Raw genomic sequence first — 55,252 nt, 5'->3', positions numbered from 1 at the left:
GCGTCCAGAGGCGACTCCAGGCCCTCGAACTCCAGGCTCACCGGTACGTCGGGCTTCGTGCCGACCAGCGCCAGCAGGCCGGCGAGGTCCAGATCGCCGTGCCCCGAGATCGTGCCGAGGAGGTAGTCCCCGGCCAGCGTCCTGAGCCAGCCGTCCCCCGCAGACCGGCGGATGTGGAAGTCCTTCACGCCGACCGAGGCCGCGATGTCGATCAGGCTCGCGGCGGTCCTGCCCGGCACCTCGCCGACACAGAGTCCGTTGCCGAGGTCGAGCGTGACCCGGAAGTTCGGGCGGTCGACGGCGTGCACGAGCCGGGCCAGCCGGTCGCTGCCGTTCATGAAGAAGCCGTGGTTCTCGATCGTCGACACGATGCCCAGCTCGGCAGCGTGATCCGCGACCGCCCGGCAACCTACGACGACCTGCTCGAACGTCGACTCGAACTCGCCCGGGTCCTGTTCACGCCACGCCCAGGGCGCGACGTCGTGCCGGAAGATGCGAGCTCCGAACCGGTGCGCGACGTCCAGCTGCCGGCGCAGCCGGTCGATCTCCTTGTCCTCCGCCGTCCGCAGGTCGCCGCTGACCAGATAGTTCACGATCGGTACGCCGATGTCACGGGCGTGCGCGGCCGTAGCGCTCACCACGTCAGCGCGCTCGAGGTAGTACTCCCCGTCCATGGCGGCGATCTCGAGATGCCCGGCCGGTGACGCCGCGACCCAGTCCAGGACGGCGATCAGGTCCATCTCGCCGCGCGCCATCAGCGAGCGGAAGCAGTACGAGCTGACTCCTAGCTTCACAGAGTGGTCCTCTCCAGGTCGTTGGTGAGCTGGATCCACGGACTCGGGTAGTCGTGGACCCCGTAGATGCCGGAACTGAACTGGTCGAATGCGTTGCCGACCGCTCCGAGGACGACGGCCTCACGGCCGAGCGCCGACGCGACGAAGGGCGGGCGCTCCGGAAAGACCAACTCCCTCTCGACCGCCGCCGCGAGCGGACGAAGGAGTGCGCTGCTGTCCTGCGGACGTCCGCCCCGGACGACCACGACCTCGGGATCGACGACCAGCAGCACAGTGGCGATGCGGCCGGCGATCTGCGCGCAGAAGTCCTCGATCTCCGCCTGGGCATCCAGATCCCCGGCGGCTGCCGCTGTCAGCACGGCTTCACCGGTGGGGTGCGACGTCCAGATCAACTGCCCCCGCTCGGCGTTCCGGGTCCAGCGCATACCTCGCTGTGCGCCGAGCTCCCCGGCGAGCCGATGGCGTCCCTGCCGGATGACTCCGTTCAGGACGATCGACACGGACAACCGACGGCCGATCTGGAGGTAGACGACATCGGAGTACCCGCGTCCTGCGCCGCCGCGTTGCTCGGCGAGGGCGGCCAGCTTGATGTCGTTGTCGACGGTCACCGGGCAGCCGACGTCCTGTGACACGATCTCGGCGACCGGCAGGCCCACCAGTCCTGGCAGCGCGAGACTTGCGCGCAGGTGACCGTTCGTCTCGATCACACCGGGCAGAGCCAGGCCGACCGCGCGGAGCCGCCCGAGATCGACGGCGCTCTCCTCCGCGACCGTGTGGATCGCTCGCTGGATCAGAGCGATGCCCGCGTTCCGGCGCCCCTTCAGTTCCGTGTACCCCAGCCGGCGTCCGGACAGATCGCAGATCACGGCCCGCGCCCCGCGCGGACCGAGGTCCACGCCGGCGACCAGCCCGGCCTCCCGGGCGAAGCGGAAGGCACGCGCAGGCCGGCCCGGCCCGGCGGTCGACGGACCGGTGGGCACGACCAGGCCGGCCTCGAGGAGATCGTCGAGGACGGCGTGCACGGTGGGACGCGACAGCCCGGTCTCCGCGCTGATGACGCCGACCGTGCGCGCCTCCTCGGCGCCGGCCAGGAACCGCAGACACGCCACCTGGTTCTCCGACCGTTCAGCGTGCATGGCTCCCCAGTCGTTATGCAATGGGCTTTAATAAAGACCGTAGCAGAACCCTCCGAGCCGCAGCAACTGTGGCCTGGGGCAACAAACCCTCAGCGTTGCAGGACAGCCCGTTCGACCACCGTCCACGTGGTCGTGGTCAGCAGGTACAGCCCGGCCGCGAGCGGGACGAACGCCGCCGTGAGCACCGTGCCGAACGGCAACCACCGAGCCAGCCGGCGCGACCACGGCGTCGCCGACTCATCGAGCTGCCGCAGCGCCAGGCGCGCCGAGAACCAAGCCACCACAGCCAGCAGTACGGCGAGTGCAGCAAACGCCGGTGTGGCCGCGAACACCGGCCAGTGCAGCCCCAGCGGCGCACCAAGCAGGCTGCCGCTGATCAGTTGGTTCGACTCCCCCGCGACCATCGCGCGGGAGAACAGCGTGTACATCAACCAGAAGAACGGCAGTTGGGCCAGCATCGGAAGGAAGCCCGCAAACAAGGTCGTCCCGGACTCGGCCTGCAACTTGGTGACCTCTCGCTGCAGACGCTCCGGGTTGTCCCGGTGGCGATCGGTGATCGCTTTCAGTTGCGGCATGAGCGCAGCGCGTGCACGCATCCCGCGATGCGCCCGGACGCTGAGCGGCAGCAGAAGCAGGCGTACGACGAGCGTGCACAAGACGATCGCGGCCACGGCAGCGTACGCGCCGGCCAGCGGTTCGATGGCGGTGACGAGGGACGAGATCAGGTGATAGGCACCGGCGACCGGCGCCTCCAGGAAAGAAGGCACAGCAAGACTCCACGAGATGAGTAGGAACGGGTAGCGGAAGTGCTCGCTACCGTCCTGGTGCTCGTGGGCGTGGACGTCCGGCCGCGTCCGGGTCGCGGAGCCGCAGGAACGCAGTCTCCTCCGCACGGTGCCGGACCGACACCGCGATCGCCCGCAGCGGCGCCGTCGCCGGCGCGGACGCGCGTGCGACCAGCAGCAGGGTGAACAGCAAGGCCGCCGCCGTGAGCACGGCGGCGGCCAGGGAAGCCGAGTCGAAGACAGGGATCGCCAGCGCAAGCACGCCGGCGATCACCTGGGTCATCGATCAGTCCAGGTAGTCCCGCAGGACCTGGGAGCGGGACGGGTGGCGCAGCTTCGACATCGTCTTGGACTCGATCTGGCGGATCCGCTCGCGGGTCACGCCGTACACCTTGCCGATCTCGTCCAGGGTCTTCGGCTGGCCGTCGGTCAGGCCGAAGCGCATCGAGACCACACCGGCCTCGCGCTCGGACAGCGTGTCCAGGACGGCGTGCAGCTGCTCCTGCAGCAGCGTGAACGAGACCGCCTCGGCCGGCACGATCGCCTCGGAGTCCTCGATCAGGTCGCCGAACTCGGAGTCGCCGTCCTCACCGAGCGGGGTGTGCAGCGAGATCGGCTCGCGGCCGTACTTCTGCACCTCGATGACCTTCTCCGGGGTCATGTCGAGCTCCTTGGCGAGCTCTTCCGGAGTGGGTTCGCGACCGAGGTCCTGCAGCATCTGCCGCTGCACGCGGGCCAGCTTGTTGATGACCTCGACCATGTGCACCGGGATCCGGATGGTCCGGGCCTGGTCGGCCATCGCGCGGGTGATCGCCTGCCGGATCCACCAGGTGGCGTACGTCGAGAACTTGTAGCCCTTGGTGTAGTCGAACTTCTCCACCGCGCGGATCAGGCCCAGGTTGCCCTCCTGGATCAGGTCCAGGAACAGCATGCCGCGGCCGGTGTAGCGCTTGGCCAACGACACCACCAGGCGCAGGTTGGCCTCGAGCAGGTGGTTCTTGGCCCGCCGGCCGTCCTCGGAGATCCAGTCGTACTCGTCGCGGACCTTGTCCTTCAGCTTCGCGGCCTCGTCACCCAGCTGCTCCTCGGCGAACAGGCCGGCCTCGATCCGCTTGGCGAGCTCGACCTCCTGCTCGGCGTTCAGCAGCGGGACCTTGCCGATCTGCTTCAGGTAGTCCTTGACCGGGTCCGCGGTGGCACCGGCGACCATCACCTGCTGCTCGGGCTCGTCGGTCTCGTCGGCCTCGGAGACGACGAAACCCTCGTCCTCGGTCAGCTCCTTCTCCAGCCCCTGCACAGCGTCGGGCTTGAAGTCGGACTCGTCCACGTCGTCGAGTGAGCGCGGCTTGCCGGTCTTGGGATCGATCGACAAACCAGCCTCGGTGACTTTGCCGGGGACGGCCTTCTTCGCCGGCGACTTCTTGGCGGCGGCGGCCTTCTTCGCGGGGATACCGTCCTCCTTGGTGCCGGCGGGCTTGGCCGCGGCCTTCTTCACTGCCGCCTTCTTGGCAGCAGGGTCGGTCACTCGGGCGCTGGTCCTCGGAGCCGTGCTGCGGGCGGTGGCGGCCACTGCCCGGGCTGACTCGGCGGGAAGATTCTCGGACGAGCTGGACGACACGAATTACCTCTCGTCTGACGCAGGGTTTGTAGTACGGCGGTACGGCGGTGGTGCGAGTGCTTTGGGGTACGACTGTGTGCGGCTGCTCGCTGGTCAGGCGGCGGCAACACTACATTGTAATCCGCGAGCCAAGCCCAAGCGCGCCGCGACCCCCCGAACGACATGCCTCGGCCCCTTCCGGGCGGTGCGTTCCCGCTCGGTCGGGGCCTGAGCACTTCACCGTTCAAACGTCGCCTTCTCAGCCGCCTAGCCGTTGCGGGTCCGCCGCAGCGGACGCGCCACCACCCGCTGCTGAACCAGCTGCTGCTCCTGCTTGAACTGCCGCACCTTCACGAGCGACGCCACGTCGATCACATCCGCGACGGATTTGTACGCGCCGTCCTCGCCGTACGGCTCGGATGCCTCGCGCCAGCCCCGCGGCCGGACCTTGAGCTGCTTGCCGAGCAGCGCGACGAAGATCTTCGCCTTCTGCGCGCCGAAGCCCGGCAGGGCCGACAGCCTGGCCAGCAGGTCGTCCCCGGACTTCACATCGGACCACAGGCCCGAAGCGTTACCGGCGTACTCCTCGTCGAGGTGCTTGGCGAGGGTCTGGATCCGGGCCGCCATCGCGGTCGGGAACCGGTGCACGGCCGGCGGGCCGGCCACCACTTCGACGAACGCATCCGGGTCGTAGTGCGCGACCGTGGACGGATCGAACGGTCCGGCCATCCGCTTCGCGATCGCGACCGGGCCCGCGAATGCCCGCTCCATCGGAATCTGCTGGTCGAGCAGCATGCCCACCAGGAGTGCGAACGGATCTCTGCTCAGCATCTCGTCGGCGTCGGGCTGCTGTGCGAGGCACAGCTTCTTGCTGCGTGTCGAAGTCACCTCAGTCCTCCCCTTCGTCGGCCTTCACGGCCAGCACCGGACACGGAGCGTCGAGCAGCACCCGCTGGGCATTGCTGCCGAGGATGAGCTTGCCGACCGGGGACCGGCGGCGCAGGCCGATCACGATGAACTCCGCGTGCACCTGCTCGGCGACGGCCACCAGGTCCTCCGCCGGATCGAGTCCACGCACCAGCTGCCGCACCTCGTAGGGCACGCCGGTCGAGTCGAGCTGCTCCCGCACCTCCGTCAAAGCGGCGTCACTCGCCGCGGCCTCGTCGCTGTCGAAGCTGCGACCGCCCCGGTGTGAGTTCACCACCACGAGCTTGGCGTCACGAAGCGTTGCCTCTTCCGCCGCTCGCCGAAGGGCTGCACGGCCCTCGGCCTTCGGCACGTAACCCACGACGATGGTCGTCATCGCCCTGCCTCACCTCCGGGTGTCGTGTCGACCCGTTCCGAACGATACTGCTCCCGACCGTGGTCGGCATCCGCTGCATTTGCACCTGTTGTGTCGCGACGGTGACGGACGGCTGATCGTCGTGCGGGTAGTACTCCACCACCGCCCCGGCCACCGTTGTGGCAGCCACGCCGGTGCCCGAGTACTACCCGCGACGGAACTCTCTAACCTTCCGGTGGCCACACCTTTGCAGGGCTGTCACCCAACGCGCCACCCCTGTAGTCCGGGTCGTTATCGAACTCCCCACCCAGTTGCCTAGGGCACCCGACGCAGCGTGACCATTCCTGTCCTACGTTGTCTGCCCGACTAACCGGTTCAGTGCAGACTCCTTCCCCACCCCACGACCCCGGTCAGTCGATCGGCCACGTGTGCACTGGAGCGTTCTCATGCATGTGCTCGGAGTACCTGCGCAGCATGCCGCGCAACGCGTCCCGGCGGCCGTGAGGTCCTCTTGTATACAGTCGATGAAACTCATCGGCCTGCCAGGCGGCGCCGTTGCGGTTGGTCAGGCAGCGCTGCTCGATGATGCCGAGCAGGCGATCGCGGACGGCGGCGTCGACACCCCACGCGTCCAAACCGCGAGAGGCCAACGGGAGCAGGCGTCGCAGCACCAGCTCGGTCGCGCGCGCGGTGCCGACACCCGGCCAGAACACCTCCGCGTCGATGCCGTGCCGAGCGGCCGAGTGGAAGTTCTCCTCGGCCGCGCTGAACGACATCTGCGACCAGATCGGCCGTTCGTCGTCGGCCAGCGCGCGAACCAGGCCGAAGTAGAAGGCGCCGTTGGCCATCGTGTCGACGACCGTCGGACCGGCCGGCAGCACCCGGTTCTCCACCCGGAGATGGGGCTTCTCCCGGACAACGTCGTACACCGGGCGGTTCCAGCGGTAGATCGTCCCGTTGTGCAGCCGCAACTCCGAAAGAGCTGGGGTGTCGCCACGGTCGAGGACGGCGATCGGATCCTCGTCCGACGTCACTGGCAGCAACGCCGGGTAGTAGCGCGAGTTCTCCTCGAACAGGTCGAAGATCGAGGTGATCCAGCGTTCACCGAACCACACCCGCGGCCGCACGCCCTGGGTCTTCAGCTCGTGCGTGCGGGTGTCGGCGGCCTGCTCGAACAACGGGATCCGGGTCTCGCGCATCAGCTCCTTGCCGAACAGGAACGGCGAGTTCGCGCCGACCGCGAGCTGGACGCCGGAGATCGCCTGGGCCGCGTTCCAGTACCGCGGGAAGGCTTCCGGCGTGACCTGCAGGTGGAACTGCGTCGACGTGCAGGCCGCCTCCGGCACGATCGTGTCGGCGGTGATCGCGAGCCGCTCGATGCCGTCGATCGCGATCTGCACGTCCTCGCCGCGGGCGGCGAAGATCTGGTCGTTCAGCAAGGCGTAGCGCGGGTTGGTGCTGAGCGCCTCGCGGTGGATGTGCTCGGTGAGCAGGGTCGGCAGGATGCCCACGACGACCATCGACGAGCCGGTCCGGGCCGCCTTCTCCTCGGCCGCGTTCAGGCTGTCGCGGATGTTCGCCTCCATCGTGTCCAGCCCGATGCCGTCGATCTGCCCGGGCGGCACGTTGATCTCGATGTTGAACTGGCCGAGCTCGGTCTGGAACGCGTCGTCCTCGATCGCGCTCAGCACCTCGGAGTTCTTGAAGGCCGGGTCGAACTTCTCGTCGACCAGGTTCAGCTCGATCTCGATCCCGGTCATCGGGCGTTCCGGGGCGAACCGGGCCTCGCGCAACATCCGTGCGAACGCATCCAGATTGCGATGGACCTGGCTGCGGAACGCGGTCCGGTCTGCCCGGGTGAACTCGACCCGGTCGACTTCCTCACCCATCTGCGCCTCCCAGTCGGAGTGTGCGGGGTACGACGTAACTTCAGTCTGCCTGACCGGTACCCGGTTTTGTCGGTGCAACCGGCGAGACTGGTGCCGTGCGTGGTGAACCCTCGGTGCTGCATGTCGACCTGGACGCGTTCTTCGCGGCTGTCGAGCAGCGCGACAAGCCGTCGTTGCGCGGCAAGCCGGTCGTGGTCGGCGGCATCGGCGTACGCGGCGTGGTGTCCACCGCGTCGTACGAAGCCCGCAAGTACGGCGTCCGGTCCGCGATGTCGACCGCGGAGGCGCGGTCCCGCTGCCCGCACGCGGCGTACCTGGGGCCGCGCTTCGAGGTGTACCGGCGGACCAGCCAGGCGGTGATGGCCGAGATGCGGGCGCTGTCGCCGCTGGTCGAGCCGCTGTCGCTGGACGAGGCGTTCGTCGACCTGTCCGCGGCCGGGCTGACCGGGCTCACGGTGGACGACGTACAGGCGATCGCCCAGGACCTGAAGGACGCGATCCGCAAGGCCAGTGGCGGCCTGACCGCATCGGTCGGCGCCGGGACGTCGAAGCTGATCGCGAAGATCGCCAGCGACCTCGACAAGCCGGACGGCGTGGTCGTCGTACCGCCGGGGACAGAGGCGGAGTTCCTCGCGCCGATGCAGGTGACGGTGATCCCGGGCGTGGGTCCGGCGACCGCGCAGCGGCTGTCCATGGCCGGCGTGCGGACCGTGGCGGATCTGCAGCAACTGGACGAGGACGAGCTGATCCGCCAGGTCGGGTCGGCGCACGGCTCGAGCCTGCATCGGTTGGCGATCGCCGCCGACGACCGCCCGGTGGTGAGCGACCGCGAGACCAAGTCCGTCAGTGTCGAGGACACCTTCGAGACCGACATCGTCGACCGCTCGCTGCTGACCGCGATCGCGGACCGGATGGCCCACCGCGTCGCCGAACGGCTGCAGAAGGCGCAACTCTCCGGCCGGACCGTGACGGTGAAGACGCGGATGCACGACTTCACGACGCACACCCGGTCGTCAACGCTCGCCGGGCCGACCGACGACGCGCGGGTCGTGGCGCGGGTCGCGCGCCGGCTGCTCGACGAGAGCGACATCTCCGGCGGGATCCGGCTGCTCGGCGTCGGTGTCTCCTCGCTCGCCGACTGGATCCAGGACGACCTCTTCACCGAGAGCGAGGACGACGGCCGGCAGCCCGAAGTGGTCGAGCTGCCCGAGCGGGCGCGCGACCTCACCGGCTACTACCCCGGCCAGGACGTCTTCCACCCGGACTACGGCCGCGGGTGGGTCTGGGGCTCGGGCCGCGGCCGGGTGACGGTACGGTTCGAGACCGCGGACACGCCGCCCGGCCCGGTGCGAACCTTCGCCGTCGACGATTCCGCGCTCACGAAAGTGGTAACCGGTGGAGCGGAAGAGGACGACGAACCCGAACATGACCACAATGGGCGGAATGAATGAGGAACGGCGGGGGGTCTACCCGTTCTGTGCGTCCTGTACTGCGTCGTCGACCGCTTGGCGCGTGCCTGACGGGGCCGGCCCGGCTGGAGTCGGGACGCGGTTCGTCGGTCACCGGGATGTCTGTGAGAACTGCGGGTCGTCGGTCCGGACGCTGTACTCGACGGTCCTCTGGATTCCGGTGTCGAAGAAGGGCCGGTTCCGGATCATCCCGACCGGCGGCCGCAACTACATCGGCCGCAAGGTCGTCGACCAGCCGGTGCAAACCGTCGTACGGCGTTCTCCGAGCACGGCGCACCCGGAGCTCGACGGCGATCCGGCGTACCGGCAGGCCGAGGCGTACTGGGCGGACAGCGAGCCCGGTCGGGCGTTGCCGTTCTACCGGTCTGCGCTGATCGAGCGGGAGAAGGCGTTGCCGGCTGACGACCCGGCCACGCTGCGCGTGCGACTGCGGGTCGCCCAGGGGCTGCTTGCGACTGCGAACTACGGCCGGGCAATCGCGTGGTTCGAGTTGGTCACACCTCAACTGGTGGAGGTGTTCGGGCCGAACCACGAGCTGACCCGGGCCGCGACCGAGGCGGTCACCGGAGCGCGGTTGATGGTCGGCGGCCCACGCTCGGAGGCGACGCTCCTCGCGAACATCGTCACCGTCGACGAACAGGACCTCGACCCGCACGACCCGCAACTGCTGCGTGATCGCGCGGCTCTGGGCAGGGCATTGCTGGCCGGTGGCGAGATCGCGGCGGCAGTCGAGGCGCTGGCGCAGACGGTCAGCGATGCCGACACTGCGCTCGGCTCCTCGCACCCGGACACTGCGGTCTATCGCGCGGCGCTGGTAGAGGCGTGCGATGTGGCCGAGGCCCGGGGCAGGAAGCGGGACGTGCAGGCGGCCGAGGCGGCCCGGCCGTTGCTCAACCGCGCAGGCGCACCGACAAGCAGGTGACGCAGCCCTCGAGCTTCTCGAACTCGCTGATGTCGACGACGACGGGCGTGTAACCGAGCGACTCGAACATCTCAGCCGACTTGGGCGCGGAGGCTGCCATCAGCAACCGGTCCTCCCCCAGCAGTACGACGTGCGACCCGGCCTCCTCGGGGACGGGCTTGAAGATGTCGAACGCCTGCGGATCGTCGACCAGCGGCTCGTACCCGATGACCGTGCCGTCTGGAAGCGCGGTCACTGCTGACTTGAGATGCAGCACCTTGCGCACGGGCACGGAACGCACGGTCGCACCGAGCGGCGCGAAGGAGTCAGCCAGTTGGCGGATGCCGGCCTCGTTCGTCCGCCCGCCGAGTCCGACGTAGATGGTGGAGCCGATCTTGAGGACGTCGCCGCCGTCGAGGGTGCCCGGGTCGGTGATGTGCGCGATCCGGTAGCCCTGCGCTGCCACAGTCTGCTCGGCGGCCGCGGCTTCCGGACGGCGCTCGTCGGCGCCTGACCGGGCGATCACGGCGAGGTCGCCGTACACGACCATCGTGTCCTCGATGAAGACGCCGTCCGGGCACTCGTCGATCGCCGGCACCTCGACCGGCGTCCACCCGGTAGCCCGGAGCGCGTCGACGTACTGCTGCCACTGGCGTACGGCGAGGTCCGCGTCGACCGGGGTGCGTTCGATGTGTGTGATGAGGCCGTCGGCGAGGCGAGGGCTGGGGCGTCGGACCAGGACTGTCGGCATACCTGCAGGTTAACCGGGGTACCGGCGCGGCAGACGTTCGAGAACGGAGGGCGACGAATGCCGAAGATCCTGCCGGCGATGGGTGGCGACGTGGTGGAGATCATCCTTGCGGACCACCGGTGGTTCGAAGAGGCGTTGCGTGAGCTGCGCGACGTGCAGAGCGACCGGTCCGCCGTACTGGCCGATCTGGCCACGGTGCTGATCGCGCACGCGGAGGCCGAGGAGTCGAAGGTGTACCCCAGCCTGCGGCGGAAGGACGCGATCGACGCCGAGGAGGTCGAGCACTCCGAGCACGAGCACGACGAGGGCAACGAGGCGCTGCTCGAACTGATGCAGGTCGAGGAAACCGGCAGCGAGGAGTTCAGCGAGAAGCTGCACGAGCTCTCCGAGGCCCTCTCGCACCACCTCGACGAGGAGGAGCGCGACGTCCTCAACCCGGCCCGGACCGACGTCTCCGAAGAGGTCCGCCGGCAACTGGGCGACGCATTCGCCGAGGAGCGCGCCCGCCTGATCGACTCCGGCTGCGGCGACATCACCAACGTCCGCAAGCTCGTCGAGGCCGCACAGAAGGCCTGAGCCGAGCCCGCTTAGGATCCCGGGTGTGGCCGGGCTGCTGGAGCATCGCGGATACGTCCGATTCTGGATCGCCGATGCGGTGTCGATGGTCGGCTCGTCCGTCAGCGCGCTCGCCCTGCAGGTCGTTGCCGTCGTCACCTTGCAGGCGTCCGGCACCGAGGTCGGGATCCTCAACGCGGCCCGCTGGCTGCCGTACCTGCTGTTCGGCCTGCTCGCGGGGGTGATCGTCGATCGCTACCGCCGCAAGCCGCTGCTCGTCGGCACCGACCTCGCCCGGGCGATCGTGCTGGGTGTCATCCCGCTCGCAGCGATGCTGGACGTTCTCAGCCTTCCGCTGCTGATCGCCGTCGTACTCGTCTTCGGCACGTTGTCCCTCGCGTACGACGCCGCACACCAGTCGTTCCCGCCGTCGCTCGTACCCACCGACCTGCTCACGTCGGCGTGGGCGCGACTCGAACAGACAAGTGCGGTGGCACAGACGGGCGGACCGGTGTTCGCCGGTGCGCTGATCAGGCTGATCGGCGCGCCGGCCGCGATCCTGGTCGACGCGGTGTCGTACCTGCTGTCCGGCCTCGTGCTCGCCACCGTCCGCCCGCGAACGCCGGAAGTTGCCGAAAGCACCGGTCAGCCGCGGCACCTGGGCCGGGAGATCCGCGAGGGGCTCAACTGGGTCTATCGCAACAGCACCCTCGGGCCGATCACGACGACCTCACACGTGTGGTTCGTGTTCCAGGGCCTGCTCACCACGGTCTTCGTCCTGTTCGTGCTCAACACGCTCGGGCTGAGCGCGTTCTGGCTCGGCGTGACGTACGCGTGCGCCGGCGTCGGCTCGGTGATCGGCGCGACCGCGTCCGGCCGGGTCGGCCGGCGGTTCGGGGTCGGACCCGCGATCATCGCCTGCCGCTGGCTCAGTCCAGTCGCCTACCTGACCGTGCCGCTCGCCGGCGACAACGCGGCCGGCATCGTGCTGCTCTGTGCCGGCCAGTTCGTCCTGGGCGTCTCCCTCGGCATCGACAGCCCGATCGAGATGGGCTACCGCCAGTCGATCACGCCGTCCGGGCTGCTCGGGCGGATGAACGCCACGACGCGTTCGTTCAACCGGGCCGCCATTGTCATCGGCGCACCCGCCGGCGGCCTGCTGGCCGACCGGTTCGGCACCCGTACGGCGCTCTGGATCGGTGTCGGCGGCATGGTAGTCCAGGCCGTCCTCCTGCACCGCTCCGCCTTCCGGCACGCCCGCCTCACAACGGAATCGTGAGGCCTTCCTCGGCGGTGAGGACTTCGCCGTCGAACTCTCGCTGGGCTTCGGCGAGCGAGATTGCGCGGTCGGAGCCGGGCCAGAAGTGGGTCAGGAGGAGGCGGTTCGCCGGGTTGGCGCCGCGGGCTGCTTCGGTTGCGGTCATCACGTAGCGCGGGCTGGTCTGTGGTGACGGGCTCTGCAGGGTCGCGTCGGAGATGAACAGGTCGGTGCCCTGGGCAAGCTTTGCCAGGTCGTCCGAGGGTCCGCTGTCGCCGGTGTAGGCGACGGACACGCCTGGTGCGGTCAACCGGACGCCGAGGTTGGTGACGTAGTGCGGCAGCAGCACGGTCTCCACGGTGAAGGGACCGAGCTGAGTGGTGGTCGCGAGGTCATGTACGTCGAAGACCGTGGCCGGATCCGGGTTCGGCTCGAGGGCGCGCAGTACGTCGAGAACGCCTGGCGGACAGTGCAGCGGGATCGGGGCCGCGTCGCGTGCCTCGTAGTACCGGACTCGGGCGAGGGCGCTCACGTCGACGCAGTGGTCGGGGTGTTGATGCGTGACGACGATCGCGTCGACGTCACCGGTCGGGCGGTGGCGAAGCAGCTGCGGCAGGGCGGCGTACCCGAGGTCGAGGACGACCGTGAAGCCGTCGTACTCCAGCAGGAAGCCCGCACACGCACGCCCGGGTTCCGGCCAGGCGCCACAGGATCCCAGGACGGTGAGCGACCTCACCGGACGGCGAACGGCTGGTCGCTCGGGACGATGTCCTTGCCCAGGGGCAGCAGGGAGATCGGGATCAGCTTGAAGTTCGCCAGGCCGAGCGGGATGCCGATGATCGTGACGCACAGCGCGATCCCGGTGGCCAGGTGGCCCAGCGCCAGCCACCAGCCGGCGAAGATCACCCAGATGATGTTCCCGAGGACCGCGCCGGCGCCGGCCGACGGCTTGTCGACGATGGTCCGGCCGAACGGCCAGAGCGTGAACCCGGCGATCCGGAACGCCGCGATGCCGAACGGGATCGTCACGATCAGCACGCAGCAGATGATGCCGGCGACCGCATACCCGATCGCCAGCCAGAACCCGGCCAGCACCAGCCAGATCAGGTTGAGAAGCGTCCTCATGCTTCCAGCCTGCCATCCGATGGGCGCAGACCGTGCGAACTCGGGGATGAATCCGGGCTAATACTGATCGGTGCTGAGGGTCGCGAACGTCAGGCCGGCCTTCATCAGCCGCTCGCGCAGGTGTGGACCCATGGCGGCGGCTGTGGTGGTCTGGCCTGCTGTCTTCGGTACGTCGTCGAGGGCCAGGCAGAGGGCGCTCTCGCCGAGCATCTTGGCGGTCTCGCCGTACCCTGGATCGCCGCCGGCGACCTCGGTGATCACCTGCTTGCCGCCGCCGCGGCCGACGAAGCGGACGTTGAACCACGACTTCGCGCGGCGTTCGGGACTCGGGCCGTCGCCGGGTTTGAGGCGGTTCAGGAGCGCGTTGCGGGCCGGCGGGATCTGCGCGGCAGCGACCAGGAGCGCCATGCCACCGATGCCTCCGGCAACCACCGGAAGGCGTCTGACCGCGGCGAAGTGCGAGTACCGGAAGTCGGGGCCGTAGCGGTCGAGCAGGCGCGCGGAGTAGCCGACGATCTGCGGATCGATGGTCGGCAGCGGCACTGCCCAGAAGCCTTGCTCGCGGTGGATCCTGCCCGGGACCGCTTTCGCCGAACGGCCTTCCGGACGCGGCTCGGCGCGGCGCCGGGCGCGATGGGCCTCGAGGTTCTGCTTCGGCCGGGAGAACGCGGTGATCGCGGTGTGGAAGGTGCCGCCGGAGGGCCGCCCGCCGCCGCGGAGCAGACCGTTCACCTGGATCGGCACGCGCTCGGGCAACTGCTCGACGGTGAACTGCACACCGAGGTCGTACGGGATCGAGTCGAAGCCGCAGGCATGAATGATCCGGGCACCGGTCTGTACGGCGCGCTCGTGGTATCGGACGTACATCCGGTCGACGAACTCGGGCTCGCCGGTCAGGTCGAGGTAGTCGGTCCCGGCGTCGGCGCAGGCGGCGACCAGCGCCTCGCCGTACTGGATGTAGGGGCCGACGGTGGTGACCACGATCCGGGTCGACTCGGCGAGGGCGCGGATCGACTGCGGGTCGGTGACGTCGGCGTGCAGGACGTCCTTGCCGAACCGCTCCAGCTTCGCTTTGTTGCGACCGGCAACTGCCCAGCGCAGGTTCGCTGGTGCGTGCTCGGCGAGGTACTCCGCGGTCAGCGCCCCGGTGAACCCGCTGGCTCCGAGCAGCACGACGTCGTACTGGCGGTTCATCGTCCGGCAGCCTTCTCGGTGTCGGCGCGCCCGCCGGCGCCGGACGCCCGGGTCGACTCGGCGGCGCCGCGCGCCTGGATGTCGGCCAGGGCGGCCCGGTCGGCCTTCGGCACGCTGAACCGGGACCCGGCCTCGATCACGTGCGGGATCAGCCAGCGGAACACCTTCAGCGCACCGATCCACCCCGGCACGTGCACCGTCCGCGAGCGCTTCTGGATGCCCTGGGTGAACTTCTCCACCGCGAACTCCAGCGGATACACCTTGCCCGCCAGCGGCACCCCGGTCCGCACCTTGCCGAACACCGGGTGCTCGTCCACGCCACGCACCATGTCGGTGTCCACGAACGTCATGTGCGCCACCCCGACCCGGACGCCGAGGTGCTTGAGCTCGACGCGCAGCGTGTCGCCCATCGCCTCCACGCCGGCCTTGGCCACGTTGTACGACGCGAGTCCGGGAATGTGCACGATCGCCGCAAGAGAGGACACAAGCAGCAAGTACCCCTTGCTCGCCAGCAGATGCGGCAGCGTCAGGTTGACCGTGCGCCAGACGCCGTACAGGTTGACGTCGAGCACTCGCTCCCAGACCTTCGGGTCCATGCTGCGGGTGAACCCGGGCGCCGCGATCCCGGCGTTCGCCATCACCACGTCGATCCGGCCGTACCGCTCGACCACGCCCTCGATCGCGGTCCGCAGCGACTCGGTGTCGGTGACGTCGGCCTCCCACCAGCCGGCGTCCGGGCCGCAGTCCTCGGCGACCTTCTTCAGCTCGTCCGGCTCCAGGCCGATCAGCGCGAGCTTGGCGCCGTGCTGCGCGAGCCGGCGGGCCACGGCGGCCCCGATTCCACGGGACGCTCCGGTGATGAGGACGACCTGGCCAGGCAGCGGACGCATCGGGGACCTCCAGCTTGTTGAGTGGGCACTCAACAGTAATCGCGTATTGACCATTTACTCAATAGACTGGCCGTATGACCCAGACCTCGTCCGCCCGGCTGCGCCCCGACCAGCGGCGTGCGCAGATCCTCGAGGCCGCCCGCCGGGTGCTGGTCGCCGACCCGCACCGGGAGCTCACCGTCGAGCTGGTCGCGACCGAGGCCGGCGTCTCCCCCGCCCTGCTGTTCCACTACTTCGGCTCGAAGAAGAAGTTCCAGTACGCCGTCATCGAGGAAGCCGCCGCCGAAGTCATGCTGCGGACCGCCCCCGACCCGTCGCTGCCGCCCGAGGAGCAACTGCGCTCCGGCATCCGCGCGTTCGTCCGCGCCGTCCTCGAAGCGCCGCAGCTCTACCGCGCGACCTTGCTGATGTCGGCGGCCGGCGATCCCGCCGTACGCGCGCTGCACTCGGAGATCCGGCAGGTGTTCAGCACCTGGGTCATCGGCGCCGTCGGTCAGCGCGGCATCGAGATCACACCGGCCGTCGAGCTCGCCTGCCACGGCTGGCAGGGGTACGTCGAGCAGACCTTGATGACCTGGATCGACAACCCCACGATCCCCGCCGAAACCCTCGAAGACCTCTGCGAGCGCTCACTCGACGCGATTCTCGCTACGACTCACTGAAAGCAGTCAGGGCGTCGAGCGTCGCCTTGGCCATCCGATCCGTCATGTCCGCGCCGACAGCCTCGCGCAGGCTCTTGTCGACGTCGTTCAGCACGGCCCGGCAGCGGTCGAGGAGCTCGTGACCTGAAGCCGTCACCTGCAGGTCGGCAGTGCGACCGCGACCAGGAGCAGTACGGCGTTCCACGGCGCCCATCTCCTGCAGTTGAAGGAGCGTGGACTGCATGCTCTGGGCGGTGATGCCGTCGCGGCGGGCCAGTTCGCTGTAGGAGAGACCGGGCTGGTGGGCCAGATGACCGAGAGCCGAGAAGTGCCGCATCGTCAGACCCTGCCGACGGAGCTCGGCGTCGGTCCGGTCCCGGAGTTGGCGGCCGAGCATCATCAGCAGCAGCGCGGGGCTGATCGGCGGCTGACCGGTCTCTTCCATCGGCACATCATGGCAGGCGGGTCGAGTTTCAGGTTGGCTGATACTTAGGTTACAGTCTGCCTGAAACTCGGCCAACCGTGAGATCGGATCCGGATGAACAAGTTCCTGCTCAGCGTGCACGTGATCGCTGCCATCATCTTCGTCGGGCCGGTGACGGTCGCGGCCAGCACGTTCCCGCCGCTCGCCCGGCGCGTGCTCACGTCCGACCAGCCGGAGACCGGGGTGCTGACGGTGCTGCACCGGATCAGCCGCGGGTACGCCATCGGCGGCCTGACGGTCCCGGTGTTCGGCATCGCGGTGGCGGTCGGTCTTGGAGTACTGACGGACTACTGGCTGATCATCTCGATGGTCCTCACCGCGATCGCCGCGGCCGTCCTCGCGTTCGTAGTGCTTCCCGCGCAGGCCCGAGTCCTCGACGCTGCGGGCTCGTCCCTCGAGGTGCGTGAGCAGTCGCTGCCCCAGGCGAAGGCGCTGTCCATGACCACTGGTGTCTTCGCGTTGCTGTGGACCGTTGTCGTGGTGCTGATGATCGTCCGTCCCGGCTCGACGACGGGGGCCTGATGATTCGGGTGCTGAAGATCGCCGCGGCCGTTGAGGCGGTCAGTGTGTGTCTGCTCTTTCTGAACCTGTTCACGGTGCACTGGCCGGCCGTGTCGTCCGCGCTCGGCCCGACGCACGGGACGGCGTACCTGGTGACGATCGTGGCGGCGCTGTCCACGGCCGGGGCGTCGAGGCGGGCGAAGGTGCTGGCGTTCGTGCCGGCGGTCGGCGGGTACCTGGCGTTGCGCAGTTTGTCGGTGCCGGCACGTTAGGGTTTGGGCGTGCTGACGGTCGCCACGGTGAATGTGAACGGGATCAGGGCTGCGTACCGGCGCGGGATGGCGCCCTGGCTGGAGCAGACCGATCCGGATCTGCTGCTGATGCAGGAAGTTCGGGCGACTGACGACGTACTGCGGGAGCAGCTCGGCGGGGACTGGAACATCGCGCACGCCGAGCCGACGATCGACGGCCACAAGGGTCGCGCCGGGGTGGCGGTCGCCTCCCGGCGGCCGATCAAGGACGAGCGGGACGACATCGGCCCGGCGCGATTCGCCGGGTGCGGGCGGTGGATCGAGGCTGACGTCATACTGGACGACGGGTCGCTGCTGACGGCGGTGAGCACGTACGTGTTCACCGGGGAGTTCGAGACGCCGCCGCGGCAGGAGGAGAAGTACGCCTTCCTGGATGCAATCACCGCCCGGCTCGCGAGGCTGCGCGCCGACGGGCGGCACGTGCTGATGTGCGGCGACCTGAACATCGCGCACCGCGAGGTCGACTTGAAGGCGTGGAAGGCCAACCGGAAGAAGAGCGGCTTCCTGCCCGAGGAGCGGGCCTGGATGGATCGGCTGTTCGCCGACGGCTGGGTAGACCTGGGCCGCCACTTCGGCGGCGAGGGCCCCGGTCCGTACTCGTGGTGGTCGTGGCGCGGCAAAGCCTTCGACAACGACGCCGGCTGGCGCATCGACTACCAGATCGCCTCCCCCGAGCTCGCGGCCGCGGCGACCGGCTGCGTGATCCATCGCGCCCCGTCGTACGCCGAGCGCTGGAGCGACCACGCTCCGGTGGTGGCGACGTACGCGCTCTGACTTTCGCTTGTGGATAAACGGCGACGCCGGGTCGCCGGTTGCGGGTAGTCTCGCGGCATGTCCGAGATTGAATCCCTGAAGCCGCCGGTGGCGGCGCAGAAGCCGGTCGAGCGACGTCATCACGGTGACGTGTTCGTCGACGAGTACGAGTGGTTGCGGGACAAGTCCGACGACGAGGTGCTGGGGTACCTGCGCGCGGAGAACTCCTACACCGAGGCACGCACCGAGCACCTGGAGTCGTTGCGTGAGGCAATCTTCAAGGAGATCTCGGACCGGACGCTGCAGACCGACCTGAGCGTGCCGGCCCGGCACGGCGGGTACTGGTACTACTCGCGCACGATCGAGGGCAAGCAGTACGGGATCCACTGCCGGGTCAAGGCCGACGGCGACCAGCCGCCGGCGACCGACGGCGACATCCCGGGCGAAGAGGTGATGCTCGACGGCAACGAGGTGGCCGGCGACTCCGAGTTCTTCGCGCTCGGCACCGTCGACGTCTCCCCCGACGGCCGGCTGCTCGCGTACTCGGTCGACCTCAAGGGCGACGAGCGGTTCACGCTGCGGATCAAGGACCTGGCCACCGGCGAGCTGCTGCCCGACGAGCTGCCCGAGGTGCACTACGGGTCGGCCTGGTCCGCGGACGGGTCCACGATCTTCTACACCAAGGTCGACGACGCCTGGCGGCCGTTCCAGGTCTGGCGGCACGCCCTCGGCGCGACCGACAACGTCCTGGTGATGGAGGAGCCGGACGAGCGGTTCTGGGTCGGCGTCGACCTGACCCGCAACGAGCAGGCGATCATGATCGCCCTCGGCAGCAAGCTGACCAGCGAGGTCTGGCTGCTCGACGCCAACGACCCGGCCGGTCAGCCGGTCGTGGTCGCGCCCCGCCGCGAGGGCGTCGAGTACGACGTCGAGCACGCCGGCGACCAGCTGCTGATCACCCACAACGCGGACGCGCCCAACTTCTCCCTCGCGACCGCGCCGCTCGACTCCCCCGGTGCGTGGACGACGCTGATCCAGGGCGACGAGACCAGCCGGCTGCTCGGCGTCGACGCCTTCGCCGACCACGTCATCCTGTACCGCCGTCGCGACGCGCTCACCGAGCTCGCGATCATGCGCCGTACGGCGGACGGCTTCGACGCACCGGAGGTGCTGGAGTTCGACGAGCCGATCCACACCGTCTCCCCCGGCCGCAACGACGAGTGGCACGACACCCGCTACCGGTTCGGCTACACGTCGCTGGTGACACCGGGTTCGACGTACGACGTGAATCTCGCGACCGGTGAGCGGCGACTGCTGAAGCAGCAGCCGGTGCTCGGCGGCGTGGACCTCGGCGCCTACACGCAGTACCGGGAGTGGGCCACGGCCGAGGACGGCACGTCGGTGCCGATCTCGCTGGTCGCGCGCAAGGACGTGATCAAGGACGGGAACGCGCCGGTCGTGCTGTACGGGTACGGCTCCTACGAGAGCTCGATGGACCCCTGGTTCTCGATCCCGCGGCTGTCGCTGCTGGACCGCGGCGTGGTGTTCGCGATCGCACACGTGCGCGGTGGTGGCGAGCTCGGCCGGCACTGGTACGACAACGGCAAGATGCTGACCAAGCGGAACACGTTCACCGACTTCGTGGCCGCCGCCGAGCACCTGGTCAAGGACGGCTGGACCCGGCCGGAGCGGATCGTCGCCCAAGGCGGCAGCGCGGGCGGCCTGCTAATGGGCGCGGTCGCGAACCTGGCGCCGCATGCCTTCGGCGGGATCGTCGCGGAGGTGCCGTTCGTGGATGCGCTGACGACGATTCTCGACCCGTCGCTGCCGCTGACTGTGATCGAGTGGGAGGAGTGGGGCAACCCGCTCGAGGACGCCGCGGTGTACGAGTACATGAAGTCCTACTCGCCGTACGAGAACATCAGCGCGCAGCAGTATCCGCGGATCCTGGCGATCACCAGCCTGAACGACACCCGGGTGTTCTTCGTCGAGCCGGCCAAGTGGGTGGCGAAGCTGCGCGCCACCGCGACCGGAAACGTCGACGTTCTGCTCAAGACCGAAATGGAGGCCGGTCACGGCGGCCGCTCGGGCCGGTACGACGCCTGGCGCGAACTGGCCTTCACGCTGTCCTGGGAGCTCGACACCCTCGGCCTGGCCTGACCGTGGCGGGACGCCACCCACGGGAGGCGTCCCGCGTCACGGAGTGACCGTTTCGCGCGGGAACAGGGCGGGTACTTGCGGCGTTGCTGTTCGAGGTGAGGCCGATGGTGTGTTGTGCAACACATTCAGGGGCCCGAAACGCCGGGATTCTGCAGAGATTCTCAGCTTCCCGCCGCCGTGTTCCGCTGGGCCAGGCCGACGGAATACCCGGGAAATCTCACGGAAGGTGCGCAAACACGCCGAAATACAGGCCTGCCCGGACGGCGGCGTCCGGCAGGCGGCCGCGAGCGGGCCGGCAGGCCCTGGTTTCCGCACCTGATCGGTGCCGGGAACTCTCAGGGAACGTTCAGGCTGTTTACACACTCGTCGTGGAATCTTGAACCTCACTCGAGCGTTGCTCTCCATGTAACGACGAAGGGAGTTTCGGTGGCTCGCACGACTCGTGTCCGCACCGCGGACGACGGTATCGACGGCAAGGACAGCGTCGGTCTCTACCTCGAAGAGATCGCGCGCACGCCCCTGCTGACGGCTGAGGAAGAGGTCGAGCTCGCTGAGACGGTCGAGGCAGGTCTCCTAGCGGAGCAACTGCTGGCCGAGGGGCGGGTTGGACGGAAGAAGGGCGGAGCGCCCAAATATGCGACGGAGGAAGAGCTGCAGTGGCTGGCCGACGAGGGCCAGCGCGCGCAGCAGCGGTTCGTGACCGCGAACCTCCGGCTGGTGGTCTCGATCGCCCGCCGTTACGGACGGTCCCAGATGCCGCTGCTGGACCTGGTCCAGGAGGGCAACACCGGCCTGATCCGTGCGGTGGAGAAGTTCGACTACCGCAAGGGATTCAAGTTCTCGACGTACGCGACCTGGTGGGTGCGGCAGGCCATCACCCGCGGTATCGCGCAGCAGGCCCGCGTGGTCCGGCTGCCGGTGCACGTGGTGGAGCAGCTGAACCAGATCGGGTCCGCGCGGCGCACGCTGGAGCGAAAGCTCGGGCGGGAGCCGGAGATCGACGAGATCGCGGCGGAGCTGGACCTGGACGAGGAGCGGGTCACGGAGCTGATCCGGATCGGCCGGGACCACATCAGCCTGGACAACCCGATCGACGACGAGGGCGAGACCTCGCTGGGTGACCTGATCGCGGCCGAGACCGCGCCGGGACCCGACCAGCTGGTCGCGGACGCGTCGGACCGCTCGGGCCTGTTCAGCCTGGTCGACCAGCTCGACCCGCGGTCCGCGGACGTGATCCGGCGCCGGTACGGCCTGCACGACGGCCGGCAGGCGAAGCTCGCCGACATCGGCGCCGTGCACGGCATCTCCGCCGAGCGCGTCCGCCAGATCGAGCGCGAGGCCCTGGGCCGGCTGCGCCTGCTCGCCGACCCGACGCTGGCCGCGTAAAGCACCACCCCGAAACCCCCAGCAAGGACCCCCGCGCCGCCCTCCCGGCCGGGGGTCCTTTCGTGTGGCCGGCCGGATACCTAGGACCAGTGGATCCAGGACTCCACCGGCAGGTGGTCGCTGGGGAACTGCCCGTCCTGGCTGAAGATGTTGATCGAGGCCTTCGAGACGCGCAGGCCCGGCGTGGTGAGGATCCAGTCGATCCGGGCGCCGTTCGGGGTCAGCGGCCGGTAGCCGTGGAAGGTGGCGTACAGGTCGCTGCGGCGCTCGGCCGTCACCCAGCTGTCCGCGAGCTTGCCACTGGTCACGAGCTTGTCGTAGACGGTCACCCCGGCGGCCGCGGCCTCGTTGAAGTCACCGGTCATGATCACCGGGAGCGCCGGGTTGAGCGCGGTCATCCGCTGCAGGATCAGGTCGGCCGACTTCGACCGCGCAGTCGCGTCGAACGCCTCCAGGTGGGTGTTGATCGCGTAGAACTCCTTCGCGGTCGCCTTGTCCTTGAACCGGACCCACGTCACCATCCGCGCGCAGCAGCCGCCCCAGGTCTTCGAGCCGATCACCTCAGGCGTGTCCGACAACCAGTAGTGGTCGTACTCGAGCGGCTGCAGCCGGCGCGTGTCGAAGAAGATCATCATGAACTCGCCCTTGCTGCCGCCCTCGCGGCCCAGCCCGATCGAGTCGTACGACGGACCCAGGTCGGCCGAGATGTCCTGCAGTTGGCCGTACAACCCCTCCTGCGTGCCGATCAGCTGCGGCCGAGCGAGCCGCAACTGCTCCCGCATCACCGGGCGGCGGGCGCTCCACTCGTTGGGCGGGGTGTCACTGGCGTAGCGCAGGTTGTACGACATCACGTGCAGCGGCTGCGTCGCACCACCACCGGCCGGCGCGACGGCGTCGTACTGGTTGGTGGTGGCCTGCGAGACACCACTGGTCAGAGTCAGGCCGGCGACAGCCGCAGCGACGAGCGCGGCGAATCTACGACGGGTGCTGAACATGGTTGGAAACCTCCATGGGCGGGGAGTTCGGAGGTTGGACGTTAACCAGAGTCGGTGTCCGGCGGCTAGCCGTAGCGCGTCGAGCACGTGACGGAACGGTTCAGGCGGCGGCCGCGTTCCAGCTGTCGATCAGGGCCGGCAGCTCGGCGAGCCGGTGCACGGTCGCGTCCGGCGCGCCCTCGGTGTGGCCGATCTGCTCGAGCGGGATGGCGCTGTGCGGGATGTGCGCGGCGCGCATGCCGACGTTCTGCGCGCCCCAGACGTCGTCGAAGAGCCGGTCGCCGACGAACAGGCAGCTGGCCGGGTCGGTCTCCCCGACCGCCTTCATCGCGGCCAGGAACGCCTCCGGGTGCGGCTTCGTGTGCGCGATCTCGCTGGTGTAGACGGCTCCGTCCAGCAGGTCCAGCACGCCGTCGCGCGCGAAGATCTCCTCGTGCCGCCGACGCGACCAGATCGTGTTCGACAGCACGCCGACTTTCAGACCGCGCTCCCGAAGGTCCTGCAGTGTCTGTACGGCGTCGGGCTCGAGCTCGGTGTGGGGGTGCCACTGCCGCTCGTACTCCGCCAGCGCCGCAGGCGTCATGACGACCTCGGCCAGCAGGCAGACCTCTTCGAGCGTGCTGCTCAGGTGCTCGTCGCGGGACCGGAGCCAGATCGACCGCTCCGCCTCGACCAGTCGCGCCGCGAGCTCGTCCGCCCGGGCGTCGTCGATCAGCTCCGTCACCGAACGCCAGACGGCGTACAGGTCGATGTCGTGCCAGGTCGCCAGCGTGCCGCCCCAGTCGAACAGGACGGCCTCGATCTTCGTGTTCGTCACAGCCGACACCATGCCAGAAGGCGCCGACAGTCTCCTCCGGTTTTCAGCTCAACCGGGCGACCTCGTTCCGCTTGGCCAGCCAGACGACGGCAGCGGCGTACAGCGCGAGGCAGGGCACGTCCACGACCAGCAACGTCCACGGCGCCCCGCCCTGCTCGTCCCAGCCGTCGAGCTGACCCATTGCCGCAGGCAACAAGAAGGCGAACAGGTTGTTCAGCGCGTGCACGGAGATGGCCGCCTCGAGGCCGCCGGTCCGGACGGTCAGCCAGCCGATCGTCATCGCGAACACGAAGATGTCGGCCATCGCCCAGCCGGTGTACCCGTGCGCCGACACGAACGCCAGGCTGCTGATCACGATCCCCGGCCAGGGCGTCCGCATCAGCGCCTTGAACCACTGCGCGCGACCTGTCACCTGGTTCGGTCCGTAGGCGCCGATCGCCTGGACCAGCCAGCCCCGGAACACGAACTCCTCTGCGGCGGACTGGAACGGCACCAGGAAGATGATCACCAGCGCCGGCACGAGGAACGCGGCGGGACCGACCCACGAACCTTCGTCCACCGCGACCGGGTCCTGGCTCGGGAAGATCTGGTCGACCAGGATGCCGAGCGCGTACGAGACCACGAGGTACCCGAGGCCGGGCAGGCAGCAGAGCAGCAGCCAGCGCCAGCGGATCCGGTTGAGCACGGAGGCGACGCTGAACCACGGGCGGCACTGCACGAGCCACGCGGTCAGCAGGACGAGTGGCGTGAGGACACCGAGCATCACCAAGGTGACCGCGAGGTTCTCGGTGTCGCTCGGGAAGATGTCGCTACCCTGCGGCTCGCTGAACTCGCCGGTGATCAGGCTGTGCACGATCTCCCAGGCGACCAGCACGGCCGCGGTCAGGAAGAACGCGCCGGCGGCCAGGAACAGCGTGCCGACGATCGGGCGCCACCACGCGTGCTTCGGGGTGCGCGCCAGCCGGTGGTACGGCGTACCGGACGGGGCCGGGATGACGCGGGGCTCGCGGTAGCCGAACTGGCCTGGGTACGGCTGCGGTGCACCCCACTGCTGGGGGTATGGCGGCGGATACTGGCCCGGCTGCGGATATGGCGGAGGGTACGGCGGTGGATACGTCCCCGGTGGTGGTTGCTGGTAAGGACCCGCAGGCGGGTAGGGCCCCTGCTGCGGGTGGGGCGGCGGTGGTGGGTACTGCCCCGGCTGCGAGGATTGCCCGGGCTGTTGCGGGTCCATGACTGGACTCTAGAAGATCGGGACAAGTAGCACGTGGAGGAGAGCCCAGTGGTGACTGATCCGACGCCAGGACCGACCGCGTCCACGCGAGTACTGCCGCAGTCGGTGCTGATGCCGCTCACCGGCTCGGCCATCTTCCTGGTGGTCCGGATCGAGCCCGGCGGCGAGGAGAAGGCCCGTGATCTGCTCGAGCGGGTCAGCGGCCTGACCCGCTCGGTCGGCTTCCGGGTCCCGGCCGGGAACCTGTCCTGCGTCACCAGCATCGGCTCCGACGCCTGGGACCGGCTGTTCAGCGGCCCGCGACCAGCCGAACTGCACCCGTTCGTCGAGCTGCGGGGTGCCACGCACGATGCGGTCGCCACCCCCGGCGACCTGCTGTTCCACATCCGCGCCGCGCATACCGACCAGTGCTTCGAGCTCGCGAACCAGATCATGACCGTGCTCGACGGCGCCGCGACGGTCGTCGACGAGGTGCACGGCTTCAAGTACTTCGAGATGCGCGACCTGCTCGGGTTCGTCGACGGCACCGAGAACCCGACCGGCTCCGAGGCCGAGGACGCCGTACTGGTCGGGGCAGAGGACCCGGAGTTCGCGGGCGGCAGCTATGTGATCGTGCAGAAGTACCTGCACGACATGAAGGCCTGGAACGCGCTCACTGTCGAGCAGCAGGAGCATGTGGTCGGCCGGACCAAGCTGGACGACATCGAGCTCGACGACGACGTGAAGCCGTCCAACGCACACATCGCGCTGAACGTGATCGAGGACGACGACGGCAACGAGCTGCAGATCCTGCGCGACAACATGCCCTTCGGGAGCATCGGCTCGCAGGAGTTCGGCACCTACTTCATCGGCTACGCGAAGTCCCCGGCGGTCACCGAGCTGATGCTGCGGCGGATGTTCATCGGCGAGCCCGAGGGCAACCACGACCGCATCCTCGACTTCTCCACCGCGGTGACCGGCACGTTGTTCTTCACCCCGTCGGCCGCCTTCCTCGACGACCTCCCGCCGGCTCCCTGACCCACCCTGAAGGGTCAGGGAGCCGGGGGAAGACTCACTCCCCGAACAGCGGCTCGTCGACGGCGTTGTTGGCCAGCCGGAAGTCGAAGGGGTACTCGAACGTCCCCGGCACCTTGCCGAGGCTCTGGATGACGGTGGCGGTGCCATTGGCGTGGCCGACGGCGTACAGGTAGCCGGAGCGGGTCTCCTTGTCGATGCCGAGCAGCAGCGTTCCGCTGCGTCCGCATCGGCTTGCCACGAGCGTCTCGAAGCCCTGCCAGGTCGCGGCGCGGACCTTCTTGACGATCGGTGTCGTCGGCTGGCTGTGCGGGACGCGGACGGTGTACAGCGCTCCCCCGCGCGTGGTCACGAGCAGCGTGTCGTAGGTCGCCGTACGGCTGAACAGAGCCATCGTCTTGACCGCGCCGAACCCACTGAAGATGCCGTTGCGCGACCAGACCGGCTTGTCGTTCACGTACCGCACCACCCAGCGGTACAGCGTGCCGTCGGAGTGCAGCCCGTAGTGCCGTTCGCCCGGCACCGCATCCGACCCCAGTGGCCGCGACGACACCAGCGCGCGGAACCCGGTCCAGCCGCCACCGATCCGGATCAGCCTGCTGTCCTTGGGCACCTCGGCCGGACTCTGTACCCAGTAGGTGAAGTCGTAGAGCACGTCGCCCACGACCAGGTAGCCGCCGAAGCCCTGGGTGTTCCAGCCGGCGTCCGGGTTCACGAACCAGTCGGAGTAGAACCGGATCGGCAGGTTCAGCACGCCGCGACCACTGAGGTTGTCAGTGCGCTTGATCGGCTTCGTCGCCTCCAGGTGGCTGCTGAAGTGGTCCGCAGCCGTCGCGGACGCGGCCGTGACAGTGCACGGGACCGTCGCACTGGGTGCGGCTGAGGCCGGTGTGGTCATCAGCGCCCCGGTGACTGCAAGGCCGGTGGCCGCGGCGAGCGTACGTCGCATTCGTGCTCCCTATTCTCCGAACAGCGGGTCGTCGTAGTAGCTGGACCAGCGGTAGCTCACCGCGTCGCCGACAGACCGTTGTTACCTGCGATGCACGGGCGGCCGGGAAAGTTGTGCTGCCCGAAAGTGTCGGCGCGATGGGTGAGACTGGGGTCATGTTGCTCACCGAGGTGGTCGAGACGTCGGCCGCGCTGGCCGGGACCCGGTCGCGGCTGAAGAAGGCGGAGTTCATCGCCGGATTGCTGGCGTCCGCGACCGACCCGCTGGAGACCGAGATCGCGGTGACCTATCTGTCCGGCGAGCTGCGCCAGCGCCGGACCGGGGTGGGCTGGCGGACGCTGATGGACGCGCCGGATCCGGCCGAGGCGCCGTCGCTGACCGTCGAGGAGGTCGATCGCGCGTTCGGTGAACTCTCCGAGATGGCGGGTGCCGGGTCGCAGGCGCGGCGGCGGGAGGCGGTGGACGCGCTGTTCGGGCGGGCGACCGAGGCGGAGCAGCGGTTCCTGCGGTTGCTGGTTGGCGGTGAGCTGCGGCAGGGCGCGCTGGATGGTGTGATGGCCGACGCGGTGGCGCGTGCGACCGGGATCCCGCTGGAGAAGATCCGGGCGGCGACCATGCTGCGTGGTGCGGCCGCTCCGGTGGCAGTCGCCGTACTGACTGAAGGAGAGGCGGGGCTCGCGCAGTTCGGGCTGGAGGTCGGGCGTGGGGTGCAGCCGATGCTGGCGCAGTCCGCGACCACCGTCGCCGAGGCGCTTGGCAAGACCGGTACGCCGGCTGCGCTCGAGTGGAAGCTGGACGGGATCCGGATCCAGGCGCACCGGGACGGGTCGAAGGTCGTTGTCTACACGCGGACGCTGGACGACATCACGTCACGGGTGCCCGAGGTGGTGGACGCCGTGCTGGCGCTGGATGCCGAGCAGGTGGTGCTCGACGGTGAGCTGATTGCGCTGCGATCGGACGGGCGGCCGGAGGCGTTCCAGGTGACCGGCTCGCGGACGGCGACGCGGTCGGCGACCGGGCCCGAGTCGGTGCCGCTGACGCCGTACTTCTTCGACATCCTGCATCAGGACGGGCAGGACCTGCTCGGGCTCGACGGCGCCGCGCGGCACGAGTGGCTGAGCAAGCTGATCCCGGAGGAGCAGCGGATTCCGAGGCTGGTGACCGACGACGCGGACGCCGGTCACGACTTCTTCGTCGACGCGGTGAAGCGTGGGCACGAGGGCGTGATGGTGAAGTCCCTGACGGTGCCCTACGAGGCGGGTCGGCGCGGGTCGGGCTGGGTGAAGGTGAAGCAGACCCACACGCTCGATCTGCTCGTGCTGGCGGCGGAGTGGGGTCATGGCCGCCGTACCGGCTGGCTGTCGAACCTGCATCTGGGCGCCAGGGACTCGGAGACCGGTGAGTTCGTGATGCTCGGCAAGACGTTCAAGGGGCTGACCGACGAGCTGCTGCGCTGGCAGACCGAGCGCTTCCAGGAGCTGGAGGTGCGGCGAGACGACTACACCGTCTACCTGCGTCCGCAGATCGTCGTGGAGATCGCCTTCGACGGGGTTCAGACCTCGCCGCGGTATCCGGCCGGGATGGCGTTGCGGTTCGCGCGCGTGCTGCGCTACCGCGACGACAAGACGCCGGACCAGGTCGATACAGTGCAGACCGTGCGAGCAATCCACGAGGGCGGTGCCGATGAGTGAGCCGGCGGAGGACCCGGATGTCGTCGCGCGGCGAATCGCGCGTGACGCGCTGGAGCAAGACGATCCGACCGGCTGGTTCGAGCGGCTGTACTCGGCCGCGTCGGAGGGTGCCGCGGTGGTGCCTTGGGATCGCGGTACGGCGCATCCGCAGCTGACGGAGTGGGTCGAGGAGTCGCAACCGTCGGGTGCCGGGAAGTCGGCGCTGGTGGTCGGAGCCGGGACCGGGTGGGACGCCGAACTGATCTCCGACCTCGGGTACGACACGACCGCCTTCGACATCTCGCCGTCAGCGGTCGAGGCCGCGGAGCGCAACCACCCGGACTCGGCGGTGCACTATGTGACCGCCGATCTGCTCGCGCCGCCGCCGGAGTGGAATCGCGCCTTCGACCTGGTGGTCGAGATCTACACCGTGCAAGCGCTGCCGATCGAGCTCCAGGCGGCGGCGATCAAGCAGGTCGGCGAGCAGGTCGCCCCCGGCGGCACCCTGCTCGTCATCGCGGCTGCCCGGGCCGACGACCAGGCCGACGAGGACATCGAAGGCCCGCCCTGGCCGCTCACCCGGGCGACGATCGAGTCCTTCGCGACCGAGGATCTGCACCTCATCCAGCTCGGCCAGTCCCCCAGCCCGACGGATCCCACGATCCTGCGCTGGCGAGCTGAGTACCTCCGCGACCAGACAATCCGTTCGACACCCTGACCTCGTCCCAGCAGACTGGCGGTTCTGGGACGAGGAGCTGAATGAGTTCGCCTTGGGGTCGGGTCGAGCGACTGGAACGCGATCGGGTCGCCGATCAGGTGGCTGCGGAGACGGGCATCCGGCTGGTGGTGGAGGGCCTGTGCGGCGGCGGTGAGGTCGGTGCCGCGTTCGTGCGCTGGCCGGACGGGCGGCGGGCCGTGCTGAAGTGGCGGCCGGGCACGCGGCTCGAGGATCTGCAGGCTGGTCCGATCGCAGTGTCCGAAGCCGTTCGGGCTGCGGGTGCTCCGGTCCCGGAGACTCAGTTGGCGGTGCAGCTGGGGACAGCGATCGCCACTGTCCAGGAACTGTTGCCCGGAGCACCGATCGCGAAGCTCGACGAAGCTGGGTTGGAGCAGGCGCTGGCGTTCAACGAGCTCCAGGCCGGTCTGCTCGTGGGCCGTCCAGACGTTCCGCCGTTGGAGTTGTACCTGCGCAGCGACGGGCCGGGGTTCTGTCTGCACGGTCCGCTTCGCGCGCACAACCGTCGTACGGCGCTGCTCGACGACTGGATCACAGCCGTTGGTGCTGAGCACCCGGGCCCGTTGCGCGGTGATGACGCGGTGCACGTGGACTACCACCCCGGCAATCTGCTGGCCGTCGACGGGCGGATCACCGGGATCATCGACTGGGATGGCGCCGGTCGGGGTGACCGCCGGCTGGACCTGGTGACGCTTCGGTTCGGCATTCACTCGGATGTTCCGGATCCGGCGGTCATTGCGCGGCTGGACGCCGTACTCGACACCTTCGGGGCGGACGTGTTGCGGCCGCTCTGGGCGCACATGAGTCTGCGCATGGTCGATTGGGCGATCCGGCACTTCACGCCGTCCGCTGTCGAGCACTGGCTGGAGCTTGCAGAGTCCCGAAGCGACTAGTCAGATGACCGGAGGCCGAGCCACTGCTCGGCGTCCCAGGCATGGAACCGCTCTACCTCGGTGAATCCCAGCTTTGCCGCGAGGCGCATCGAGCCGGCGTTGGCGGTCTGGGTGGTGAGGACCACCGGCTCGCCGGGAAAGACTCCGTCGAACCAGTCGAGTGCCGCCGCGCACGCTTCGGCGGCGTACCCGAATCCCCACGCCCGCGGTAGGAACAAGTAGCCGAGATCGGCTTTCCCCGCTGCGGCCGGGCGACTGTGCTCCGTTCCTCTCCTGAGCAGGATCTGGCCGATCATCTCCCCGTCGAGCTCGACGACGAAGTTCCCCGGCCACCGCTGGGGCGCGAAGGGCATCGCACGCTCGAGCTCGGCACGTGGGCGAGCGCCGCCCAGGTAGGTGTGGACCTCTGGCGACGCCAGCAACTCGATGAACGCCGCCCGGTCCCGGGCCTCGGGCGCACGAAGCACCAGTCGCTCGGTCTTGATCGGATCGGGCGGCCACGCGATCGGCCCCAGGTCTGACATGCGCGCAGGCTAACAGCCCCGAGAGGCCCTCGACTGCGGTGCGGAGCTTCCGCCTGCCGTGTGCGCCACATGTCTGTGCGGCAGGCGGAAGCCCGACTCGCCGGATTCCCTCCATCGGCGGACGAGGAGAGGAGCCCCGTCCGACACTCCGGCGCCTGCACACCGCCGGGCCGGGCATGGTGCCGCGTGGCTTGTCTTCCCACCCAGGCGGTGATGACCGCGAGTACGGTCGGCCGCCGGGGTCTGGGGCTGCCTCGATCGTCACCCCACGCTACCCCGCGAACGCGCAGCAGCACCACACGTCACAAAGCATGGCAGCGGACAGATTCGCGAGTAGAACATATGTTCGAGAATCATGTAGAGTGTGGTCATGGCGGGGCACGGTGAGGTTGGGCCGACGGCGCTGCGGATGATGCTCGGGACACATCTGCGGCGCCTGCGGGAGCGAGCGGGGGTGAGCCGGTCGGATGCCGGGTGGACGATCCGGTCGTCGGAGTCGAAGATCAGCCGGCTGGAGCTCGGCCGGGTCGGGTTCAAGCAGCGCGACGTGGAGGACCTGCTCACCCTGTACGGCGTGACCGAGCCGCGGGAGCGGGATCGGCTGCTGCAGCTGGCCCGCGAGGCGAACAACCGCGGCTGGTGGCATCGGTACGGCGACGTCACGCCGGACTGGTTCGACGCGTACCTCGGGCTCGAGGCGGCAGCCGAGCTGATCCGGACATACGAGATCCAGTTCGTCCCGGGGCTGCTGCAGACGGCCGACTACGCGCGGGCGGTCGCGCGGCTGACGCCGGAGGGCGCCCGCTCCGAGGAAGAGGTGGAACGGGTCGTCGACCTCCGCACGCGGCGCCAACGGGTGCTCGATCGTGAGCCACCGTTGAAGCTTTGGGCCGTGATCGAGGAGGCGGTCCTGCTCCGCCCGATCGGCGGCCGGCAGGTCTTGCGCGACCAGCTCGACTCGCTCCGGGCGGCCGTCGAGCGCCCGAACATCACCGTCCAGATCATCCCGATCGACTCCCCCGGTCACCCGGCCGGCGGCGGCGCTTTCACGCTCCTCCGCTTCCCTCAGCGCGACCTTCCCGACGTCGTCTACCTGGAGCACCTCACCAGCGCCCTCTACCTCGACAAACGCGAGGACGTCGACACCTACACCCAGACCCTCAACCTCCTGGCCTCCACCAGTCCCCCACCCCAGCAAACCGCCGACCACCTCACCACGATCCTCAGCCGCCTCCCGGCCTGACTCACGGCCGGTGGGCGTGCCAGTCGCTGGCTGTCAGTCGTCGGGTTCCTGGGACTTAAGGTGGTCTACTCGGCCTTGGTCCTCGCCGGCGTCCAGCAGGTTGTCGGCGGGTGCTCGGTTGGCGGAGTACTCGGCGAGGGCAATGTCCGGGTGGTGGTGGTCGAAGGCGGGGCTCTCAGAGCGGATTCTGGGGAGTTGGTCGAAGTTGTGGCGTGGCGGTGGGCAACTGGTGGCCCACTCCAGCGAGCGGCCCCAACCCCAGGGGTCGTCGACAGTCACGAGAGGTGAGCGGCGGGACTTCCACACGTTGTAGAGGAACGGCAGAGTCGAGGCGCCCAGAATGAAGGCGCCGACGCTGGAGACCTGGTGCAAGACCGTGAAGCCTTCGTTGGCGCCGTACGTCGCGTAGCGCCGCGGCATGCCCTCGACACCGAGCCAGTGCTGCACCAGGAACGTGGTGTGGAAGCCGATGAACAGCAGCCAGAAGTGCAGCTTGCCGAGCCGCTCGTCGAGCATCCGGCCGGTCATCTTCGGCCACCAGAAGTAGAACCCGGCGAACATCGCGAACACCACGGTGCCGAACACCACGTAGTGGAAGTGCGCGACCACGAAGTACGAGTCGTTCAACTGGTAGTCCAGCGCCGGCGAGGCCAGGATGATGCCGGTCAGGCCGCCGAACAGGAACGTGACCAGGAAGCCCACCGACCAGAGCATCGGCGTGTCCAGCGAGACCGACCCGCCCCACATGGTGCCGATCCAGTTGAAGAACTTCACCCCGGTCGGGACCGCGATCAGGAACGTCATGAACGAGAAGAACGGCAGGCTCACTCCCCCGGTGGTGAACATGTGGTGGGCCCACACCGCGATCGACAGCACGCCGATCCCGAGCGTCGCCGCGACGAGACCGTAGTACCCGAAGATCGGTTTGCGGCTGAAGACCGGCAGGACCTCGGTGATGATGCCGAAGAACGGCAGCGCGATGATGTACACCTCGGGATGCCCGAAGAACCAGAACAGGTGTTGCCACAGCAGCGCGCCGCCGTTCGCCGCGGTGTAGACCTGGGCGCCGAGTGCTCGATCCGCCTCCAGCATCAGCAGCGCGGCGGCCAGGATCGGGAACGCGATCAGCACCAGGATCGACGTGATCAGGATGTTCCAGCAGAAGATCGGCATCCGGAACATCGTCATCCCCGGCGCGCGCATGGTGATGATCGTGGTGACGAAGTTGACCGCGCCGAGGATCGTACCGGTGCCGGCCATCCACAGGCCCATCACCCACAGGTCGCCGCCGATACCCGGTGAGCGTTCGGCCGTCGAGAGCGGCGCGTACGCCGTCCAGCCGAAGTCGGCCGCGCCTTCCGGGGTGAAGAACGCGCCCGACGCGATCAGACCGCCGAACAGGAACATCCAGTAGCTCAACATGTTCAGCCGCGGGAACGCGACGTCCGGGGCGCCGATCTGGACCGGCATGATCACGTTGGCGAAGCCGACGAACAGCGGGGTCGCGAACAGCAGCAGCATGATCGTGCCGTGCATGGTGAACAGCTGGTTGTAGACCTCCTCGTTCACCATCTGCAGGCCCGGTTCGGCCAGCTCGGCGCGAATGACCAGCGCCATCACGCCGCCGACCAGGAAGAACGCGAACGACGTGATCAGGTACAGCTGGCCGATGACCTTGTGGTCGGTCGTCGACAGCAGCTTGCCGATCACCTGCCCGAGCGGCCGCCGCCCCGTGGTTTCGGCGAGCGGCGGGCCGGTGCGTTCGGTGATCCCGGTTCGTTCGCTGACGCTGGCCATGCGACCTCCCGTGCCCCCACTCCGCGCCTGGAGTACCCACACTTCCTTCGATTAGACACCCGTCCGCGGCAGGACAACAGACGTCACTCCCCGTGACGCCCGGATCCCCCTACTCAGCCAACCGCTTCAAGCAGCCACACCTGCGCTCAGCGGGGTGGGCCGGCCTTCACCACGGCCTGTACGTCGGCCAGTCGCAGGTCGGGGTCGAAATCGGTCAGGCACCACGTCGCGCCGGCCGCGGCATACGGGCGGCCGTCGGTCGACGGCGACAGCGCGATGACGATGTCGAACCCGTCGAGGGAGCCACGCTCGGCGGAGACCGCTTCGACAGCCGAGGCGACCTGGTCGGGCGACGTCAGGTTGACCGGGAAGTACCCGTCGTACCGGGCGGCCCGGCGGATCGGCTTGGGCTTGCCGGGGAAGCCGGCGCACCAGATCGGGACCCGTCCCGCCACCGGGCGCGGCTCGAAGCGAACCGAGTCGACGAGGTAGTGCTTGCCGCGGTGGACGACGGTCTCGTCCGACCAGCCGGCGGTCAGGATCTGCAGACACTCGTCCAGCTGCTCGGCGCGGATCCGGTCGTCGAGTTCCTCACCGGACCGCGAGAACTCGCCCGCGAACCGGTCGCTGCCCAGCCCGACCCCGAGCGTCAGCCGCCCGTTGCTCAGCACGTCCAAAGTCGTTGTCTCGCGCAACAGCTTCACCGGCCGCCGGCGCGGGACCGGAGTGACCATCGGCCCGAACCGCAGCCGCTCGGTCGCGACGGCGACCGCCGTCAGCGTGATCCACGGGTCGGCCACCGCGGACACCGGCGGCCGCCACCAGAGCTGGTCCCAGACGAAGAACCCGTCCCATCCCGCTTCCTCCGCCGACGCCGCCAATCGCGCGACCGCCCGCGGATCGGCCAGCTCGTCGAACAACGGAACCCACACCGCGTGCCGCATCATCGCTCCCCTGTGTGCTGTACGACCTCGTCCACGAACGCCTCCCACAAGGGCTCGGGTACCCCATGCCCAGCGCCCTTCAACATCACCAGCGAAGCACCGGGTACGGCGTCCCGCACCGCCTCCCCATGCGCCAACGGCAGCAGTGGATCCAGCTCACCGTGGATCACCAGCACCGGCATCGAGAGGTCACCGAACCCGCCGTGCACCGGCCCGTCGAAGTCCATCGCGAAAGGGTTCGTCAACGACGCCTCATAATCACGCGCCCGGGCCACGTCCCGCCGTACCAGGTCGCGCATCGACTCCAGGTCGGCGAGCGGACCCATCTCCGCGACGGCCAGCTGCGCGACGTACTCCTCCACCTCGGCGAAGTCCGCCCGGTCGAATCGAGGCATGTCCGCCGAGGGCGCCGGTAGGTCGTCGGCGCCCGTCGTCGTCGACACGAAGGTCACCGACGCCACCCTCGTAGGATTGTCGACACCGAGCACGAGCCCGACCCCGCCCGACATCGAGACAGCGACGACGTGCGCCCGCTCGATGCCCAGGGCATCCATCAGTCCGACCGCATCGGCGGCCAGGTCCCGCATCGAGTACTCCGGCTTCCCGACCGGGTACGACGTCGATCGCCCGGTGTCCCGCTGGTCGTACCGGACCACGTACCGCCCCCGCTCGGCCAACGCGAGGCACAGCTCCTCCGGCCACCACAGCATCGACGCCGAGGCACCGTGAATCAGCAGCACCGCCGGATCAGCGGGATCGCCGAACGTCTCCGCGCACAGCTCCACACCGTTCACCGCATACAGCTTCTCCATACCGAAGACGCTAGGGCTCCAGAAGTATCAGGAAAAGCGATTGTTGCCGATCATGTCGATCGCCAAAGGGGATGGCCGGGCCGCTGCACGCCCGGCCATCCCGAACCTCAGCTGACGGTCAGGACCTTGGACGCCGTCTGCGTCCCCTGGTGGTCGGCGTCAGCTAGCCACACCACGCGGTACGTGTAGGTGCCACGCGCCGTCGGCTTGATGCTGAACGCGTACTTCCCGTTCGTCGCGAGCTTGCCTGTCGTCACCGCGACCCAGCTCGTCCCGGAGCGCCGCTGCAGGTACACGGTCATCCCCGCGTGCGGCGGGTTCAGGTACCCGTACAGCGCCGCTGCCTGGCCCAGCGTCACCGCACTCGGCAGCAGGTACGCCGACATCGCCGGCTGCACCTGGACGAGCAGCGCAGCGCTCCGCGTCCCTAGCAGCCCGGTCGAGCCGTTGTAGCCCCACATGTAGTACGTCGACACCGACGGCTTCTGCGCCGTACTCACGACGCCGTTCGCGTCCGACGTGAAGGTCCCGGCCACCGACCACTTGGACGCGGTCTTCGCCTTCGCGTACAGGACCACCGGTACGCCGGCCAGCTTGGCGCCGTCGTTGATCCGCGTCACCGTCGTGCTCAGCGTGGACGTGCGGGTGTACATGATCGAGGCCGCGCTGGCGGTGATCGTGGCCTTGGTCCCGATCAGCCGCGTGTCGACGCCCGGGCCGATCTTGCCGGTGCTGTCCTTCACGAACGCCCGGTACGCGTAGCTCGCCGAGTTCGGCAGGCCGGTCACGGTGAAGTAGCTCGCCGCGCCGTTGTAGGCCGCCGCACCCGACGTCGGCAGCGCCGGCGGCGTGTTGCCCGAGGCGGCCCGGACGATGATCTGGCCGAGCGTGGTGTCGGCCGGCTTGGTCCACCGCAGCGTCGCCGCGCCGACGCCACCGGTCACGCTGAAGCTGCTCACCGGCGGTGGCGGAGCGGTCAGGTCGACCCAGTTCTTGTCGATGTTGACCTCCACACCACCGTTCGTCTCCTTGACGTTGCCCTGGTACTGGTGCACCTTCTGGTGGTTGGCCCAGTACGTCGACGGGATGAAGCGGCTGGTTCCCGGCGTCGAGCCCCAGTGCGCGAACCACAGGTTGTCCGGCTTGGTGTACGCCGTATTCGTGTAGGCGCTGACCAGGTCCGCGCCGCCGGAGCCGGCTGCGACGTACGCACCGCCGACGTACCCACGGGCGTTGAGCTCCTGGGTCCAGCCGCTCAGGTAGGACAGCACCGCGGCCTTGCACTCTGCCGTGGAGGGGTAGCCCTCGATGTCGCTGTAGATCGCACTGCGCTGCGCGAAGCCGAGCGCCTGCGCGGACGCGACGGCGTTGGCGGCGGCCGCCTTGCCCTGGGCCAGCGCGGTCGCCGGGACGGTCGACATCTTGCTGCTGTACTCCGTGCACGGCGCCTGCATGCCGACGTCGATCAGCAGGAACTGCCAGCCCTTGGCGGCGTTCGTGGAGACCCAGCCGGCGGTCAGGTTCGGCTGCTGGCAGGCGCGCAGGCCGCCGCTGATGTAGATGCCGACCATCTTGTACGTCGGCAGCCAGGCGTCCATAGTCGACTGGCTCGGCGCCGCGCAGGTGTCGAAGGCGTTGCCCTTGTAGGTGCCCGAGGCAACGATGGACGCGGCGACCGCGGCCGGCTCCTGGACCGTCTGGGCGGACTTGCTCTTCGTCACGACCCGGCCGGTGGCCAGTACGTCGTTCGCCGCCTGCTCGTCACCCGGTGCGTAGTAGGCGGTCGCGAGCACACCGGCGTCCTTGACGACACGGCGCTCCAGCCCCGGCGTGGACGGCTCGGCGGTGGTCAGCGGCTCGAGCACGATGCCCTCGCTGCGGCCGACCTGATGCGCGGGGCAGTCGGCCTGCGCGTTGCTGCGGCCGAGGTATACGGCGGGGCGGTCGAAACGGACGCAGGTCGCCGGATTGGCGGCCACGTCGACGACCGGCCAGCTCGCCGGCACCTTCACCTCATAACCCCGGTAGGACACGGTTTTCGTTTCATCGGCGGCTGCTGGGCGAGTGATGGTCACCACCGCAACTCCACCGGCAATCAAGGCGAAGGCTAACGCCACCACCCAAGGCTTCTTCAGCCTCACTGAAGCTCCTCACTTTTCGGCGACGGCCGGTCCCGAAAGCGCACAGAGCCCCCCAGTCCCAACCCCGGATCCCAGGCAGTGTCCGGCAATCCACCGCCGTCGCGAGCAGGTGCTCGGTGCGGTGCATCGGCGTGCTGGAGCGAAGGTCTCGATGCGGATCCATCGTGGCCTTTGCTCCAGCACGGCGAGGTGCCGTGCCGAGTGCCGCGCAGTAGGCGGGGGATTGCCGGACACTGCCTAGTCAAGGCGAGTGCGACTGGCTCTGTCGAAGAGCCTGTGGCACTCGCCTCGATGCACAGATGCTATCGATGCAGCTCAGCGCCGGGATTCCGGGTTTTGGACTGCTCGATCCATAACGTGTTACGGTGGGCGCATGCCGAGGCCGAGGACGTTCGACGAGGACCGTGCCGTCGATGCCGCGATGAAGGCGTTCTGGACGTTCGGCTACGAAGGCACGTCGACGCAGGACCTGTGCGAGGCCACCGGGCTGGGCCGGAGCAGCATCTACAACACGTTCAGCAGCAAGCGCGACTTGTTCGACCGGGCCCTGCGCCACTACATGGACACCCGGAACGCAGCCCAGCTCGAGCTGATCCAGCGCGCCGACCTGCCGATCCGGGAACGCATCCGGGAGATCCTGTGGGACGCGGTCGAGCCGGCGGCGACCGATCCGCTCGGCTGCTTCGTGGTCAACACCCTCGTCGAGCTCGCGCCCCACGAGCCCGAGATCGCCGAGCTTCTCGAACGCGACAACCTCCTGAGGGTCGAGGCGCTCACCACCGCCATCAGCACCGCGCAGGCTGCCGGCGAGATCGATGCCGGCCATGATCCGGACGCGCTGGCCAGGTACGTCTTCGTCGTACTGAGCGGTCTGCGCGTCTCGGCCCGCGCCGGAGCGACAACCGCCGCCCAAGAGGCTGTCGTGGCGGCGGCCCTGCGAACCCTCTGACCTGATTCCGCTGACCTCGGTGCCGCACGTCCGCGTTTTGCACCGATCGATCCACTATGAGAGGAACCCGATGCCGCTCGCTGTCTACGTCCTCGGCCTGGCGATCTTCGCCCAGGGGACGTCCGAGCTCATGCTGGCCGGCCTGCTGCCCGAGATCGCGGCCGATCTGGACGTGTCGATCCCGGCCGCGGGCCTGCTGATCTCGGCGTTCGCGGTCGGCATGCTGGTCGGCGCACCGATTCTCGCCGTCGTGACCCTGCGCTGGTCCCGCCGCGCGACCATGCTGGCCTTCCTCGCGATCTTCGCCGTGGCCCACGTCGCGGGGGCACTCACACCCGGGTACGGCGTACTCCTCGCGACCCGGATCGTGGCGGCGTTCGTGTACGCCGGGTTCTGGGCGGTCGCCGCGGTCACCGCGATCGGGCTGGCCGGTCCGGCCGCGCGAGCCCGCGCGATCAGCATCCTGGCCGGTGGCCTCACCATTGCCGGCATCGTCGGCCTCCCCGCCGGCACTGTCGTCGGTCAGCACCTCGGCTGGCGGGCCGCGTTCTGGGCGGTTGCAGGATTGTCGACAATCGCCATGGCCGGTGTCATCGCGACGATCCCGGGCGGACGATCGGCCAGTACGCCGGAACTCCGCCAGGAGCTGCGTGCGATGACGAACCCGGCCTTGTGGCTCGCCTACGCCACCACCGCGCTGTCGACCGGCGCGATCCTCGTCGTCTTCGCTTATCTCGCTCCCCTGGTGACCGACGCGACCGGCCTGTCCGCAGGCTGGGTCCCGATCGTCCTGGCGCTGTACGGCGTGGGGGCGCTGGCCGGCATCACGATCGGTGGCCGGACTGCTGACGCCCGTCCCTTCGCGACGCTGCGAGTCGGCCTGACCGGGGTGATCGCGGCGTGCGTCGTACTCGCGGTGTGGACCGGGACCGCGTGGGTCGCCGTCGCCGCCGTGGCCGCGCTCGGCGGGTTCGGGTTCGTCAACAATCCGGCGGTGAACGCGCGGGTGTTCGCGGAGGCCGAGTCGGCGCCGACGCTCGCGGCCGCCTTCAACGTGTCCGCGTTCAACGTCGGCATCACGGTCGGGCCGTGGTTCGGCGGGCTGGCGATCGACGCCGGCGCCGGCTATGGAGTGCTGGGCTGGATCGGCGCAGCGCTCGGAGTGCTTGCCTTGGGCACCGTCCTGCTGGCGAGCCGAAGCAACGCGCCGGACCGAGAGCTTCAGCGGGTGTAGCTGAGCGCGGTCTCGACCGCGGGCCGGTACGACGTCCAGTCGGCAGAGCCTCGGGCCGCGAGGTCGGTGGCGATGCGGTAGATCAGGGCGCGGACGAGCATCTGGCCCCACTCCGGCAGGTGCGCCCATCGAGCAGCCAGCGCGGGCTGAGCGCCGTACCAGCAGAGGGCGTCGACTATTGCGACGGCCGCGGCCCAGGCCGGTGGACGCCAGTACACGGGCCAGTCGATGATCGCGGGCGGCAATCCGTCCGCGAACATCACGTTCCCGAGGAGATCGCCGTGCACGACCTGTGCCGCCGACTCCACCGGCTGCCGGGCGTCGATCAGCATGCCCAAGAGCTCGTGGCTGCCGTCGAGCGGCAACTCCTCCCAGGCGACCCGATCGCCGTACGTCCACGGATCGTCCCGGACTTCCAAGAAGTCGGGTCGCGGCAGGTCCGCCACCGCGGCGTGGAAGGCAGCGCCAGCCTCGAGTACGTCGTCGGGCCGCCGCGCATCGGTCGCCCCGGCCAGCGACGAGCTCGCCTCCCACCCATCCACGACCCACCCGCCGTCCAGCGCTCGCACAGGCTGGGCCACTCGAAACGCAGCGGCATCGACCAGCCCAGACAGCACCGAAGCCCGCCACTCGGCTTCGGGCACGAAGTGCGCCGGCTTCAGCACCACCTCACCGACCCGCCACGTCTCCCCCTGCCCACCCGGCAGCAACATGGCCGCACCCGTCATCCCAAAGGCATCCAACACAGCACCCGGCGGAGGTTTCACTCGCCCGATGGTAGTCCCGCGTCAGCCAACGTTGGGGTCGTCACGCCGGTTTGTGTGCATCTCGACAGGAGGTGTCTGGTCCTCGAGCCCGATCCCCAGTCGGTTCAGGCGCGGAGCGGCCGGCCGTGGGTATATACGTACTGTCGAGCTGCACCGAAGGCCACCACGCTCCCGGATCCCGGTCCGCCTCCGCACCATGACAACCCCGCCCGGCACCACATCTGACCGACCGGGGCAATTTCACCGGAGAACCCCGCAACTGCACCGTTCTCCCCCTCGAATACCGAGGGAGAAGGACCAAACCAAGGGAGAACCCCGCAGATACCTCCCACAGTCGGCGGCCAGATCCTCGACCGTCGGGGACTCGCGGACGCTGATCAGCTTCTTCGGCGAGCGGACCCGGGAGGCGGGGCCCTTTCCCCGGAGCCGCCTGCGGCTCCGGATCCAGGACCCCACACCCGTCTACCCGTGGTCGCTTGTCTGGCACACCTCGAATCGGCACCCCGGCCTGACCACCCTCATCGACCACCTACGCCGTACGCCACTACCCACAACCGACGGACTGTGGCTCCCGAAGATCCTTCGGGATTAACTCACGCCACCCCCACAACATCCTCTTTTCTTCCTGCTCCCGCAGGGAGCAGTCAGCTCCTCGTCTGCTTCTTCGTCGCCGGGTCCTTCGCGGTGTCGTCGGCGAGCTTCTGCATGCGGTTGCAGAACTCGTCGGCGTTGATCCGGGCGGCAGCGAGCTCGGCGAAGATGCTGCGGGACGGCTTGTCCATCGTCGAGTACCAGGCCGCGAAGTACGTCGACCAGTTGTTCGTGGCACCGGACTTCAGCAGCGCGTCGGACGACGCCGCGCCCGGGCTCAGCTTGATGCCCTCGGTCGCGCCCTTCACGATCGTCGGCGACCCGGTCAGCTCGGTGAACTTGCCGGCCGCCTCCTTCGACAGCATGATCCGCAGGTACTCCAGCCCACCGGCCTTGTTCTTCGCCTTCGACGGCACGATGAAGTTCTCACCGGCGGCGATCCGCGCGCAGTCGACCGGCAGCTTGGCGCCGTCGAGCAGCGGCGTGTACGTCGCCGTCGTCTCGAAGTCCTTCGGCGCCACGGTCTTCTGCTCGTTCTCCAGCCACGAACCCGACGGGATGAACGCCGCCTTGCCCTGGTTCCAGGCGGTCTGGGACTGGATGTGGTCCAGGCCCTCGGTGCCCTGCATGATGTAGCCCTTGCCCTTGAGCTCCAGCAGGGCCTCGGCCGCCATCTTGATCGACGCGTGCTTCCACGCGTTCGGCTCCAGGCCGTCGATCGCCTTGATGACGTCGTGGCCACCGTGCTTGACGGCCATGTCCATCACGACGCCGCCGATGTAGTTGCCGTGCTTGCCCTGGTGCGCGATCGGCGCGATGCCGGCCTTCTTGATCTCCTCGCACAGCGTGAGGAACTCGGCCCAGGTCTTGGCCGGCTCCCAGCCGTTCTTCGCGAACAACGGCTTGTTGTACCAGATCGCGTAGACGGTCAGCACGTACTCGAGCACGAGCGGCTTGCCGTCCAGCATCGCCGCCTCGAGGGCGATCGGCTCGAGGGTGTCGCGGACCTTCTTGTTCGCGTCGTCGATCGAGGGCGCGTCGAACACCTCGGTCAGGTCGGCGAGCTGGCCGCTGCTCGCGAGCGTCGACATCGGCAGCAGCGAGGCGCCGGAGTTGTCGATCACGTCCGGCGGGTTGCCGCCGTTGAAGCGCGGCTGCAGCTGCGGCGTGATGTCGGTGATACCGGCGTGCTTGATGCTGGTCTCGGAGAACTTCTTCTTGTACAGGTCCTCGTGCGCTTTCGCGTAGTCGTCGCCGTACCCGCCCTTGAAGATCACCACGTCCAGCGGGTCGGAGCCCTTCACGCCGAACGGGTTGTCGGCCGTCTTCTCCGCGCCACCGCCGCCGGAGCCACCGGAGTCACTGCCACCGCTGGCACAGGCCGAAAGCAGCGTTCCGCCCCCAGTGGCCAGCAGCGTGCCGACCGCCGCGCGCTGCAGGAAAAGCCGGCGCGACAGGTTGTCACGAGTGGTCATCGATCCGCCCTTCGAGGAAACATCCCTTGACCGATGGCGGAAATATTCCGTCATTCCCGCCCTGTTTGGGAAGAATTTTTCCTACCTCTCCCCCGGTGTCAAGGCTGTTCGACGGAAACTTGCGCCTTTGTTGCCTTGCCGCTGGTCGGGGCAGCCATCAGGCCCGCCTTGGCTGCGACGCCCAGCAACAGGGGCAGCAGACCGGTGAACGTCCAGACCAGTCCGACGCCTGCGGCGAACCAGCCGACGACGGCGGGACCGATCAGGATTCCGGCGTACGTGAAGGTGGTCAGCCGGGACACCGCGGTCGCTGCGTCGGCACCGTTGGTCTGGCCGACCGCGCTGAAGATCAACGGCAGTAGGACCGATCCGCCGAGTCCGACCAGGGCGAATCCCGCGATCGCGGCCGGCCACAGCGGTACGGCGACCACCACGGTCAGCCCGATCACGGCCACCAGTGCGGCGACGCGGAACAGGACGTCGGCGCCGTACCGCTCGGTCAGGCGGTCGCCGATCAGGCGGCCCGCGGTCTGGAAGGCGGTGAACGCGGTGAACGCGAGCCCTGCCGTGGCGAGTGTGGCACCGCGGGACTCGTGCAGGAGTACGCCGCTCCAGCTGATCACGGCCGCTTCGCCGATCATCACCACGAACCCCATCGCCCCGAAGACCAGCACCGGCCGGGTCCAGCCGCCCGACGAACGCTGCTTGCTGGGCGCTTGGTCAACCTCAGGCGGAAGTAGCCCCGGGGTCGCGACCAGTCCTGCGACGAGCAGCAGGGCGCCAACCACGACGAACTGCGCGCCGATGCCGACGCCGGCCCGGGTGACGCCAGCGCTCACCAGCGAAGCGAGTACGGCGCTGACGCTCCACGCGGCATGGCAGCCGCTCATGATCGGGCGGCCACGCAGACGCTCGACGGCGACTGCGTGCGCGTTCATGGCCACGTCGACCGCGCCATGGACGAGGCCCATCAGCGCTACGGCGATGCCGAGTTGGACTGTCGAGCGTGCGTGACCGACGGCGGCCAGCAGGACCGGGAGCAGCGCGAGGGCGACGCGGATGAGTCGCCGGGTGCCGACCCGCGCGGCGAGCCCGCCGACGAACTGCATCGAGATCAGCGCCGCCGCGCCGAACAGGGTGAGCACGACGCCCAACTCGCTCTCGCTGAGCTGGTGCTCGACCTTGATCGACGGGATCCGGGCGAGGTAGCTCGACACCAGGCACCCGTTGACGAAGAACACCGCGGTGATCGCCCACCGCGCTCGACCGACGTTCATGACAGCCTCCTGACTCGACCTGGTTCTTGTCGGCGACGTCGGAGTCGGTCGGCGGATGTTGTCATTTCGGCGCGGCGGGTCTCGGGAGTGTCGGTGGCGGGTCTTAGCATTCGGCGGGTGACTGATGTGGAGCTCTTCGGGGACCTGGACACGGCAGCGCTGCCGGAGCGGCAGCAGCGGATGCTGGTGGTGATCCGCGATTGGGTGGTCAGGTACGGCTACGCCCCCAGCAGCCGGCAGATCGGCGACGCCGTCGGGCTGCGTTCGTCCTCGTCGGTGTCCAAGCACCTCGCCAGCCTCGAGGACAAGGGCTTCCTGCGCCGCAGCCCGTCGGTCTCCCGGCCGATCGACGTCCGGATGTTCCTGCAGGAGACCGCAGCGCGGGACTCCGGCGAGAGCTCGGTGCCCGTGCCCGTGGTCGGTGACATCGCGGCCGGTACGCCGATCGCCGCCATCGAGCACGTGGACGACGTGATGCAGCTGCCGCGCGAGCTGACCGGGCGCGGCAACGTGTTCGGCCTGCGGGTCCGCGGTGAGTCCATGATCGACGCGGCCATCTGCGACGGCGACATCGTCGTGGTCCGCCAGCAGTCCGAGGCGCACTCCGGCCAGATCGTCGCCGCGATGATCGACGAGGAGGCGACGGTGAAGGTCTACCGCCGCCGCAACGGCCACGTCTACCTCGAGCCCCGCAACCCGGCCTACGAAGTCATCGACGGCGACAACGCAGCCATCCTCGGCATCGTCGTCTCGGTCCTACGCAGCGTCTGACGTCCCCGCCGTCGAGTCCGCTCGGTGCTCGACTGGCCGCTTTACACCGAAGAGGACCGAAACGCCCGGCACGGTCGACAGGAGCCAGGCGAGGGTGGCTGACAGCACGAAGGCGGTCGGCAGGAGTACGGCGTACTTGGACCAGATCCCCGCGTCCCACTCCACGACGTAGAACGCGATCAGCAAGATGATCGGCTGGTGTACCAGGAAGAACGGCATCGCGGCGCGTGCCACCGGCGTCGGGAGCGGTCGCCCGAAAGCACGGAGTCGCATGCCACCACCCAGTACGGCGACCAGCCAGCCCCAGACCGCCAGCGTGATCAGCGGTGAGTACCAGACGTACGGCCACGAGTAGCCGGGGTCCTCCCACCAGCCTTCGAGGAAGTCGATGATCCCGGTCACCACGCCGGTGACGAACGCGACGATCCCGAGCACGAGCCCTGGTACGGCGTCCCGCCGTACCGCCGCGATCAGCCGGCTGTCGGAGAAGACCAGCGCGCCGACCACGAAGAAGTCGAAGAAGAACACGAACTCGCCCCAGCCATGCTCCGGCCCGGGCGCGGCCAGCAGCAGAAGATGGACCGGGATCAGCGGAACGGCCAGCAGCAGGATCGATCCGCGCCGCGTGCAGCGCTCGGCGATCCAGCCGACCAGGCGCCGGCCGTGCGGACCGCGCAACCACAGGAAGATGGGCAGGCCGAGCAGCGCGAACTGCAGCAGGTAGACGAGGAACCACAGGTGATAGGTGTCCCGCAGCCACAGTGGCGGGTCGCCACCGAGGTCGCTGAAGAACGTCTTCACATCGCTCAGGAACGACGCGTCCGACTCGCCCTTGTGGTGCTGCTCGAGGTAGTACTGCGGCGGCGACAGCAGCACGTACGCGACCGCGAACGGGAGCAGCAGTCGGAGCAACCGCTCCCGGACGAAGCCACCCGCGGTCCGCCACCGCAGCGCCAGCCACGCGCCCCCGCCGGACAGCAGGAAGAAGAACGCCAGCCCCCACAGCCCCAGGAACGCGATCCCGATCGAGATCCCCTCGCTCGTCTCGGCGTTCTTGACGTGCCAGTCGCCGTCGTCGAACGGCCGGAGCGTGTGGAACACGAACACCCCGAACACCGCCAGCACCCGCAACCAGTCCAGGTACGACAGCCGGCCCACCCCTTCACCCATGCGGCAAGAATGACCCTCCAGCGGGCCACTTCCCAGAGCCCGTGCTTTGGCGCTAACATCGTCGAATGGCGATGACAACGCGGACCGAGGATCCTGAGGTCGACGAGGCTGCTGCCCTGAGCGTGGCGGCCTGTCTGTTTCACGGGTTCAGCGATGCTTCCCGGCTGGCGATCGTGCGGCATCTTGCACTCGGCGAGCATCGGGTCGTCGACCTGACCGAGCACTTGGGGCTGGCGCAGTCGACGGTGTCGAAGCACCTGGCCTGCCTGCGCGACTGTGGGCTGGTCGAGTCGCGGCCGCAGGGGCGGGCCTCGCTGTTCAGCCTGACGCACCCCGAGGCGACGCTGGAGTTGCTGTCGGCTGCCGAGCGGCTGCTTGGGCTGACCGGTGACGCGGTCGCGTTGTGCCCGGTCTACGGCACGGCTGCCCGGTCATGAGCGATCAACCGCTCCAGATCACCCCGAGTGTTTGGACAGCCGATCCCGAGGCGCGCCGTCGGCTTAGTCGGCGGGCGCAGCTGCTGGCCGGAGCCTCGGTCACCTACAACCTGATCGAGGCGGTAGTCGCGATCACCGCAGGACTCGTCGCCGGGTCGGTGGCCCTGGTCGGGTTCGGGCTCGACTCGGTGGTCGAGGTGTCGAGTGGGCTGATCATCCTGTGGCAGTTCCGGCACCGGCTGCCCGAGACGCGGGAGCGCCAGGCGCTGCGGCTGCTCGCGTTCTCGTTCTTCGGGCTCGCCGCGTACGTCGCCTTCGAGTCGGTACGGGCGTTGATCGCCGGCAGCGACCCGGACGCGTCACCGGTCGGCATCGGCCTCGCGATCGCGTCGCTGATCGTGATGCCGGTGCTGTCGTGGGCCCAGCGCCGTACCGGCAAGGCCCTCGGCTCGAACGCTGTCGTTGCCGACGGCACCCAAACCCTCCTCTGCACCTACCTGTCCGCCGTCCTTCTCGTCGGCCTCGTCCTCAACGCCACCCTCGGCTGGTCCTGGGCCGACCCGATCGCCGGCCTCGTCATCGCCGCGGTCGCGGTCCGGGAAGGCATCCAGGCCTGGCGCGGCGAAGGCTGCTGCGCCCCGGTCGGCGGCGGCTGCACCGACGACTGCTGCACCGACGGCTGCTGCACCGACTGACCGCGGGACCGAGGTCCCGAAGGGTTGGGCCTTCCGGCTCTGCCCGGGCGGGTCCCGTGGCGCGTTGGATAGGACGTGTCGTGGGAAGGGAGGTCCGATGCCGGCGTCCGAGCAGGCTCGATCGACGAATGGTGGTGATCAGTCCAGGCGGGCCGGCCTCGTCGGGCTCGCGCAGCATGAGGGGTCTGCGCGGTCCGACGCGGTCGAGCCCAGTGGACTGACGGCCGGAGCGTTAATCCGGCTGGCCGGAGCGCTCGACACCACGGTGGCGAACCGGATCCGGCGCGTCCCGGTCCGCGGCTCGTCGGCTCTGCACCCCGTCCTCGACCACCTGCGGGAGGACGAGTGTCTCGACCTGCTCGCACATGGCGGCACCGCCCGGATCGCGTTCGTCATGACGGGACGGCTGGCCGTCCAGCCGCTGCAATTCACGCTGCACGAGCGGAAGCTGGTCTTCCGCACCGACGCGACCGACCCGATCGTCCGGTACGGCGACGGTCCGGTGGCCGTCGAGGTCGAGCGGCTGGACGCGGCCGACCGCGAGGGCTGGAGCGTGCTGGTCTCGGGGCGCTGCTCGGTGCACGCGTGGGACGGCGCGGTCGACGAGGTGCTGGTGGTGATCGAGCCGGAGCACCTGAGCGGGCGTCGCGTCCGCGTCTGGTGACCCCGGTGATCGCTTCAGGTCCGGCGCCGGCGCTTCGCCCGCTCGACGGCGTACACGGCGGCCTCGGTCCGGCGTTCCATGTCGAGCTTGCGGAGTAGCCCCGACACGTAGTTCTTCACCGTCTTCTCGGCCAGGAACATGCTCTGCGCGATCTGGCGGTTGGTCTTGCCCGCCGCGATCTCGTCCAGGATCCGGCGTTCCTGCTCGGTCAGCGACTGGTAGCGCGGGTCGTCCTCGATGTCGGGCGGGTTGCGCAAACGTTCGAGTACGGCGGTCGTCATCGCCGGATCCAGCAGCGACTCCCCCGCTGCGAGGCGCCGTACCGCGCCGACCAGATCGGTCCCGCTCACCTGCTTCAGCAGGTACCCGGCCGCGCCGGCCATGATCGCGGTGAACAGCGCCTCGTCGTCGGAGAACGAGGTCAGCATCAGGCACGCCGGCGGCTCGTCCATCACCGAGCGGACCTCCCGGCACACCGTGATCCCGTCCCCGTCCGGCAGCCGCACGTCCAGGACGGCGACGTCCGGCCGCAGCGCCGGGATCCGCGCGACCGCCTCCGCCGCGGTGGACGCGTCGCCCACGACCTCGACGTCCGGCTCGGCCTCCAGCAGCTGCCGCAGGCCCAGGCGCACGACCTCGTGGTCGTCGAGCAGGAACACCTTGATCACTCGCTCAGCGTAAACCGGCGCAGCCTGGGAAGGCGCTGAACGTCGGGCACCTGTCCGTCCGGTGGACGAGGCGGACCGGCTGCGCCGGGTGACGCCGCTGCGACCGTGGGCACCCCTGCGCGGGCGCCGCCTGCTCCCCTGGGGCCTGCGCCCGCGCCAGGTCGGTGCCCCCGGCAACTCTCCCCCACCGGGCGGCCACGTTTTGTACCGTGGTCAGGGTGACGCCAAAGGGGACCTGGTACGACGACGCGCTGCTGAACGCCGTGGTCGGGATCGGCGCCGACCTGGACCTCAGCAGCACGCTCGACCGGATCGTCACCGCGGCGTGCGAGCTCGTCGGCGCCCGGTACGGCGCGCTCGGCGTGGTCGGCCCGGACGGCAAGCGGCTGGTCCGGTTCATCCCGCACGGCGTCACCGCCGAGGAGATCGCCGCGATCGGCACGTACCCCGAGGGCCACGGCCTGCTCCGGCTGTCGATCGACCACCCGGGCCCGCTCCGGCTCCACGACCTCACCCAGCACCCGCAGTCGTTCGGGTTCCCGCCCAACCACCCGCCGATGCAGCGCTTCCTCGGCGTGCCGATCCGGACCCGGGACCACGTCTTCGGCAACCTCTACCTGACCGAGAAGGCGGACGGCGCCGAGTTCACCGACGACGACGAGCGCACCGTGACCGCGCTGGCGGCCGCGGCCGGTGTGGTGATCGACAACGCCCGCCTGTACGCCGACACCGAGCGCAAACGGCGGTGGCACGAGGTCACCGCCGAGATCACCCAGCTCATGCTCGGCGACTTCGAGCTGCCGGACGCGCTGCGGCTGATCGCCCGCCGCGCCCGCGAGGTGTCCGGGTCCCGGGTCGGCGTGATCATGCTGGTCCGCGCCGACGACCTGGTGATCGAGGCGATCGACGGGCCCGAGGAGTTCGAGCAGTACGCCGGCCGGCACGTGCCTTCCGACGTACCCTGGCTCGGCGAGGTGCTGCGCGGCGACCGGCTGCTGGAGATCGACGACCTCGCCCAACTGGTGAAGGAAAGCGGCCGGCAGACCGACGCGCCCGAGCTGCAGTCGCTGGGGCGAACGATCATGGCGCCGCTGCCGGCCGGGACGCACGCCACCGGCGGGCTGCTGCTGGTCGCCGCCGAGCGTGGGGCCGACCTCGAGGACGGCACGGACCTGGTCCAGCTGTTCGCCGACCAGGCCACGCTGGCGCTCGACCGCGCGCAGGCCCAGCGGGACCAGTCGATGATCGCGGTCCTGGAGGATCGCGACCGGATCGCTCGCGACCTGCACGACCTGGTCATCCAGCGGCTGTTCGCGACCGGCCTGCAACTGCAGGGCATACACCGGATGGTCTCTCCCGACGTCCAGGAGCGCATCGGCCGCGCCGTCGAGGACATCGACGCGACCATCCGGGACCTGCGGGCCGCGATCTTCGAGCTGCACCACCAGCCCGGCCGCCGGTCGCTCCGGGCGGACATCCAGGAGCTCGTTGCCGAGTACGCCGGACCGCTCGGCTTCCGGCCGCGCCTGACCTGCGCCGGCCCGCTGGACACCGCCGTACCCGTGACCGTGCGGCCGCAGATCCTGGCCGCGATCCGGGAGGCGCTGTCGAACGTCGTACGCCATGCCGAGGCGACCCAGGTCAGCGTCGAGGTGACGGCCGCCCATGGGGAGGTCGTCGCCCGGGTCTCCGACAACGGCATCGGGCTCGCCGACGTCGAGCGTCAGAGTGGTCTGCGGAACCTCCGCGAGCGTGCCGAGAGCCTCGGCGGTTCGGTCCGGGTGGACTCCCGGCCGTCAGAGGGCACCGTGCTCGAGCTGCGCGCTCCGCTCGGCACCTGACTCCCCTGCAGACCGCCGGGACGCGGCGTTGTCGGTGGCAGCAGCCCTCCCAAGTGATGCCACCTGTAATCCGGCCCCGGCGGTCCGCCAAGGTCCCCCTTCTGTCTCCAGAGTGCCGCCGCGACCGCGCCCGCCGCCAGGGCCGAAGGTCCCGAACTCCAGGGACTGCGCACAGAGCCGTCGTGGTCTTACGCTGAGAGACGTGCGCACCGATCACCCCGAATCGCGTGTAGTCCACGAGCAGCCCACCGCCGTCCTGCGGGCGACCCTGCACCACGACGAGGTGCGGGGCTGGTTCCGTACGGCGTTCGACGTGGTGGCCGAGTACCTGCGCCGGCACGGGATCGCGCCGTGCGGCTTCCCGTTCGCCCGGTACCACGTCCGGACCGACGGGTTCTTCGAGGTCGAGGCCGGGTTCCCGGTGGCCGTGCGGATCAGCGGCGACCGCCAGATCGTGCCGTCCAGCCTGCCCGGCGGGCACGTCGTCGTCGCCTGGCACAGCGGGACCTACGAGCAGCTCGGTGACGCCTACCGGGCGCTCGACGACTGGCTGGACGCGGAGCACGGCGCCCGCGCGGGCGACGCCTGGGAGGTCTACCACGACCCGCCGAACCGCACCCAGCGCTGGCGCACCGAGGTCATCCAGCCGTTCACCCTGAACTGAGGAGTCTCGTGGCACCCTGAAGCATGCGGATAGTGATCGCGCTCGGGGGGAACGCATTGCTTCGGCGTGGTGAGCGCCCGGATGCCGACGTACAGGTCGCGCACCTGGCCGCGGCCGCGCCGGCCTTGGCCAAGGTCGCCGAGGACAACGACGTCGTCATCGTGCACGGCAACGGCCCACAGGTCGGGCTGCTCGCGCTGGAGAGCTTCGCCGACACCAGCCTGTCCAAGCCGTACCCGCTGAGTGACCTGGTTGCGGAGACGCAGGGCGTGATCGGGTACTGGGTGCAGCAGGCGCTGACCAACGCGGGCCTGAGCCGGCGCGCCGTCACGCTGGTCACCCAGACCGTGGTGGACGCGCACGACCCAGCGTTCAACGTCCCGACCAAGTACGTCGGCACCAGCTACCCCGAGGAGCGAGCGCGCCAGCTCGCCTTGTCCTCCGGCTGGTCGGTGCGCCAGGACGGTACCGAGTGGCGACGAGTCGTGCCGTCCCCCGCGCCCCAACGGGTCCTGGAGCTCGACGCGGCCGACCTCCTGCTCCAGAACGGCGTCACCGTGATCCTGGCAGGCGGAGGCGGCGTACCCGTCATCGAGGGCCCGACCGGCCTCAAGGGTGTCGAGGCCGTCGTGGACAAGGACGCGACCGCTGCGCTCATCGCCATCGAGCTCCGGGCCGAAGTCCTCGTGATGCTCACCGACGTACCGGCCGTCTACCTCGACTACGGCACCCCGACCCAACGCGCGCTCCACAAGGTCGACGCGGAAACCCTCGCCGGGCTCACGTTCCCGGCCGGCTCGATGGGCCCGAAGGTCAGCGCCGCCCGCCACTTCGTGGAGATCACCCACGGCCGCGCCGCCATCGGCTCCCTCGACGACACCACCGCAGTCGTCACCGGCACCAGCGGCACCCAGATCGAGCTGTAACGCCTGGCGGCGTGCAGGCACTGACTGTGCAAGGACGCATTCGTCAGGAGGGGCCAAGATGACCGAGTACGGCGATCTACGCGCGCTGTTCGTGAACTGCACGTTGAAGCGGTCACCGGCGGTCAGCCACACCGAAGGGCTGATCGAGGTGAGCCGCCGGATCATGGAGAAGCAAGGCGTCGAGGTCGACGTGATCAGGGCCGTCGACCACGATATCGCCACAGGTGTCTGGCCGGACATGACCGAGCACGGCTGGAAGACCGACGCCTGGCCGGCGATCCAGAAACAGGTGATGGCCGCCGACATCCTGGTGATCGCCGGGCCGATCTGGCTGGGCGACAACAGCTCGGTGACCAAACAGGTGATCGAGCGCCTCTACGGCAACTCGTCGACCCTCAACGAGCACGGGCAGTACGCGTACTACGGCCGCGTCGGCGGCTGCCTGATCACCGGGAACGAGGACGGCGTCAAGCACTGCGCGATGAACGTGCTCTACTCGCTGCAGCACCTCGGCTACACGATCCCGCCGCAGGCCGACGCCGGCTGGATCGGGGCGGCCGGGCCGGGGCCGTCGTACCTGGACGAGGGGTCGGGCGGGCCGGACAACGACTTCACCAACCGCAACACCACCTTCATGACCTGGAACCTGCTGCACCTGGCCCGGATGCTGAAGGACGCCGGCGGCGTGCCGGCGCATGGGAACCAGCGCTCGGAGTGGGACGCCGGCTGCCGATTCGACTTCGAGAACCCGGAGTACCGCTGACCACTGTCCGGTACCGTCGGCAGGGTGGGGGCGGTCCTGCCGGCGGACGAGGTCCTCGTGGCCGGTCTGCGAGCCGGGGACGAGGAGACCTTCGCCTGCCTGCTCAACGGCTGGTCCGGGTCGATGCTGCGGCTGGCCCGGTCGTTCGTGTCCACCGCGGCGACTGCCGAGGAGGTCGTGCAGGACACCTGGCTGGCCGTGTTCCAGGGGATCGAGCGGTTCGAGGGCAGGTCCGCGTTGCAGACCTGGGTCTACCGGATCCTGGTCAACATCGCCCGCAAGCGCGGCGCCCGCGAGCAGCGCACGGTGCCGTGGACGAGCCTCGGCCCGGACGGCGGCCCGACTGTCGACCCGGGCCGGTTCCGCGGCCCCGACGACCTGTACCCGGGCGGCTGGCGCTCGTTCCCGGCGGACTGGCCGAGCACCGAGACCGAGGTGCTCGCCCACGAGATCCGGGCGACGGTCGCCGCCGCGATCGACAGCCTGCCGATCCGGCAACAGGTGGTGCTGACGTTGCGCGACATCGACGGACACGACGCCGAGGACGTGTGCAGCTTGCTTGACATCTCGATGACCAACCAGCGGGTCCTGCTGCACCGGGCCCGCGCGGCGGTCCGCGGCCGCCTCGAGCGGTACTTCAGCACCAGTGAGGTAGGGACATGACCTGCGCAGAGCTCGTCGAGCTCGTCACCGCCTTCCTCGACGGCACGCTCGACCCCGAGACCGAGCAGCGCTTCGTCGAGCACCTGACCCTGTGCGACGGGTGCTCGACGTACGTCGAGCAGTTCCGCCGCACCATCGCCGAAGTGGGCCAGGTCGAACCGGAGAGCCTGTCCGGCGAGACCCGCGACCGCCTCCTCGACGCGTTCCGGAACTTCCCCCGCGACTGAGCTGTAACGCCGGAACCTCCCGCCGGCACTGAGCACCCAAGGGAGGGATCATGCCGGACGTCGAATTCACCAACCTGTTCGTGGTCGCACTGATCGCGCTGCTCGCACCACTCCTGCTCGGACTGGCACCCCGGCTGCGCGTCCCGGCGGTCGTCCTCGAGATCGTGGCCGGCATCGTCGTCGGGCCGCACGGACTCGGTCTGGTCGAGGTGGATCTGCCGCTGCAGATCGTGTCGCTGCTCGGACTCGGGTTCCTGCTGTTCCTGGCCGGACTCGAGATCGACGTGCATCGGCTCCGCGGGCAGATCCTGAGACTCGCGGTCCTGGGCTACCTCGTCACCCTCGCGTTGGGTACGGCGGCGGGCGCCGGATTCGACGCGATCGGCTGGGTGCAGAGCCCGCTGCTGCTGGCCGTCACGTTGTCCGCGACCTCGCTCGGCCTGGTGGTGCCGGTCCTCAAGGACGCCGGCCAGGCCGAAGGAGCCGTCGGGCAGTTCACCATCGCGACGGCATCGGTCGCCGACTTCGCCGCCGTACTGCTGCTGTCGCTGGTGTTCTCGACCGAGGGCGGAAGTCCGGGTGAGCGGATCATCATGGTCGGGCTGTTCACGCTGCTGGTCGTCGTGGCCGGGATCGTGGTCGCCACGGCCGGCCGTTCGCAACGGATCGGCGGGGTGCTGGTGCGGTTGCAGGACACCACGGCCGAGATCCGGGTCCGGGCCGCCGTCGTCCTGCTGGTCGCGTTCGTCGCGCTGGCCGAGCAGTTCGGGCTGGAGACGATCCTCGGCGCCTTCCTGGCCGGCGCGGTCGTCGGCCTGGTCGACCGCGACTCGACCTCCCATCCGCGCTTCCGGATCAAGCTGGAGGCGCTCGGCTACGGCTTCCTGATCCCGGTCTTCTTCGTCACCAGCGGACTCCGGCTCGATCTCGGCGGTCTCGTCGACGATCCGGCGGCGCTGGCCCGGGTGCCGCTGTTCCTGGCCGCGCTGCTCGTCGTCCGCGGCGTGCCCGCTCTGCTGGCGATCCGGACCCTCGGCACCCGATCGAGCGTGGCCGTGGCGTTGCTGCAGGCGACCTCACTGCCGTTCATCGTCACCGCGACCCAGATCGGCGTGGCGACCGGGCTGATGGCACCGGTCACCGCCGCCGCTCTGGTCTGCGCGGGACTGCTGTCCGTGCTGGTCTTTCCTGCCGTTGCCCTGCTCCTGCTCAAACAGCCGGCCGAGGTCAGGCAGCCCGGCCGATCTTGAGGGCGGTGGCAGTGTCGACGACGCGGCGGGCCTGGAAGCGGGCGGCCTCCAGCGCGATGTCGCTGACGGGTCCGGTCGAGGTGACGTGCGAGGCGCCGTACGGGTTGCCGGACTGGTACTGGATCGGGTCGGCGTAGCCGGGTGGGACGATGATCCCGCCCCAGTGGTAGAAGACGTTGCTCAGCGCAAGGATGGTCGATTCCTGGCCGCCGTGCAGCGTGTTGCTGGCGGTCAGCGCCGAGTACACCTTGCCGGCCAGCTGGCCCTGCATCCACAGGGGGCCGGTCGCGTCGATGAACGCCTTGATCTGCGCGGACGGCGTACCGAACCGGGTGGGCGTGCCGAACAGCATCGCGTCAGCCCAGGCCAGGTCGTCATGACCGGCCTCGGCGACATCGGCGGTGGCCCGGAGGTGCTCACCCCAGGCCGGGTTCACCGCGATGGCGGTGTCCGGAGCGGTCTCGGCGACCTTCCGGAGCCGCACGTTGGCGCCGGCCTTCTCGGCGCCTTCGGCCGCGGCCTGGGCGAGTGCGTGCACGGTGCCGGTGGCGCTGTAGTAGATGACAGCCACGTTGACGGGTTCCACAGA

At 69.2% G+C, this 55,252-nt stretch carries 57 protein-coding genes (1 of these 57 only partly in view); 28 read left to right on the top strand and 29 right to left on the bottom strand.

Annotation, left to right across the window (positions count from 1 at the left end; translation table 11 throughout):
- The 8 genes from ACIBGM_RS26305 to ACIBGM_RS26270 form a co-directional block, all read right to left on the bottom strand.
- Positions 1-794: the 5' portion of a TIM barrel protein gene (locus ACIBGM_RS26305; protein WP_360523807.1), read on the bottom strand. The gene continues 49 nt to the left of window position 1, outside the view; 794 of the gene's 843 nt are visible here — the first part of the coding sequence; its start codon is at positions 792-794; its stop codon lies off the left edge, out of view.
- Positions 791-1,930: an ROK family transcriptional regulator gene (locus ACIBGM_RS26300; RefSeq protein ID WP_360523804.1), complete on the bottom strand. Its 1,140-nt coding sequence runs from the start codon at positions 1,928-1,930 to the stop codon at positions 791-793. The genes ACIBGM_RS26305 and ACIBGM_RS26300 overlap by 4 nt, the downstream gene beginning before the upstream one ends.
- 89 nt (positions 1,931-2,019) lie before the next feature.
- A complete protein-coding gene (gene yidC, locus ACIBGM_RS26295; protein WP_396387003.1) occupies positions 2,020-2,697 on the bottom strand; it encodes a membrane protein insertase YidC in 678 nt (225 codons plus the stop codon).
- Between the two features lie 46 nt (positions 2,698-2,743).
- The gene (locus ACIBGM_RS26290; RefSeq protein WP_360523798.1) at positions 2,744-2,998 is read right to left on the bottom strand and encodes a DUF6412 domain-containing protein; all 255 of its coding nucleotides are present in this window, start codon (positions 2,996-2,998) and stop codon (positions 2,744-2,746) included.
- A 3-nt stretch (positions 2,999-3,001) separates the two neighbouring features.
- The gene (locus tag ACIBGM_RS26285; protein ID WP_360523795.1) at positions 3,002-4,333 is read right to left on the bottom strand and encodes an RNA polymerase sigma factor; all 1,332 of its coding nucleotides are present in this window, start codon (positions 4,331-4,333) and stop codon (positions 3,002-3,004) included.
- A gap of 246 nt (positions 4,334-4,579) precedes the next feature.
- Positions 4,580-5,200, bottom strand: coding sequence for an HhH-GPD-type base excision DNA repair protein (locus tag ACIBGM_RS26280; protein ID WP_360523792.1), 621 nt, complete (start codon positions 5,198-5,200; stop codon positions 4,580-4,582).
- A 1-nt stretch (position 5,201) separates the two neighbouring features.
- Entirely contained in the window at positions 5,202-5,615 is a 414-nt protein-coding gene (locus ACIBGM_RS26275; protein WP_131357832.1) for a universal stress protein, read from the bottom strand.
- A 389-nt stretch (positions 5,616-6,004) separates the two neighbouring features.
- The gene (locus ACIBGM_RS26270) at positions 6,005-7,483 is read right to left on the bottom strand and encodes a glutamate--cysteine ligase (protein WP_360523789.1); all 1,479 of its coding nucleotides are present in this window, start codon (positions 7,481-7,483) and stop codon (positions 6,005-6,007) included.
- Positions 7,484-7,578: 95 nt separating this feature from the next.
- On the opposite strand from ACIBGM_RS26270, the gene ACIBGM_RS26265 reads away from it, so the two are divergent.
- Together ACIBGM_RS26265 and ACIBGM_RS26260 are read left to right on the top strand one after the other, a co-directional pair.
- Entirely contained in the window at positions 7,579-8,934 is a 1,356-nt protein-coding gene (locus ACIBGM_RS26265) for a DNA polymerase IV (protein ID WP_360523786.1), read from the top strand.
- Positions 8,927-9,874 (top strand): tetratricopeptide repeat protein, encoded by a 948-nt coding sequence (locus tag ACIBGM_RS26260; RefSeq protein WP_360523783.1) that lies wholly within the window; start codon positions 8,927-8,929, stop codon positions 9,872-9,874. Before ACIBGM_RS26265 ends, ACIBGM_RS26260 begins: the two co-directional genes overlap by 8 nt.
- Here ACIBGM_RS26260 and ddaH read toward each other — a convergent pair.
- Positions 9,843-10,604 (bottom strand): dimethylargininase, encoded by a 762-nt coding sequence (ddaH, locus tag ACIBGM_RS26255; RefSeq protein WP_360523780.1) that lies wholly within the window; start codon positions 10,602-10,604, stop codon positions 9,843-9,845. The two genes, ACIBGM_RS26260 and ddaH, sit on opposite strands and share 32 nt — an antisense overlap.
- Positions 10,605-10,661: 57 nt before the next feature.
- On the opposite strand from ddaH, the gene ACIBGM_RS26250 reads away from it, so the two are divergent.
- Complete coding sequence (locus ACIBGM_RS26250) at positions 10,662-11,180, top strand: hemerythrin domain-containing protein (RefSeq protein WP_360523777.1); 519 nt, start codon at positions 10,662-10,664, stop codon at positions 11,178-11,180.
- A gap of 25 nt (positions 11,181-11,205) precedes the next feature.
- Complete coding sequence (locus ACIBGM_RS26245) at positions 11,206-12,438, top strand: MFS transporter (RefSeq protein WP_360523774.1); 1,233 nt, start codon at positions 11,206-11,208, stop codon at positions 12,436-12,438.
- On the opposite strand, the gene ACIBGM_RS26240 is transcribed toward ACIBGM_RS26245, so the two are convergent.
- Genes ACIBGM_RS26240 through ACIBGM_RS26225 form a run of 4 tightly spaced genes read right to left on the bottom strand, consistent with a single transcriptional unit; the run spans position 12,422 to position 15,626 of the window.
- Positions 12,422-13,153, bottom strand: coding sequence for an MBL fold metallo-hydrolase (locus tag ACIBGM_RS26240; protein ID WP_396387002.1), 732 nt, complete (start codon positions 13,151-13,153; stop codon positions 12,422-12,424). The genes ACIBGM_RS26245 and ACIBGM_RS26240 overlap by 17 nt on opposite strands.
- A complete protein-coding gene (locus tag ACIBGM_RS26235; RefSeq protein ID WP_360523768.1) occupies positions 13,150-13,542 on the bottom strand; it encodes a YccF domain-containing protein in 393 nt (130 codons plus the stop codon). Before ACIBGM_RS26235 ends, ACIBGM_RS26240 begins: the two co-directional genes overlap by 4 nt.
- Before the next feature lie 57 nt (positions 13,543-13,599).
- Positions 13,600-14,736, bottom strand: a complete 1,137-nt coding sequence (locus ACIBGM_RS26230) for a saccharopine dehydrogenase NADP-binding domain-containing protein (protein ID WP_360523765.1) — start codon at positions 14,734-14,736, stop codon at positions 13,600-13,602.
- Positions 14,733-15,626, bottom strand: coding sequence for an SDR family oxidoreductase (locus ACIBGM_RS26225; protein WP_360523762.1), 894 nt, complete (start codon positions 15,624-15,626; stop codon positions 14,733-14,735). Before ACIBGM_RS26225 ends, ACIBGM_RS26230 begins: the two co-directional genes overlap by 4 nt.
- Positions 15,627-15,700: 74 nt before the next feature.
- On the opposite strand from ACIBGM_RS26225, the gene ACIBGM_RS26220 reads away from it, so the two are divergent.
- Positions 15,701-16,288 carry a TetR/AcrR family transcriptional regulator gene (locus tag ACIBGM_RS26220; protein WP_396387001.1) on the top strand — a complete coding sequence of 196 codons (588 nt, stop codon included), beginning with the start codon at positions 15,701-15,703 and terminating at the stop codon, positions 16,286-16,288.
- Here ACIBGM_RS26220 and ACIBGM_RS26215 read toward each other — a convergent pair.
- Positions 16,275-16,712, bottom strand: a complete 438-nt coding sequence (locus ACIBGM_RS26215; RefSeq protein WP_396387000.1) for a MarR family winged helix-turn-helix transcriptional regulator — start codon at positions 16,710-16,712, stop codon at positions 16,275-16,277. The genes ACIBGM_RS26220 and ACIBGM_RS26215 overlap by 14 nt on opposite strands.
- Positions 16,713-16,805: 93 nt before the next feature.
- Here ACIBGM_RS26215 and ACIBGM_RS26210 point away from each other — a divergent pair, with 93 nt between their 5' ends.
- The 5 genes from ACIBGM_RS26210 to ACIBGM_RS26190 all read left to right on the top strand — a co-directional run bounded on the left by ACIBGM_RS26210 (position 16,806) and on the right by ACIBGM_RS26190 (position 21,862).
- Entirely contained in the window at positions 16,806-17,273 is a 468-nt protein-coding gene (locus ACIBGM_RS26210) for a DUF2269 family protein (RefSeq protein ID WP_396386999.1), read from the top strand.
- Entirely contained in the window at positions 17,273-17,524 is a 252-nt protein-coding gene (locus ACIBGM_RS26205; RefSeq protein ID WP_360523750.1) for a DUF3817 domain-containing protein, read from the top strand. The genes ACIBGM_RS26210 and ACIBGM_RS26205 overlap by 1 nt, the downstream gene beginning before the upstream one ends.
- 9 nt (positions 17,525-17,533) lie before the next feature.
- Positions 17,534-18,337, top strand: a complete 804-nt coding sequence (locus ACIBGM_RS26200; RefSeq protein ID WP_360523747.1) for an exodeoxyribonuclease III — start codon at positions 17,534-17,536, stop codon at positions 18,335-18,337.
- A 57-nt stretch (positions 18,338-18,394) separates the two neighbouring features.
- A complete protein-coding gene (locus tag ACIBGM_RS26195) occupies positions 18,395-20,476 on the top strand; it encodes a S9 family peptidase (RefSeq protein ID WP_396386998.1) in 2,082 nt (693 codons plus the stop codon).
- A 426-nt stretch (positions 20,477-20,902) separates the two neighbouring features.
- Entirely contained in the window at positions 20,903-21,862 is a 960-nt protein-coding gene (locus tag ACIBGM_RS26190) for a sigma-70 family RNA polymerase sigma factor (RefSeq protein WP_360523741.1), read from the top strand.
- Positions 21,863-21,942: 80 nt separating this feature from the next.
- On the opposite strand, the gene ACIBGM_RS26185 is transcribed toward ACIBGM_RS26190, so the two are convergent.
- The 3 genes from ACIBGM_RS26185 to ACIBGM_RS26175 form a co-directional block, all read right to left on the bottom strand.
- The gene (locus ACIBGM_RS26185; RefSeq protein ID WP_360523738.1) at positions 21,943-22,857 is read right to left on the bottom strand and encodes an endonuclease/exonuclease/phosphatase family protein; all 915 of its coding nucleotides are present in this window, start codon (positions 22,855-22,857) and stop codon (positions 21,943-21,945) included.
- A 100-nt stretch (positions 22,858-22,957) separates the two neighbouring features.
- Positions 22,958-23,674, bottom strand: coding sequence for an HAD family hydrolase (locus tag ACIBGM_RS26180; protein WP_396386997.1), 717 nt, complete (start codon positions 23,672-23,674; stop codon positions 22,958-22,960).
- Positions 23,675-23,717: 43 nt separating this feature from the next.
- Positions 23,718-24,908 carry a lysostaphin resistance A-like protein gene (locus ACIBGM_RS26175; RefSeq protein ID WP_396386996.1) on the bottom strand — a complete coding sequence of 397 codons (1,191 nt, stop codon included), beginning with the start codon at positions 24,906-24,908 and terminating at the stop codon, positions 23,718-23,720.
- A gap of 51 nt (positions 24,909-24,959) precedes the next feature.
- On the opposite strand from ACIBGM_RS26175, the gene ACIBGM_RS26170 reads away from it, so the two are divergent.
- A complete protein-coding gene (locus tag ACIBGM_RS26170) occupies positions 24,960-25,925 on the top strand; it encodes a Dyp-type peroxidase (protein ID WP_396386995.1) in 966 nt (321 codons plus the stop codon).
- 34 nt (positions 25,926-25,959) lie between these two features.
- Here ACIBGM_RS26170 and ACIBGM_RS26165 read toward each other — a convergent pair whose 3' ends face one another.
- On the bottom strand, positions 25,960-26,871 hold the full coding sequence (locus tag ACIBGM_RS26165; RefSeq protein WP_396386994.1) for a hypothetical protein: 912 nt from the start codon (positions 26,869-26,871) through the stop codon (positions 25,960-25,962).
- Between the two features lie 155 nt (positions 26,872-27,026).
- Between ACIBGM_RS26165 and ACIBGM_RS26160 the strand changes: the two genes are divergently transcribed.
- Genes ACIBGM_RS26160 through ACIBGM_RS26150 form a run of 3 tightly spaced genes read left to right on the top strand, consistent with a single transcriptional unit; the run spans position 27,027 to position 30,170 of the window.
- Positions 27,027-28,562 carry an ATP-dependent DNA ligase gene (locus ACIBGM_RS26160; RefSeq protein ID WP_360523724.1) on the top strand — a complete coding sequence of 512 codons (1,536 nt, stop codon included), beginning with the start codon at positions 27,027-27,029 and terminating at the stop codon, positions 28,560-28,562.
- Entirely contained in the window at positions 28,555-29,259 is a 705-nt protein-coding gene (locus ACIBGM_RS26155; RefSeq protein ID WP_360523722.1) for a class I SAM-dependent methyltransferase, read from the top strand. Before ACIBGM_RS26160 ends, ACIBGM_RS26155 begins: the two co-directional genes overlap by 8 nt.
- Positions 29,260-29,300: 41 nt before the next feature.
- Positions 29,301-30,170 carry a phosphotransferase gene (locus ACIBGM_RS26150; protein ID WP_396386993.1) on the top strand — a complete coding sequence of 290 codons (870 nt, stop codon included), beginning with the start codon at positions 29,301-29,303 and terminating at the stop codon, positions 30,168-30,170.
- Here ACIBGM_RS26150 and ACIBGM_RS26145 read toward each other — a convergent pair.
- On the bottom strand, positions 30,167-30,694 hold the full coding sequence (locus ACIBGM_RS26145; RefSeq protein WP_396386992.1) for a GNAT family N-acetyltransferase: 528 nt from the start codon (positions 30,692-30,694) through the stop codon (positions 30,167-30,169). The two genes, ACIBGM_RS26150 and ACIBGM_RS26145, sit on opposite strands and share 4 nt — an antisense overlap.
- 370 nt (positions 30,695-31,064) lie before the next feature.
- On the opposite strand from ACIBGM_RS26145, the gene ACIBGM_RS26140 reads away from it, so the two are divergent.
- Positions 31,065-31,937 (top strand): helix-turn-helix transcriptional regulator, encoded by an 873-nt coding sequence (locus ACIBGM_RS26140; RefSeq protein WP_360523714.1) that lies wholly within the window; start codon positions 31,065-31,067, stop codon positions 31,935-31,937.
- Positions 31,938-31,970: 33 nt separating this feature from the next.
- Here ACIBGM_RS26140 and ctaD read toward each other — a convergent pair whose 3' ends face one another.
- The 4 genes from ctaD to ACIBGM_RS26120 form a co-directional block, all read right to left on the bottom strand.
- Positions 31,971-33,734 carry a cytochrome c oxidase subunit I gene (gene ctaD, locus ACIBGM_RS26135; protein WP_360523711.1) on the bottom strand — a complete coding sequence of 588 codons (1,764 nt, stop codon included), beginning with the start codon at positions 33,732-33,734 and terminating at the stop codon, positions 31,971-31,973.
- A gap of 146 nt (positions 33,735-33,880) precedes the next feature.
- Positions 33,881-34,678 carry an LLM class flavin-dependent oxidoreductase gene (locus tag ACIBGM_RS26130; protein ID WP_360523708.1) on the bottom strand — a complete coding sequence of 266 codons (798 nt, stop codon included), beginning with the start codon at positions 34,676-34,678 and terminating at the stop codon, positions 33,881-33,883.
- Positions 34,678-35,490, bottom strand: coding sequence for an alpha/beta fold hydrolase (locus ACIBGM_RS26125; RefSeq protein WP_396386991.1), 813 nt, complete (start codon positions 35,488-35,490; stop codon positions 34,678-34,680). Before ACIBGM_RS26125 ends, ACIBGM_RS26130 begins: the two co-directional genes overlap by 1 nt.
- Positions 35,491-35,597: 107 nt before the next feature.
- On the bottom strand, positions 35,598-37,631 hold the full coding sequence (locus ACIBGM_RS26120) for a glycoside hydrolase domain-containing protein (RefSeq protein ID WP_360523702.1): 2,034 nt from the start codon (positions 37,629-37,631) through the stop codon (positions 35,598-35,600).
- 373 nt (positions 37,632-38,004) lie between these two features.
- Here ACIBGM_RS26120 and ACIBGM_RS26115 point away from each other — a divergent pair, with 373 nt between their 5' ends.
- Positions 38,005-38,580 carry a TetR/AcrR family transcriptional regulator gene (locus ACIBGM_RS26115; protein ID WP_396386990.1) on the top strand — a complete coding sequence of 192 codons (576 nt, stop codon included), beginning with the start codon at positions 38,005-38,007 and terminating at the stop codon, positions 38,578-38,580.
- Positions 38,581-38,650: 70 nt separating this feature from the next.
- Positions 38,651-39,814: a Cmx/CmrA family chloramphenicol efflux MFS transporter gene (locus ACIBGM_RS26110; protein ID WP_396386989.1), complete on the top strand. Its 1,164-nt coding sequence runs from the start codon at positions 38,651-38,653 to the stop codon at positions 39,812-39,814.
- On the opposite strand, the gene ACIBGM_RS26105 is transcribed toward ACIBGM_RS26110, so the two are convergent.
- The 3 genes from ACIBGM_RS26105 to ACIBGM_RS26095 all read right to left on the bottom strand — a co-directional run bounded on the left by ACIBGM_RS26105 (position 39,802) and on the right by ACIBGM_RS26095 (position 43,924).
- Positions 39,802-40,581 carry a TIGR02569 family protein gene (locus ACIBGM_RS26105; protein WP_360523693.1) on the bottom strand — a complete coding sequence of 260 codons (780 nt, stop codon included), beginning with the start codon at positions 40,579-40,581 and terminating at the stop codon, positions 39,802-39,804. The two genes, ACIBGM_RS26110 and ACIBGM_RS26105, sit on opposite strands and share 13 nt — an antisense overlap.
- 644 nt (positions 40,582-41,225) lie before the next feature.
- A complete protein-coding gene (ngcE, locus tag ACIBGM_RS26100) occupies positions 41,226-42,647 on the bottom strand; it encodes an N-acetylglucosamine/diacetylchitobiose ABC transporter substrate-binding protein (RefSeq protein ID WP_396386988.1) in 1,422 nt (473 codons plus the stop codon).
- 98 nt (positions 42,648-42,745) lie between these two features.
- The gene (locus ACIBGM_RS26095; protein ID WP_396386987.1) at positions 42,746-43,924 is read right to left on the bottom strand and encodes an MFS transporter; all 1,179 of its coding nucleotides are present in this window, start codon (positions 43,922-43,924) and stop codon (positions 42,746-42,748) included.
- A 117-nt stretch (positions 43,925-44,041) separates the two neighbouring features.
- Between ACIBGM_RS26095 and lexA the strand changes: the two genes are divergently transcribed.
- Positions 44,042-44,695: a transcriptional repressor LexA gene (gene lexA, locus ACIBGM_RS26090; RefSeq protein WP_360523684.1), complete on the top strand. Its 654-nt coding sequence runs from the start codon at positions 44,042-44,044 to the stop codon at positions 44,693-44,695.
- Here lexA and ACIBGM_RS26085 read toward each other — a convergent pair.
- Positions 44,681-45,865 (bottom strand): acyltransferase, encoded by a 1,185-nt coding sequence (locus ACIBGM_RS26085; protein ID WP_360523681.1) that lies wholly within the window; start codon positions 45,863-45,865, stop codon positions 44,681-44,683. The two genes, lexA and ACIBGM_RS26085, sit on opposite strands and share 15 nt — an antisense overlap.
- 65 nt (positions 45,866-45,930) lie before the next feature.
- On the opposite strand from ACIBGM_RS26085, the gene ACIBGM_RS26080 reads away from it, so the two are divergent.
- From ACIBGM_RS26080 to ACIBGM_RS26070, 3 genes are all read left to right on the top strand, one after another.
- A complete protein-coding gene (locus ACIBGM_RS26080; protein WP_360523678.1) occupies positions 45,931-46,302 on the top strand; it encodes a metalloregulator ArsR/SmtB family transcription factor in 372 nt (123 codons plus the stop codon).
- Positions 46,299-46,997 carry a cation diffusion facilitator family transporter gene (locus ACIBGM_RS26075; RefSeq protein ID WP_396386986.1) on the top strand — a complete coding sequence of 233 codons (699 nt, stop codon included), beginning with the start codon at positions 46,299-46,301 and terminating at the stop codon, positions 46,995-46,997. Before ACIBGM_RS26080 ends, ACIBGM_RS26075 begins: the two co-directional genes overlap by 4 nt.
- 97 nt (positions 46,998-47,094) lie before the next feature.
- Positions 47,095-47,661, top strand: coding sequence for a pyridoxamine 5'-phosphate oxidase family protein (locus tag ACIBGM_RS26070; RefSeq protein ID WP_360523672.1), 567 nt, complete (start codon positions 47,095-47,097; stop codon positions 47,659-47,661).
- Positions 47,662-47,675: 14 nt separating this feature from the next.
- Here ACIBGM_RS26070 and ACIBGM_RS26065 read toward each other — a convergent pair whose 3' ends face one another.
- Positions 47,676-48,329, bottom strand: coding sequence for a response regulator transcription factor (locus ACIBGM_RS26065; protein ID WP_360523670.1), 654 nt, complete (start codon positions 48,327-48,329; stop codon positions 47,676-47,678).
- Between the two features lie 218 nt (positions 48,330-48,547).
- On the opposite strand from ACIBGM_RS26065, the gene ACIBGM_RS26060 reads away from it, so the two are divergent.
- The 7 genes from ACIBGM_RS26060 (at position 48,548) to ACIBGM_RS26030 (ending at position 54,663) form a co-directional block, all read left to right on the top strand.
- Complete coding sequence (locus ACIBGM_RS26060) at positions 48,548-50,170, top strand: GAF domain-containing sensor histidine kinase (protein ID WP_360523667.1); 1,623 nt, start codon at positions 48,548-48,550, stop codon at positions 50,168-50,170.
- Between the two features lie 202 nt (positions 50,171-50,372).
- Positions 50,373-50,834 (top strand): GyrI-like domain-containing protein, encoded by a 462-nt coding sequence (locus tag ACIBGM_RS26055; RefSeq protein WP_360523664.1) that lies wholly within the window; start codon positions 50,373-50,375, stop codon positions 50,832-50,834.
- Positions 50,835-50,857: 23 nt separating this feature from the next.
- A complete protein-coding gene (locus tag ACIBGM_RS26050) occupies positions 50,858-51,760 on the top strand; it encodes a carbamate kinase (RefSeq protein WP_360523661.1) in 903 nt (300 codons plus the stop codon).
- A gap of 58 nt (positions 51,761-51,818) precedes the next feature.
- Entirely contained in the window at positions 51,819-52,523 is a 705-nt protein-coding gene (locus ACIBGM_RS26045) for a flavodoxin family protein (RefSeq protein WP_396386985.1), read from the top strand.
- Between the two features lie 24 nt (positions 52,524-52,547).
- On the top strand, positions 52,548-53,186 hold the full coding sequence (locus ACIBGM_RS26040) for a sigma-70 family RNA polymerase sigma factor (protein WP_360523655.1): 639 nt from the start codon (positions 52,548-52,550) through the stop codon (positions 53,184-53,186).
- Positions 53,183-53,413: a zf-HC2 domain-containing protein gene (locus tag ACIBGM_RS26035; protein ID WP_360523652.1), complete on the top strand. Its 231-nt coding sequence runs from the start codon at positions 53,183-53,185 to the stop codon at positions 53,411-53,413. Before ACIBGM_RS26040 ends, ACIBGM_RS26035 begins: the two co-directional genes overlap by 4 nt.
- Positions 53,414-53,463: 50 nt before the next feature.
- On the top strand, positions 53,464-54,663 hold the full coding sequence (locus tag ACIBGM_RS26030) for a cation:proton antiporter (protein WP_396386984.1): 1,200 nt from the start codon (positions 53,464-53,466) through the stop codon (positions 54,661-54,663).
- Here the strand turns inward: ACIBGM_RS26030 and wrbA are convergent.
- Positions 54,641-55,249, bottom strand: a complete 609-nt coding sequence (gene wrbA / locus ACIBGM_RS26025; RefSeq protein ID WP_360523646.1) for an NAD(P)H:quinone oxidoreductase — start codon at positions 55,247-55,249, stop codon at positions 54,641-54,643. The genes ACIBGM_RS26030 and wrbA overlap by 23 nt on opposite strands.
- Positions 55,250-55,252 lie beyond the last annotated feature (3 nt).

The sequence above is a fragment of the Kribbella sp. NPDC050470 genome (assembly GCF_044458365.1).
Lineage (GTDB): Bacteria > Actinomycetota > Actinomycetes > Propionibacteriales > Kribbellaceae > Kribbella.
This window is presented reverse-complemented; position numbering and strand designations above follow the sequence as displayed.

What these genes read in the sequence shown, in the direction of transcription:
- ACIBGM_RS26275 (WP_131357832.1), bottom strand. Translation starts at nt 5,615, where the DNA reads ATGACGACCATCGTCGTGGGTTACGTGCCGAAGGCCGAGGGCCGTGCA.
- ACIBGM_RS26125 (WP_396386991.1), bottom strand. Translation starts at nt 35,490, where the DNA reads ATGGAGAAGCTGTATGCGGTGAACGGTGTGGAGCTGTGCGCGGAGACG.
- ACIBGM_RS26115 (WP_396386990.1), top strand. Translation starts at nt 38,005, where the DNA reads ATGCCGAGGCCGAGGACGTTCGACGAGGACCGTGCCGTCGATGCCGCG.
- ACIBGM_RS26155 (WP_360523722.1), top strand. Translation starts at nt 28,555, where the DNA reads ATGAGTGAGCCGGCGGAGGACCCGGATGTCGTCGCGCGGCGAATCGCG.
- ACIBGM_RS26045 (WP_396386985.1), top strand. Translation starts at nt 51,819, where the DNA reads ATGACCGAGTACGGCGATCTACGCGCGCTGTTCGTGAACTGCACGTTG.
- ACIBGM_RS26270 (WP_360523789.1), bottom strand. Translation starts at nt 7,483, where the DNA reads ATGGGTGAGGAAGTCGACCGGGTCGAGTTCACCCGGGCAGACCGGACC.
- ACIBGM_RS26160 (WP_360523724.1), top strand. Translation starts at nt 27,027, where the DNA reads ATGTTGCTCACCGAGGTGGTCGAGACGTCGGCCGCGCTGGCCGGGACC.
- ACIBGM_RS26250 (WP_360523777.1), top strand. Translation starts at nt 10,662, where the DNA reads ATGCCGAAGATCCTGCCGGCGATGGGTGGCGACGTGGTGGAGATCATC.
- ACIBGM_RS26185 (WP_360523738.1), bottom strand. Translation starts at nt 22,857, where the DNA reads ATGTTCAGCACCCGTCGTAGATTCGCCGCGCTCGTCGCTGCGGCTGTC.
- ACIBGM_RS26110 (WP_396386989.1), top strand. Translation starts at nt 38,651, where the DNA reads ATGCCGCTCGCTGTCTACGTCCTCGGCCTGGCGATCTTCGCCCAGGGG.
- ACIBGM_RS26130 (WP_360523708.1), bottom strand. Translation starts at nt 34,678, where the DNA reads ATGCGGCACGCGGTGTGGGTTCCGTTGTTCGACGAGCTGGCCGATCCG.
- ACIBGM_RS26030 (WP_396386984.1), top strand. Translation starts at nt 53,464, where the DNA reads ATGCCGGACGTCGAATTCACCAACCTGTTCGTGGTCGCACTGATCGCG.
- ACIBGM_RS26075 (WP_396386986.1), top strand. Translation starts at nt 46,299, where the DNA reads ATGAGCGATCAACCGCTCCAGATCACCCCGAGTGTTTGGACAGCCGAT.
- ACIBGM_RS26195 (WP_396386998.1), top strand. Translation starts at nt 18,395, where the DNA reads ATGTCCGAGATTGAATCCCTGAAGCCGCCGGTGGCGGCGCAGAAGCCG.
- ACIBGM_RS26300 (WP_360523804.1), bottom strand. Translation starts at nt 1,930, where the DNA reads ATGCACGCTGAACGGTCGGAGAACCAGGTGGCGTGTCTGCGGTTCCTG.
- ACIBGM_RS26150 (WP_396386993.1), top strand. Translation starts at nt 29,301, where the DNA reads ATGAGTTCGCCTTGGGGTCGGGTCGAGCGACTGGAACGCGATCGGGTC.
- ACIBGM_RS26050 (WP_360523661.1), top strand. Translation starts at nt 50,858, where the DNA reads ATGCGGATAGTGATCGCGCTCGGGGGGAACGCATTGCTTCGGCGTGGT.
- ACIBGM_RS26145 (WP_396386992.1), bottom strand. Translation starts at nt 30,694, where the DNA reads ATGTCAGACCTGGGGCCGATCGCGTGGCCGCCCGATCCGATCAAGACC.
- ctaD (WP_360523711.1), bottom strand. Translation starts at nt 33,734, where the DNA reads ATGGCCAGCGTCAGCGAACGAACCGGGATCACCGAACGCACCGGCCCG.
- ACIBGM_RS26220 (WP_396387001.1), top strand. Translation starts at nt 15,701, where the DNA reads ATGACCCAGACCTCGTCCGCCCGGCTGCGCCCCGACCAGCGGCGTGCG.
- ngcE (WP_396386988.1), bottom strand. Translation starts at nt 42,647, where the DNA reads ATGACCACTCGTGACAACCTGTCGCGCCGGCTTTTCCTGCAGCGCGCG.
- ddaH (WP_360523780.1), bottom strand. Translation starts at nt 10,604, where the DNA reads ATGCCGACAGTCCTGGTCCGACGCCCCAGCCCTCGCCTCGCCGACGGC.
- ACIBGM_RS26225 (WP_360523762.1), bottom strand. Translation starts at nt 15,626, where the DNA reads ATGCGTCCGCTGCCTGGCCAGGTCGTCCTCATCACCGGAGCGTCCCGT.
- ACIBGM_RS26205 (WP_360523750.1), top strand. Translation starts at nt 17,273, where the DNA reads ATGATTCGGGTGCTGAAGATCGCCGCGGCCGTTGAGGCGGTCAGTGTG.
- ACIBGM_RS26095 (WP_396386987.1), bottom strand. Translation starts at nt 43,924, where the DNA reads ATGAACGTCGGTCGAGCGCGGTGGGCGATCACCGCGGTGTTCTTCGTC.
- ACIBGM_RS26085 (WP_360523681.1), bottom strand. Translation starts at nt 45,865, where the DNA reads ATGGGTGAAGGGGTGGGCCGGCTGTCGTACCTGGACTGGTTGCGGGTG.
- ACIBGM_RS26235 (WP_360523768.1), bottom strand. Translation starts at nt 13,542, where the DNA reads ATGAGGACGCTTCTCAACCTGATCTGGCTGGTGCTGGCCGGGTTCTGG.
- ACIBGM_RS26070 (WP_360523672.1), top strand. Translation starts at nt 47,095, where the DNA reads ATGCCGGCGTCCGAGCAGGCTCGATCGACGAATGGTGGTGATCAGTCC.
- ACIBGM_RS26290 (WP_360523798.1), bottom strand. Translation starts at nt 2,998, where the DNA reads ATGACCCAGGTGATCGCCGGCGTGCTTGCGCTGGCGATCCCTGTCTTC.
- ACIBGM_RS26230 (WP_360523765.1), bottom strand. Translation starts at nt 14,736, where the DNA reads ATGAACCGCCAGTACGACGTCGTGCTGCTCGGAGCCAGCGGGTTCACC.
- ACIBGM_RS26080 (WP_360523678.1), top strand. Translation starts at nt 45,931, where the DNA reads ATGGCGATGACAACGCGGACCGAGGATCCTGAGGTCGACGAGGCTGCT.
- ACIBGM_RS26035 (WP_360523652.1), top strand. Translation starts at nt 53,183, where the DNA reads ATGACCTGCGCAGAGCTCGTCGAGCTCGTCACCGCCTTCCTCGACGGC.
- ACIBGM_RS26215 (WP_396387000.1), bottom strand. Translation starts at nt 16,712, where the DNA reads ATGGAAGAGACCGGTCAGCCGCCGATCAGCCCCGCGCTGCTGCTGATG.
- ACIBGM_RS26165 (WP_396386994.1), bottom strand. Translation starts at nt 26,871, where the DNA reads ATGCGACGTACGCTCGCCGCGGCCACCGGCCTTGCAGTCACCGGGGCG.
- ACIBGM_RS26140 (WP_360523714.1), top strand. Translation starts at nt 31,065, where the DNA reads ATGGCGGGGCACGGTGAGGTTGGGCCGACGGCGCTGCGGATGATGCTC.
- ACIBGM_RS26210 (WP_396386999.1), top strand. Translation starts at nt 16,806, where the DNA reads ATGAACAAGTTCCTGCTCAGCGTGCACGTGATCGCTGCCATCATCTTC.
- ACIBGM_RS26260 (WP_360523783.1), top strand. Translation starts at nt 8,927, where the DNA reads ATGAATGAGGAACGGCGGGGGGTCTACCCGTTCTGTGCGTCCTGTACT.
- ACIBGM_RS26175 (WP_396386996.1), bottom strand. Translation starts at nt 24,908, where the DNA reads ATGGACCCGCAACAGCCCGGGCAATCCTCGCAGCCGGGGCAGTACCCA.